At 71.5% G+C, this 57671-nt stretch carries 48 protein-coding genes, 1 tRNA gene and 1 pseudogene (1 of these 50 only partly in view); 24 read left to right on the top strand and 26 right to left on the bottom strand.

Annotation, left to right across the window (positions count from 1 at the left end):
* Nucleotides 1-669, top strand: partial view of a glutamate synthase large subunit gene (gene gltB / locus CG719_RS17445; protein WP_100569640.1) — the 3' end only. Its footprint begins 3843 nt before the window's first position; 669 of the gene's 4512 nt are visible here — the last part of the coding sequence; the start codon falls outside the window, past its left edge; it ends in the stop codon at nt 667-669.
* The gene (locus CG719_RS17440; protein ID WP_100569574.1) at nt 662-2125 is read left to right on the top strand and encodes a glutamate synthase subunit beta; all 1464 of its coding nucleotides are present in this window, start codon (nt 662-664) and stop codon (nt 2123-2125) included. Before gltB ends, CG719_RS17440 begins: the two co-directional genes overlap by 8 nt.
* Nucleotides 2126-2306: 181 nt before the next feature.
* On the opposite strand, the gene CG719_RS17435 is transcribed toward CG719_RS17440, so the two are convergent.
* The 3 genes from CG719_RS17435 to CG719_RS17425 form a co-directional block, all read right to left on the bottom strand.
* Nucleotides 2307-3212, bottom strand: coding sequence for a chitosanase (locus CG719_RS17435; protein ID WP_100569573.1), 906 nt, complete (start codon nt 3210-3212; stop codon nt 2307-2309).
* Between the two features lie 23 nt (nt 3213-3235).
* On the bottom strand, nt 3236-4156 hold the full coding sequence (locus CG719_RS17430) for a rhomboid family intramembrane serine protease (RefSeq protein WP_100569572.1): 921 nt from the start codon (nt 4154-4156) through the stop codon (nt 3236-3238).
* Between the two features lie 143 nt (nt 4157-4299).
* Nucleotides 4300-5199, bottom strand: a complete 900-nt coding sequence (locus CG719_RS17425) for a hypothetical protein (RefSeq protein WP_100569571.1) — start codon at nt 5197-5199, stop codon at nt 4300-4302.
* Nucleotides 5200-5370: 171 nt separating this feature from the next.
* Between CG719_RS17425 and CG719_RS17420 the strand changes: the two genes are divergently transcribed.
* From CG719_RS17420 to CG719_RS17405, 4 genes are all read left to right on the top strand, one after another.
* Entirely contained in the window at nt 5371-5718 is a 348-nt protein-coding gene (locus tag CG719_RS17420) for a chorismate mutase (RefSeq protein ID WP_100569570.1), read from the top strand.
* Between the two features lie 108 nt (nt 5719-5826).
* Nucleotides 5827-8340 (top strand): aminopeptidase N, encoded by a 2514-nt coding sequence (gene pepN / locus CG719_RS17415; RefSeq protein ID WP_100569569.1) that lies wholly within the window; start codon nt 5827-5829, stop codon nt 8338-8340.
* Between the two features lie 781 nt (nt 8341-9121).
* A complete protein-coding gene (locus CG719_RS17410; protein ID WP_100569568.1) occupies nt 9122-10519 on the top strand; it encodes a pyridoxal phosphate-dependent decarboxylase family protein in 1398 nt (465 codons plus the stop codon).
* Nucleotides 10516-11922 carry a lysine N(6)-hydroxylase/L-ornithine N(5)-oxygenase family protein gene (locus tag CG719_RS17405; RefSeq protein ID WP_100569567.1) on the top strand — a complete coding sequence of 469 codons (1407 nt, stop codon included), beginning with the start codon at nt 10516-10518 and terminating at the stop codon, nt 11920-11922. Before CG719_RS17410 ends, CG719_RS17405 begins: the two co-directional genes overlap by 4 nt.
* 46 nt (nt 11923-11968) lie before the next feature.
* Here the strand turns inward: CG719_RS17405 and CG719_RS17400 are convergent, their stop codons facing one another.
* Entirely contained in the window at nt 11969-13792 is a 1824-nt protein-coding gene (locus tag CG719_RS17400; RefSeq protein ID WP_100569566.1) for a bifunctional metallophosphatase/5'-nucleotidase, read from the bottom strand.
* A 138-nt stretch (nt 13793-13930) separates the two neighbouring features.
* Between CG719_RS17400 and CG719_RS17395 the strand changes: the two genes are divergently transcribed.
* Together CG719_RS17395 and pyk are read left to right on the top strand one after the other, a co-directional pair.
* Entirely contained in the window at nt 13931-14650 is a 720-nt protein-coding gene (locus CG719_RS17395) for an SIMPL domain-containing protein (RefSeq protein ID WP_100569565.1), read from the top strand.
* Nucleotides 14651-14813: 163 nt separating this feature from the next.
* Nucleotides 14814-16250 carry a pyruvate kinase gene (gene pyk, locus CG719_RS17390; RefSeq protein WP_100569564.1) on the top strand — a complete coding sequence of 479 codons (1437 nt, stop codon included), beginning with the start codon at nt 14814-14816 and terminating at the stop codon, nt 16248-16250.
* A 7-nt stretch (nt 16251-16257) separates the two neighbouring features.
* On the opposite strand, the gene CG719_RS17385 is transcribed toward pyk, so the two are convergent.
* Both CG719_RS17385 and CG719_RS17380 read right to left on the bottom strand, forming a co-directional pair.
* Nucleotides 16258-17034 carry a helix-turn-helix domain-containing protein gene (locus tag CG719_RS17385; RefSeq protein WP_100569563.1) on the bottom strand — a complete coding sequence of 259 codons (777 nt, stop codon included), beginning with the start codon at nt 17032-17034 and terminating at the stop codon, nt 16258-16260.
* Nucleotides 17035-17140: 106 nt separating this feature from the next.
* A tRNA-Leu gene (locus CG719_RS17380) sits at nt 17141-17215 on the bottom strand.
* A gap of 105 nt (nt 17216-17320) precedes the next feature.
* Here CG719_RS17380 and CG719_RS17375 point away from each other — a divergent pair.
* Nucleotides 17321-17992, top strand: coding sequence for an ANTAR domain-containing response regulator (locus CG719_RS17375; RefSeq protein ID WP_100569562.1), 672 nt, complete (start codon nt 17321-17323; stop codon nt 17990-17992).
* An 86-nt stretch (nt 17993-18078) separates the two neighbouring features.
* On the opposite strand, the gene CG719_RS17370 is transcribed toward CG719_RS17375, so the two are convergent.
* From CG719_RS17370 to CG719_RS17335, 8 genes are all read right to left on the bottom strand, one after another.
* The gene (locus CG719_RS17370; RefSeq protein WP_100569561.1) at nt 18079-18795 is read right to left on the bottom strand and encodes an ABC transporter ATP-binding protein; all 717 of its coding nucleotides are present in this window, start codon (nt 18793-18795) and stop codon (nt 18079-18081) included.
* The gene (locus tag CG719_RS17365) at nt 18792-19742 is read right to left on the bottom strand and encodes an ABC transporter ATP-binding protein (protein WP_100569560.1); all 951 of its coding nucleotides are present in this window, start codon (nt 19740-19742) and stop codon (nt 18792-18794) included. Before CG719_RS17365 ends, CG719_RS17370 begins: the two co-directional genes overlap by 4 nt.
* 3 nt (nt 19743-19745) lie before the next feature.
* Nucleotides 19746-21575: a branched-chain amino acid ABC transporter permease gene (locus CG719_RS17360; protein WP_100569559.1), complete on the bottom strand. Its 1830-nt coding sequence runs from the start codon at nt 21573-21575 to the stop codon at nt 19746-19748.
* A gap of 5 nt (nt 21576-21580) precedes the next feature.
* A complete protein-coding gene (locus tag CG719_RS17355; RefSeq protein ID WP_100569558.1) occupies nt 21581-22513 on the bottom strand; it encodes a branched-chain amino acid ABC transporter permease in 933 nt (310 codons plus the stop codon).
* Nucleotides 22514-22624: 111 nt separating this feature from the next.
* Entirely contained in the window at nt 22625-23854 is a 1230-nt protein-coding gene (locus CG719_RS17350) for a branched-chain amino acid ABC transporter substrate-binding protein (protein ID WP_199836674.1), read from the bottom strand.
* Between the two features lie 287 nt (nt 23855-24141).
* Entirely contained in the window at nt 24142-24810 is a 669-nt protein-coding gene (locus CG719_RS17345; protein WP_100569556.1) for a Tat pathway signal sequence domain protein, read from the bottom strand.
* 190 nt (nt 24811-25000) lie between these two features.
* Nucleotides 25001-25486, bottom strand: coding sequence for a PaaI family thioesterase (locus CG719_RS17340; RefSeq protein ID WP_100569555.1), 486 nt, complete (start codon nt 25484-25486; stop codon nt 25001-25003).
* Between the two features lie 83 nt (nt 25487-25569).
* The gene (locus CG719_RS17335) at nt 25570-27849 is read right to left on the bottom strand and encodes an FdhF/YdeP family oxidoreductase (protein ID WP_100569554.1); all 2280 of its coding nucleotides are present in this window, start codon (nt 27847-27849) and stop codon (nt 25570-25572) included.
* A gap of 330 nt (nt 27850-28179) precedes the next feature.
* Between CG719_RS17335 and polA the strand changes: the two genes are divergently transcribed.
* Together polA and CG719_RS17325 are read left to right on the top strand one after the other, a co-directional pair.
* Entirely contained in the window at nt 28180-30906 is a 2727-nt protein-coding gene (gene polA / locus CG719_RS17330; protein ID WP_100569553.1) for a DNA polymerase I, read from the top strand.
* Between the two features lie 768 nt (nt 30907-31674).
* Nucleotides 31675-32061, top strand: coding sequence for a hypothetical protein (locus CG719_RS17325; protein WP_100569639.1), 387 nt, complete (start codon nt 31675-31677; stop codon nt 32059-32061).
* A gap of 34 nt (nt 32062-32095) precedes the next feature.
* Here CG719_RS17325 and CG719_RS17320 read toward each other — a convergent pair whose 3' ends face one another.
* Entirely contained in the window at nt 32096-33028 is a 933-nt protein-coding gene (locus CG719_RS17320) for a DUF4184 family protein (RefSeq protein ID WP_100569552.1), read from the bottom strand.
* Between the two features lie 284 nt (nt 33029-33312).
* Between CG719_RS17320 and CG719_RS17315 the strand changes: the two genes are divergently transcribed.
* The gene (locus CG719_RS17315) at nt 33313-35079 is read left to right on the top strand and encodes a lytic transglycosylase domain-containing protein (RefSeq protein ID WP_100569551.1); all 1767 of its coding nucleotides are present in this window, start codon (nt 33313-33315) and stop codon (nt 35077-35079) included.
* Nucleotides 35080-35183: 104 nt separating this feature from the next.
* Here the strand turns inward: CG719_RS17315 and hrpB are convergent, their stop codons facing one another.
* On the bottom strand, nt 35184-37745 hold the full coding sequence (gene hrpB, locus CG719_RS17310) for an ATP-dependent helicase HrpB (RefSeq protein WP_100569638.1): 2562 nt from the start codon (nt 37743-37745) through the stop codon (nt 35184-35186).
* Nucleotides 37746-37781: 36 nt separating this feature from the next.
* A complete protein-coding gene (locus tag CG719_RS17305) occupies nt 37782-38630 on the bottom strand; it encodes a class I SAM-dependent methyltransferase (RefSeq protein WP_100569550.1) in 849 nt (282 codons plus the stop codon).
* 356 nt (nt 38631-38986) lie between these two features.
* On the opposite strand from CG719_RS17305, the gene rpsA reads away from it, so the two are divergent.
* The 4 genes from rpsA to CG719_RS17285 all read left to right on the top strand — a co-directional run bounded on the left by rpsA (nt 38987) and on the right by CG719_RS17285 (nt 42757).
* The gene (gene rpsA / locus CG719_RS17300; protein ID WP_100569549.1) at nt 38987-40477 is read left to right on the top strand and encodes a 30S ribosomal protein S1; all 1491 of its coding nucleotides are present in this window, start codon (nt 38987-38989) and stop codon (nt 40475-40477) included.
* 179 nt (nt 40478-40656) lie between these two features.
* Nucleotides 40657-41595, top strand: a complete 939-nt coding sequence (locus tag CG719_RS17295; protein ID WP_100569548.1) for a PAC2 family protein — start codon at nt 40657-40659, stop codon at nt 41593-41595.
* A 63-nt stretch (nt 41596-41658) separates the two neighbouring features.
* Nucleotides 41659-42327, top strand: coding sequence for a dephospho-CoA kinase (gene coaE, locus CG719_RS17290; protein WP_100569547.1), 669 nt, complete (start codon nt 41659-41661; stop codon nt 42325-42327).
* A gap of 67 nt (nt 42328-42394) precedes the next feature.
* Nucleotides 42395-42757: a tetratricopeptide repeat protein gene (locus CG719_RS17285; protein ID WP_100569546.1), complete on the top strand. Its 363-nt coding sequence runs from the start codon at nt 42395-42397 to the stop codon at nt 42755-42757.
* Between the two features lie 70 nt (nt 42758-42827).
* On the opposite strand, the gene CG719_RS17280 is transcribed toward CG719_RS17285, so the two are convergent.
* Nucleotides 42828-43094: a DUF6343 family protein gene (locus tag CG719_RS17280; RefSeq protein WP_100569545.1), complete on the bottom strand. Its 267-nt coding sequence runs from the start codon at nt 43092-43094 to the stop codon at nt 42828-42830.
* Between the two features lie 142 nt (nt 43095-43236).
* Between CG719_RS17280 and CG719_RS17275 the strand changes: the two genes are divergently transcribed.
* Both CG719_RS17275 and CG719_RS17270 read left to right on the top strand, forming a co-directional pair.
* Entirely contained in the window at nt 43237-43962 is a 726-nt protein-coding gene (locus CG719_RS17275) for a class I SAM-dependent methyltransferase (protein WP_100569544.1), read from the top strand.
* Nucleotides 43963-44073: 111 nt separating this feature from the next.
* On the top strand, nt 44074-44520 hold the full coding sequence (locus CG719_RS17270) for a DoxX family protein (protein ID WP_100569543.1): 447 nt from the start codon (nt 44074-44076) through the stop codon (nt 44518-44520).
* 24 nt (nt 44521-44544) lie between these two features.
* Here the strand turns inward: CG719_RS17270 and CG719_RS17265 are convergent, their stop codons facing one another.
* Nucleotides 44545-45045: an RNA-binding S4 domain-containing protein gene (locus CG719_RS17265; protein ID WP_100569542.1), complete on the bottom strand. Its 501-nt coding sequence runs from the start codon at nt 45043-45045 to the stop codon at nt 44545-44547.
* Nucleotides 45046-45100: 55 nt separating this feature from the next.
* Between CG719_RS17265 and CG719_RS17260 the strand changes: the two genes are divergently transcribed.
* Entirely contained in the window at nt 45101-45814 is a 714-nt protein-coding gene (locus CG719_RS17260; RefSeq protein ID WP_100569541.1) for a uracil-DNA glycosylase, read from the top strand.
* A 144-nt stretch (nt 45815-45958) separates the two neighbouring features.
* Here CG719_RS17260 and CG719_RS17255 read toward each other — a convergent pair whose 3' ends face one another.
* Nucleotides 45959-47587: an IS200/IS605 family element transposase accessory protein TnpB gene (locus tag CG719_RS17255; protein ID WP_107488229.1), complete on the bottom strand. Its 1629-nt coding sequence runs from the start codon at nt 47585-47587 to the stop codon at nt 45959-45961.
* A gap of 180 nt (nt 47588-47767) precedes the next feature.
* Between CG719_RS17255 and pip the strand changes: the two are divergent.
* A pseudogene (gene pip, locus CG719_RS17250) lies at nt 47768-48649 on the top strand (prolyl aminopeptidase); the annotation flags it as partial.
* 16 nt (nt 48650-48665) lie between these two features.
* Here the strand turns inward: pip and CG719_RS17245 are convergent.
* The 3 genes from CG719_RS17245 to CG719_RS17235 form a co-directional block, all read right to left on the bottom strand.
* Nucleotides 48666-50012 carry an ABC transporter permease gene (locus tag CG719_RS17245; protein ID WP_234375624.1) on the bottom strand — a complete coding sequence of 449 codons (1347 nt, stop codon included), beginning with the start codon at nt 50010-50012 and terminating at the stop codon, nt 48666-48668.
* Nucleotides 50009-50950, bottom strand: a complete 942-nt coding sequence (locus CG719_RS17240; protein WP_100569539.1) for an ABC transporter ATP-binding protein — start codon at nt 50948-50950, stop codon at nt 50009-50011. Before CG719_RS17240 ends, CG719_RS17245 begins: the two co-directional genes overlap by 4 nt.
* 201 nt (nt 50951-51151) lie before the next feature.
* Nucleotides 51152-52390, bottom strand: coding sequence for an MFS transporter (locus tag CG719_RS17235; protein WP_100569538.1), 1239 nt, complete (start codon nt 52388-52390; stop codon nt 51152-51154).
* Nucleotides 52391-52580: 190 nt separating this feature from the next.
* Here CG719_RS17235 and CG719_RS35410 point away from each other — a divergent pair, with 190 nt between their 5' ends.
* Nucleotides 52581-52766, top strand: coding sequence for a hypothetical protein (locus CG719_RS35410; protein ID WP_159024888.1), 186 nt, complete (start codon nt 52581-52583; stop codon nt 52764-52766).
* Nucleotides 52767-52796: 30 nt separating this feature from the next.
* Here the strand turns inward: CG719_RS35410 and CG719_RS17230 are convergent, their stop codons facing one another.
* Both CG719_RS17230 and CG719_RS17225 read right to left on the bottom strand, forming a co-directional pair.
* Nucleotides 52797-53249 (bottom strand): hypothetical protein, encoded by a 453-nt coding sequence (locus tag CG719_RS17230; RefSeq protein WP_100569537.1) that lies wholly within the window; start codon nt 53247-53249, stop codon nt 52797-52799.
* The gene (locus tag CG719_RS17225; RefSeq protein WP_234375623.1) at nt 53240-53869 is read right to left on the bottom strand and encodes an ATP-binding protein; all 630 of its coding nucleotides are present in this window, start codon (nt 53867-53869) and stop codon (nt 53240-53242) included. The genes CG719_RS17230 and CG719_RS17225 overlap by 10 nt, the downstream gene beginning before the upstream one ends.
* A gap of 257 nt (nt 53870-54126) precedes the next feature.
* On the opposite strand from CG719_RS17225, the gene CG719_RS17220 reads away from it, so the two are divergent.
* From CG719_RS17220 to CG719_RS17210, 3 genes are all read left to right on the top strand, one after another.
* Nucleotides 54127-54987 carry a helix-turn-helix domain-containing protein gene (locus tag CG719_RS17220; RefSeq protein WP_100569535.1) on the top strand — a complete coding sequence of 287 codons (861 nt, stop codon included), beginning with the start codon at nt 54127-54129 and terminating at the stop codon, nt 54985-54987.
* Nucleotides 54988-55260, top strand: a complete 273-nt coding sequence (locus CG719_RS17215; protein ID WP_100569534.1) for a DUF397 domain-containing protein — start codon at nt 54988-54990, stop codon at nt 55258-55260.
* A 92-nt stretch (nt 55261-55352) separates the two neighbouring features.
* Nucleotides 55353-56141 (top strand): SAM-dependent methyltransferase, encoded by a 789-nt coding sequence (locus CG719_RS17210; RefSeq protein WP_100569533.1) that lies wholly within the window; start codon nt 55353-55355, stop codon nt 56139-56141.
* 159 nt (nt 56142-56300) lie between these two features.
* Here the strand turns inward: CG719_RS17210 and CG719_RS17205 are convergent.
* A partial coding sequence (locus CG719_RS17205; protein ID WP_234375622.1) for a glutamate synthase subunit beta occupies nt 56301-57671 on the bottom strand: 1371 nt, incomplete at its 5' end.

The following is a 57671-nucleotide window of genomic DNA, read 5'->3' as shown; positions in this document are numbered from 1 at the left end:
ACCGGCTCCGCCGGCCAGTCCTTCGGCGCCTTCGTCCCGCGCGGCATCACGCTGCGCCTGGAGGGCGACGCCAACGACTACGTCGGCAAGGGCCTCTCGGGCGGCCGGATCGTGGTCCGCCCCGACCGCGCCGCCGAACACCTCGCCGAGTACAGCGTCATCGCGGGCAACACCCTCGCCTACGGCGCGACCGGCGGCGAGATGTTCCTGCGCGGCCGGACCGGTGAGCGGTTCTGCGTGCGCAACTCCGGCGCGCTGGTCGTCTCCGAGGGCGTGGGCGACCACGGCTGCGAGTACATGACCGGCGGCCACGCGGTGGTCCTCGGCGAGACCGGCCGCAACTTCGCGGCCGGCATGTCCGGCGGCATCGCCTACGTCATCGACCTCGACCGCGACAACGTCAACCCCGGCAACGCCGACGCGGTCGAGGCGCTGGACGACTCCGACCGGCAGTGGCTGCGCGACGTGGTGCGCCGCCACCAGGAGGAGACGGGCTCGACCGTCGCCGGGAAGCTGCTCGCCGAGTGGGACACCGCGGTCGAGCGCTTCAGCAGGATCATCCCCCGTACGTACAAGGCAGTGCTCGCCGCCAAGGACGCCGCCGAGCGGGCCGGTCTGACCGAGACCGAGATCACCGAGAAGATGATGGAGGCGGCGATCCATGGCTGACCCGAAGGGCTTTCTGAACCACGGCCGCGAGGTCGCCGCGTACCGTCCGGTCGAGGAGCGCACGAGGGACTGGAACGAGGTCCACGTCCCCGGCTCGCTGCTGCCGATCATCAGCAAGCAGGCCGGCCGGTGCATGGACTGCGGCATCCCGTTCTGCCACAACGGCTGCCCGCTCGGGAACCTGATCCCGGAGTGGAACGACTACGCCTACCGCGAGGACTGGGCCGCCGCCTCCGAACGGCTGCACGCGACGAACAACTTCCCCGAGTTCACCGGCCGGCTGTGCCCGGCGCCCTGCGAGTCGGCGTGCGTGCTCGGCATCAGCCAACAGCCGGTCACCATCAAGAACGTCGAGGTCTCGATCATCGACAAGGCGTGGGAGAACGGCGACGTCGCCCCGCGCATCCCCGAGCGGCTGTCCGGCAAGACCGTCGCGGTCATCGGCTCAGGACCGGCGGGCCTGGCCGCCGCCCAGCAGCTCACCAGGGCGGGCCACACGGTCGCCGTCTACGAGCGCGCCGACCGCGTCGGAGGCCTGCTGCGCTACGGCATCCCCGAGTTCAAGATGGAGAAGCGGCACATCAACCGCCGTATCGAGCAGATGCGCGCGGAGGGCACCCGGTTCCGTACGGGTGTCGAGATCGGCCGCGACCTGACGGCGACCGACCTGAAGAAGCGCTACGACGCGATCGTCGTCGCCGCCGGCTCCACCACCGCCCGCGACCTGCCCGTCCCCGGCCGCGAACTGGGCGGCGTCCACCAGGCGATGGAGTACCTGCCCCTGGCCAACAAGGTCCAGGAGGGCGACTACGTGGTGGCGCCGATCTCGGCTCAGGGCAAGCACGTCGTCGTCATCGGCGGCGGTGACACGGGCGCCGACTGCGTGGGCACCGCCCACCGCCAGGGCGCCGCCTCCGTCACGCAGTTGGAGATCATGCCCCGTCCGAACGACGAGCGGCACCCCGTCGACCAGCCCTGGCCGACCTTCCCGCTGCTGTACAAGGTCACCTCGGCCCACGAGGAGGGCGGCGAGCGGATCTACTCGGCGTCCACGACCCGCTTCGAGGGCGACGAGGACGGCAATGTGCGGTGGCTGCACCTGGCCGAGGTCGAGTTCGTGGACGGCAGGCCGGCACCCAAGCCGGGCAGCGAGCGCAGGATCCCGGCCCAACTGGTCGCCCTCGCCATGGGCTTCACCGGAACCGACCGGGAGAACGGCCTCGTCGACCAGTTCGGCCTGGAACTCGACGAGCGCGGTAACATCGCCCGTGACGCGGACTTCCAGACCAACGTGCCGGGTGTCTTCGTCGCCGGTGACGCCGGCCGCGGCCAGTCCCTCATCGTGTGGGCGATCGCCGAGGGCCGCTCGGCCGCCCGCGGCGTCGACCGCCACCTCATGGGGGCCGGCGACCTGCCGGCACCGATCCGGCCGACGGACCGCTCGCTGACGGCCTGACGGCCAGGACTGTGACCTGACGGTCACTCACGTACGTCCCGCACAAAGGCGTGTGGGCGGGATATCTGGGGGAAACCCCCAGACCCCCCGAGGCGGCGCCTGCCCAGTCCCCGACCGGACACAGGGCAGGCGCTGCTGCTTGTCCCGGAGCTCCAAGGCCCAAGGTCCAAGTCTCGAGGACTCAGGGAACCTTGTAGGTCTCCCCGTACACCTTCCACACCAGCGGCGTCTTCAGATCCATGTTCCCGTCGTACAGGAACTGCCGCTGGGCGGTGTCGATACGGCTGGTGTCACGGTTCGTCCCGCGGGCCTCCATGGCCTCGCGGCGCATGCCGAGGAAGATGTCGAGATAGGTCTTCTCCCGGCCGCCCGCCGCCGGGGTGTCGGCCTCCTTCAGGGCACGCTCGCGCAGGGCGTAGAAGCCGTCCTCGTCGACGCCGGGGCCGTGGAAGACCATCGCGTCGTAGTAGATGAACTGGCCCAGTGTGCCCAGGCCGTCGAGCTTGGCGAGACGTACGGCCGGGTCGAAGTAGGAGCGGTCGCGCTCCCGCTCCTGCGCCTTGCGGAAGGCCGGACGCTCCGACTCCGCCTTCCAGGCCGCGGTGAAGCCCGGGTCCAGGCCATCGTGGGAGTCGGTGCCGTCGACCTCGCGCAGCGCGGGCAGATACGGGGCGAGGCCGTTGTCCGGGTGGGCCCTGGTGTAGCGCTCGACCAGGGTGAGCAGGTCGTGGGTGCCGGTGCAGTAGCCGATGATCCCCGCGGTGTAGCCGTCGCCGACGCCGACGTCCTCGATGTGGCCGTAGGTGCCGCGCCAGTCGAGCGTGGCGTTCTCGGCGCTCGCCACGAGCTGCTGGGCGAGTTCCTTCTTCGCGGGCGCGGCCAAACCCGGCGGCGCCTCGGCGACCACCTTGTCGTCCTGGAGCTTCTCCAGCCGTTCGGCCCGCCTCCTGGTGTCCTCGCGGGACTCGTCCGCGGCCGAGTGCCGCTTCGCCGGGGACGGCTCAGGGTCCCGCGGATCGAAGGCGAGCAGTACCGCCAGCACGAGAACCGGAGCGGCCGCGAAAAGCAATATTCCAGAACGTCTCATGACAGACACCCGTACGGCCCTGGTCAGGCCGCCCCTCCCGACAGTTCCGAGACCTTCGCCCAGGCAAGCGCCACGAGCAGGACCAGCAGGGCCACGCACGCGCCCGCCTGGACCAGGGTGCGACGGCCTCCGCGCGGGGCGTACGCGTACGCCATGGTCACCAGGCCGCCCGTCAGCAGACCGCCCAGGTGCGCCTGCCAGGACGTGAGCGCGGCCGAGACCACCAGCCACATCAGCAGGCCCCCGATGTACCGGTTGACGGCGTTCATGTCGTAGCCCAGCCGGCGGGCCATGACGTAGTACGCGGCGCCGAGACCGAAGATCGCGCCGGACGCGCCGACCGTCAGCGCGTCCGGGTCGATCAGCAGGACCAGGACCGAGCCGCCGAGCGCCGACAGCAGGTACAGGGCGAGGTAGCGGGCGCGGCCCAACTGCGCCTCGACCACCCGGCCGGTACTCCACAGCGCCGCCATGTTCATCACGATGTGCAGGATGCCGAACGTCCCCTCGGTAGCCGGCATGTGCAGGAACGCGCCGGTCAGCAGCCGGTACCACTCGCCGCCGACCAGACCCTCCGCGTGCACGTCGGAGCCGTACGGGTAGTCCCACAGGTAGTGCACGCCGTCGGTCCCCGCCAGACCGCGCCCGAGCATCCCGAACCGGTCCACGAGCGCAGGGCGCACCAACTCGCCCAGGTAGGCGAGGATGTTGAGCCCCATGAGGACGTAGGTCACGACCGGCACCGCGTTGATCCGGCCGCCGAACGCCGTCCGCGCCTGCCGCACCGACCGGGCGCCCTCCTTCACGCACTCCACGCACTGGTGGCCGACGGAGGCCTCCCGCATGCAGTCCGGGCAGATGTACCGGTCGCAGCGGACGCAGCGGACATGGCACTCCACCCTGCTGTGGCGGTAGCAGGTGGTGACTGCGGACTCGGCATCCACGGCCGGCTCCTCGTTGAACGCGGGGACAAGGCTGAGCCGGTGGGGACGGCAGCGAACAAAATAGCGAACTGCTGTGACGGATGGTGAAGGTGGGGCCAGTGATCCCGGAATCGCGAAGGGCTCGGAGCAGCGTCAGGACCGGCTCAGGTGTCGCACTCCAGAACCGTGCGGCACAGGGCGCACCGGGCGCGCATGCGGCCCCCGACCGGGACCCTGATGCGCTGGTGGCAGGTGGGACAGGAGAAGGACACCCGCAGCGGCTCGCGGCCCCCGGAGCTGAACGAGTACGGCGCTTCCGCCTGCGGAAGGGGCTCCCGGCCGTGGTCCTGGGCGTGCCGGCGGTCGCGGGCGTACCGGCGGCGGCCCGCCCAGCCCGCCGCCGTCAGCGGCGGCTGCTGCTCGTCACGGCGGGCCCGGGCCATGCCCTCGACGTACGCCTCGTAGCCCTGCGGGCTGGTGAACCACGTCGAAGGATCCTCGCCGAACACCAGCGCCCGCTTGGCCAGCACATAGCCGAACTCCTCCGGAGTGAGGTAGCCGAGCTTCTGCGACGACACACCGTCCTCCCGGAAGGCGTCGAGAAGCAGCCAGCCCGCGCCCAGATACGCCGCCACCGTGTCCGTGAGGATCTCGTTGTCGCGGGTGCCGGGGAAGGACAGGTCCAGGCGGTGCAGGTAGACGTGGGCCACCTCGTGGGCGAGGGCCGCGCCGATGTCCCGGCGGTGGGTGCGGAAACGGTCGTTCAGCTCCACGAAGTACTCGGGGCCGTCCGCCAGCTCGACGCTCGCAGCGTGCGTCATCTCACGGAAGCTGACGATCATGCGGGCGTCCGGCAGCCGGTAGTGGCCGACCAGCTCGCGGGCCACGCGCTGGGCCCCCAGATGCAGGTCGTCGGTGTCGCAGAAGGCGACGTCGGCCGGCGCCACGCTGGCCGCGAACGTCTGCACCGTGCCGTACGTGAGCCGCTTGTAGAGCGCGGTGATCGCCGCCCGCACCGTCTCCAGATGCGGGTAGCCGTGCACCACCGGTCCGCCGTTCGCCACGTCCGAACCCCCAAAGACGGCCCTGAACCCTCTCCCACTTTATGCGCGGGAGCCCTCGTTCCGCCCCGTGCCCGCACCCTCGTCGCGCCCGCCGCCTCCGTGCGTCACCCGCCGTACCACCCGTCGGACGCTCACCGTCCGAGCACCGCCCACACCGTAGGGTGGGCGCCCATGACCACCAGCAACACCGGTACCGGTGACGCCGTCCCCGCCGTCCAGGAGGAGCTCGCGCGGCTGCGCGACAGCATCGACAACATCGACGCGGCCGTCGTCCACATGCTCGCCGAGCGGTTCAAGGCGACCCAGCAGGTCGGCCACCTCAAGGCCGCCCACCAGCTGCCGCCCGCCGACCCGGGCCGCGAGGCCCGGCAGATCGCCCGGCTGCGCGCCCTCGCCGAGGACGCCAAACTGGACCCGGCGTTCGCCGAGAAATTCCTGAACTTCATCATCGCGGAGGTCATCCGCCACCACGAGCGCATCGCCGAGGACGCGGGCAACGGCGAGATCCCGGCGACCTGACGCCGGCCCCCCGGGCCCCGCGCGCCGCCCAACGCGCCCCCCGAGGGCCGTAAAGTCCCGAGTCCGTCGGCGATACCCCCTCGTGCCCGGCACCGGCCATCAGGCAGCATGGCGTCCATGTCCGTACTCACGCGCGACGAAGCGCAAACCCGTGCCAAGCTCCTCGACGTCCACCGCTACAGCGTCGACCTCGACCTGACCGGCGGGGACGACACCTTCGACTCCCGGACCGTGATCCGGTTCACCGTACGGGCAGGCCGGGACACCACGGACACGTTCGTCGAGATCAAGCCCGCCGAGCTGCGCTCCGCCACCCTCGACGGAGAGCCCCTCGACCCGCAGGACCTCACCGGCAACCGCCTGCCGCTGAGGAACCTCGCCCCCGGCGAGCACGAACTGCGCGTCGACGCCGCCATGCGCTACTCCCGCACCGGCGAGGGCATGCACCGCTTCACCGACCCCACCGACGGCGAGACCTACCTCTACACCCAGCTGTTCATGGAAGACGTCCAGCGCGTCTTCGCGGCCTTCGACCAGCCCGACCTCAAGGCCGTCTTCGACCTCACCGTCACCGCCCCCGACGGCTGGACCGTCCTCGCCAACGGCGTCACCGAGCACACCGGCGACGGCGTCTGGAAGGCCGCGCCCACCCCGCTGATCTCCACCTACCTCGTCGCCGTCGCCGCCGGCCCCTGGCACTCCGTACGCACCGAGCACCGCGGCCTGCCCTTCGGCATCCACTGCCGCCGCTCGCTGGCGCCCCACCTCGACGCCGACGCCGACGAGATCCTCGACGTCACCCGCGGCTGCTTCGACCGCTACCACGAGAAGTTCGACGAGCCCTACCCCTTCGACTCCTACGACCAGGCCTTCGTGCCCGAGTTCAACGCGGGAGCCATGGAGAACCCGGGCCTGGTCACCTTCCGCGACGAGTTCGTCTACCGCTCCGCCGTCACCGACACCGAGCGGCAGACCCGCGCCATGGTCATCGCCCACGAGATGGCCCACATGTGGTTCGGCGACCTCGTCACCCTCAAGTGGTGGGACGACATCTGGCTGAACGAGTCCTTCGCCGAGTACATGGGCTACCAGACCACCGCCGAGGCCACCCGCTTCACCGACACCTGGACCGACTTCGGCGTCGCCCGCAAGGCCTGGGGCTACGACGCCGACCAGCGCCCCTCCACCCACCCCGTCGCCCCCGACGCCGTCGACGACACCGCCTCCGCGCTGCTCAACTTCGACGGCATCTCCTACGCCAAGGGCGCCTCCGCCCTGCGGCAACTTGTCGCCTGGCTCGGCGAGAAGGACTTCCTGGCCGGCATCAACACCCACTTCAAGCGGCACCGGTTCGCCAACGCCACCCTCGCCGACTTCATCGACTCCCTCGCCTCCGCCACCGACCGCGACGTGCACGCCTGGGCCGAGGCCTGGCTGCGCACCACCGGCGTGGACACGCTCACCGCGTCCGTCGACGCCGTGCCCGGCCAGTGGACCCTCGCCCTCGACCGCGACGGCAGCCGCCCGCACCGCGTCACCGTCGGCGTCTACGACCACGACCTCGGCGACGGCCGCAGCCTCGTCGTACGGGAGCGCTACGACACCGACGTCCCGCAGGACGGCACCGCCCTGCCCCGCCCCGGCACCCGGCCCGCCCTGGTCGTGCCCAACGACCAGGACCTGACCTACGCCAAGATCCGCCTGGACGAGACCTCCCTGGAGACCGCCCTGCGCGGACTGTCCGGCATCCCCGACGCGCTCACCCGCGCCGTGGTGTGGAACGCGCTGCGCGACATGGTCCGCGACGGCGAACTCGCCCCCGCCGACTACCTGGCGACCGCCTCCGCCCACCTGCCCGAGGAGACCGACCTCGCCGTCGTCGAGGGCGTCCTCGCCTTCGCCACCGCGCAGATCGCCGACCGGTACGTCCACCCCGAGCAGCGGCCCGCCGCCCTCGCCGCCCTCGGCGCCCTGTGCCGCGACCTCATCCGCCGCACCGAGGACGGCGACAACCCCGGCCTGCGGCTGATCGCCGTGCGCCACTCCATCGACGTCGCCGCCCAGCCGGACACCATCGCCGCCTGGTTCGCCGACGGCACCGTCCCCGGCGGGCCCGAACTCGACCCCGAGCTGCGCTGGCGCGTCCTGGGCCGCCTCGCCGTCCTCGGCGCCGTCGACGAGGCCGCCATCGCCGGGGAACTCGACCGCGACCCGTCCGCCACCGGGCAGGAGGGTGCCGCCCGCTGCCGGGCCGCGCTGCCCGACCCCGAGGCCAAGCGCGCCGCCTGGCAGTCGATGTTCGCCACCGACGAGCGCACCGACCTGTCGAACTACCTGTTCACCGCCACCGCGAAGGGCTTCTGGCAGCCCGAGCAGGCCGATCTCGTACGGGACTACGTCGCCCGCTTCTACCAGGACGCGGTCGCCCTCGCCGAGCGCCGCGGCCCCGCCATCGCCGAGGCCGCCGGCCGCTGGGCGTTCCCGGTGCACGCCATCGACGCCGACCACCTGCGCCTGGGCGAAACCTGCCTGGACGAGGGCGACCCGACCCCGGCCCTGCGCCGCAAGCTCGTCGACCAGCTCGACGACCTGACCCGCGCCCTGCGCGTCCGCGAGGCGTAACCCGGAACCCGTCCCGCGCCCGCCGTCCTCCGGCCCGGCCGGCGTCGCCGCCGACGCCCGGTCGGCCCCGGCTGCTGCCTGCGGCCGCCGGAGTGGCGGCGGGCCGTCGGCCGCGGGCGATGTCGGCACCGGTGCGCAGTGCGAAGGCGCCAGTGCCGGTCGTCCGCCCGCACGGCCGGGCGCCGCCGGTCGTCCGCCCGCACGGCCGGGCGCCGCCGGTCGTCGGTGACGTCGGGACGCGGCGTCCAGTCACCGATGCCGGCCGGGCGGGGTGTGCGGCGCGGCCACCACCGGCCGTCCGATGCCCCGGGGCGGCGCCTGCGGTCGCCGGGGCGACGGGCCGCTGGATGCGGGCGGCGTCGGGGATGCCGTGTCGCGCACGGAGGCGCCTGTGCCGGGCGGGCGGCCGTAGGTCGGTGGGGGTGCCGGGACGCGGCTTCCGGGCGCCGGTGCCGGCCGCGTGGGCCGCCGAGCTCTCCCCGCACCTGCCGCCGCACCCGCTCCTGGGCCTGCTGAAGACCTTCGAGTCCACCGTCGGCGTACCCCGGAGATCACGCACACCGTCGAGGAGATCACCGGGCCCCCGTCCGCCCCTTCGCGCGCCGGGCCGAGGACCACCGGGACGACTTCCCCGGCCGAGGACAGGCCCACGGGACCCCAACACGTTTTCCCCGTACGGCAGTACCCACTTTCGGGTTCCGATCGTCGATCTTTCGGGCGCGTCCGGCTTTACTGCCTACAAGCTGGAATTCCCTGCCCCCGCGCCACGGAGGACAGTCCCATGAGCACCCCGCCGCCCCCGCACCACCCCGCCCGCCTCGCCTCCGGTCCCGACGGCCCGCACGCGTTGCGGCCCCTGCTCGACACCGTGCTCGACGCCCTCGACAGCGGCCGCCACGCCCGCGGCGGCCCCCTGCCCGCCGGCGGACCCGACGCCGTCGCCGCCCGCATACGCGACGCCGTGGGCGACGTCCTGCCCGAGCACGGCGACCCCGACGCCCTGCGCGGCCTCGTCCACGCCCTCGCCGAAGGCGCCGCCGACCCCGCCGACCCCCTCTGCGCGGCCCACCTGCACTGCCCGCCCCTCGCCGTGGCCACCGCCGCCGACCTCGCCGTCAGCGCCCTCAACCCCTCCCTGGACTCCTGGGACCAGGCACCCGCCGCCTCCGAGCTCGAAGCCCTCGTCACCCGGACACTCGCCCACGAGACCGGCCTCGCCGACTCCGTCGTCACCACCGGCGGCACCGAGTCCAACCAGCTCGCCCTGCTGCTCGCCCGCGAGTCCCACGGCGGCGGCGTCCGCCTGGTCTGCGGCGCCAACGCCCACCACTCCCTGCCCCGCGCCGCCTGGCTGCTCGGCCTGCCCGAACCCGTGATCGTGCCCGCCCCCTCCGGCACCCTCGACCCCGCCGCCCTGCACAGCGCCCTCACCGGCCTCGGCGGCTCCCGCGGCTCCCGCGGCTCCGTCGTCGTAGCCGCCACCGCAGGCACCACCGACGCCGGACTCATCGACCCCCTCCCCGAGATCGCCGGACTGTGCGCCGCCCACGGCGCCCGGCTGCACATCGACGCCGCCCACGGCGGGGGACTGCTGTTCAGCGAACGCCACCGCGACAAGCTGACCGGGCTCGAAGCCGCCCACACCGTCACCCTCGACCTGCACAAACTCGGCTGGCAGCCGGTCGCCGCCGGACTCCTCGCCGTCCGCCACCCCCGCGACCTCGCCGTCCTGCACCAGCGCGCCGACTACCTCAACGCCGGCGACGACACCGAGGCCGGCCTGCCCGACCTGCTCGGCCGCTCCCTGCGCACCACCCGCCGCCCCGACGTCCTCAAGATCGCCGTCACCCTCAAGGCCCTCGGCCGCAGCGGCCTCGGCGCCCTCGTCGACCAGGTCTGCGCCCGCGCCCGCGAGTTCGCCGACCTCATCCACGACCACCCCGGCTTCGAGCTCCACGACCGGCCCACCATCAGCACCGTCCTGTTCCGGCCCGCCGGCGCCACCGACGACGCCGTCGCCACCGTCCGCCGCGCACTCCTCACCGAAGGCCGCGCCGTCCTCGGCCGCGCCCGCCTCGACGACCGGCTCTGGCTCAAGGCCACCCTGCTCAACCCGGACACCCGGACCGAAGACCTGGCCACGCTGCTGAAACTGGTGGAAGGAAGCACCCCCAGATGAACCATCCCGCGCTCCACACCCCCCAGGCCGCCCGCGACCTGGTCGGCATCGGCATCGGGCCGTTCAACCTCTCCCTGGCCGCGCTCGCCCACCCGCTCACCGGCCTCGACACCGTCTTCTACGAACAGCGCCCCCGCTTCCACTGGCACCCCGGCCTGCTCATCGACGGCTCCCGCCTCCAAGTGCCCTTCCTCGCCGACCTCGTCACCCTCGCCGACCCGGCCAGCCACTGGTCCTTCCTCAACTACCTGAAGACCCGCGACCGGCTCTTCCCCTTCTACTTCGCCGAGCGCTTCCACATCCAGCGCGCCGAATACGACGCCTACTGCCGCTGGGTCTCGGAGAACCTGCCCGCCGTGCGCTACGGCCACCACGTCGACGCCGTCCGCTGGAACCCCGAACTCCGCCTCTTCGAGGTCGACTTCACCCAGCTCGACGCCGACGGCGAAGCGGAGGCCGTCGGCCGCGCCCACACCCGCAACGTCGTCCTCGGCATCGGCACCGCACCCCACGTCCCCGCCCCGCTGAAACCCCTCGCCGACGCCCCCGGCGTCCCCGTCGTCCACGCCGCCGACTACCTCGACCACCGCGACACCCTCCTCGCGGCCGGCCACATCACCGTCGTCGGCTCCGGACAGTCCGGCGCCGAGGTCTTCCTCGACCTGCTGCGCCACCGCCGGGCCGGCGCCGAGCGGCTGCACTGGATCGGCCGCACCGAGGCCTTCGCCCCGATGGAATACTCCAAGCTCGGCCTGGAGCACTTCACCCCCGACTACATGCGCTACTTCCACGCCCTGGCCGAACCCGTGCGCGACCGGCTCGTCACCGGCCAGTGGCAGCTCCACAAGGGCGTCGACACCGACACCCTCGCCGCCATCCACGACGAGCTCTACCGCCGCACGCTGGACGGCAGCTGGCCCGACGCCGTCCTGACCCCCGGCGTCCGGGTCCGCACCGCAGGCCGGGTCGCCGGCTCCCGGATCGAACTCCACCTCGAACACCTGCAACAGGGCACCCGCACCCGCCACACCACCGACGCCGTCGTCCTCGCCACCGGCTACCGCGAACGCCCCGTCACACCCCTGCTCACCGGACTCGACCCCTACCTGCGCCGCGACGGCAGGGAACGCCTCCGGATCGACGAGCAGTTCCGACTCGACCTCGACCCGGCCATCACCGCCACCGGCTGCCACGTCTACGTGCAGAACGCCGAACGCCACACCCACGGCGTCGGCGCGCCCGACCTGGGCCTCGCCGCCTGGCGCAGCGCCACCATCCTCAACTCGGTCACCGGCACACGGGCCTACCCGCTGCCCGCCCGCACCGCCTTCACCACCTTCGGCCTGGAACGGCGACGGCCCCAGATCCCGCCGTCCCGCCAGATCAAGGCACTGACGCCTTGACCTGGCGGGACGGGACCCGAGGCCGTCCCTGGAAGAAGGAAACCGATCAGAACACCGGCGTGCCGTTACGCGTCAGCTTCCAGTCCAGCGACGCGAAGTCCTTCGGGTCCAGCTCGCCCTTCGCCGTGACCCACTCCGCGATCCGCGTACGGATCTCGGTCGACTCCGCCCACAGCTCCTTCGCCGAGGCCACGTACGGGAAGGCGCCACCACCGTTGGCCCGGTAGTTGTTCACCGCCATCACGAACTCCTGGGCGTCGTCCAGCGGCGCACCGCCGAACGTCAGGTTCTTGATCCGCGAACCGGCCGGCTGGGCGACGTCGATGTCGTACTGAAGGCCCGACACGTAGTCGTAGTTGTAGTCCGGGCGGCCGCCCGCGTTCGTCAGCTTGTCCACGTCGACCGGCGCGCCGGCGGCCGTCTGCACGAAGTACTCCGCCGAGTACTCCAGGTACGCCCGCAGCTGGCCACCCGTCATCAGCTTGGCGACCAGCGTGTTGTCGTACACGTACAGGCTCGACAGGTCCCGGATCGTCACGTTGCCGGCCGGGATCTCGGAGGTGCGCGAGAAGGGGGAGGCCTGCGAGACGACCGGCAGCGCGGCGTACTGCGTGCCTGCCAGCGCGGCCTTCACCACGTCCTCCTGCACCTTGTTGATCAGGTCGATGATCGGGGCGTCCTTGTAGCGGGCGTCGACCGTGGTGAGGGTCTCCGTCGCCCGGCCGACCACCTGGTTGACGTACTTCACGACCTTCGCGTGCTCGTCCTTGAGCAGCTTGGTGATCTTCGGGTCGTCGGCGACGGTGTTGGTGTTGCGCAGCGAGGCGGAGACCGACTCCACCTCCCACTTGCCCTTGGCGAACACCAGCTCGATGTCGAACAGGGAGAGCCGCTCGGCGTAGCACAGGGGCTCCGACAGCACGACCGTCCTGCCGGTCTTCTCGTTGACGACCTTCAGCTCCGCGATCTCCTTGTGCGCGTGGCCCACCAGGATCGCGTCGATGCCGGGCACCTGCCGTGCGATGTTCGCGGCGGCGTCCTCCACGTACGGGAGCTGGTCGCCGTACGACGAGGTCCCGGACGTGCCCGAGTGCGCCGAGACGATGACCACGTCCGCGCCCATCGAACGCAGCTTGGGCACCCACTTCGCGGCCTGCTCCTCAAGACCCGGGAAGTCCAGCTTGCCCTGGACGTAGGCCTTGTCCCAGATCGCGATGCCCGGGTTGGTCAGACCCAGCACGGCCACCGTCACCGGGGCGGCGCCCGGCTGGTGGAACTTCTTGATGAAGTAGGGCGGGAAGGCCGGCTTCTGCGTCTTGTGGTCCACCGCGTTGGCGCCGAGCAGCGGGAAGTCGCACTGCTCCTCGAACTTGCGCAGCGTCTCGATGCCGTAGTTGAACTCGTGGTTGCCGAGCGCCACAGCGTCGTACCCGATGGCGTTCATCGCCTTGGCCATCGGGTGCACCGGACCACGCTTGGCGGTGATCGGGTCCACCTTCGCGTAGTAGTACGTCAGCGGGGTGCCCTGAATCGTGTCACCGGCGTCCAGGAGCAGCGTGTGGTCACGGCCCTTCTCCTTGCGGACCTGGTCCACCAGCGTCGAGACCCGGGCCAGACCCTGGGCGTTGCCCGCCGCGTCGCTGTACTCGCCGTTCTTGAAGTAGTCCCAGTTGAACACGTGCCCGTGCAGGTCGGTCGTGCCCATGACGGTCAGGGAGTAGCGCTTGCCCGGCTTCTCGGCCTTCTGGCCCGCCGCGGCGGCAGGGGCGGGCGCGGCCTCGGCCGCCGGAGCCGCCACGGCGCCGGTCAGCGCCACCCCCGCCCCGGTGGCGGCGGACTTCGTCAGAAACTTCCGGCGGTTCAACGGCATGTCTGGTTCTCCTCGTGAAACAAGTCGATGACGCGCGTAGATTCTGGCGGTCCGCGGCGAACCGCAACACCCCCGGAAGGTTGCGATCTGATGACCGGCAGGGGCGGAAAACCGGCCACCGGTGACAGAGTGGGGCGTATGACCTCAGGCCCCGCTCCGGAACCCGGCCCCGCCGTCCCCTACGGCACCCCCGACGCCCCCCGGATAGCCGTCCGCGGCGAGGCACACCTGGAAGTCGACCCCGAGATCGCCCGGATCGGCATCACCGTCACCGCCCGCGGCAAGGACCGCCGTTCCACCCTGGACGACCTCACCCGGCGCAACGCCCACGTCCTGGACCTCGTCAAGTCCTACGGACAGGCGGTGGAGAACCTCGAGACCGGCGCCCTCTCCCTCACCCCCGAACCGGCCCGGCACGGCCGCGGCGAGCGCGTCCGCACCTACCACGGAGCCGTCCGCCTCACCGCCGCACTCTGCGACTTCACCGCACTCGGAGAACTCACCACCCGACTGGCCGACTCCGAACTCACCCGGGTGGACGGCCCCTGGTGGGCGCTGCGCCCGGGCTCACCGGCCCACCGGGAGGCAAGCCGGCAGGCCGTGCAGGACGCCGTCCAGCGGGCCAGGGAGTACGCCGAGGCACTCGGCACCTCACTCACGGCCCTCGTCGAACTCGCCGACATCGGCGCGGAGAACGCCCAGCCCTGGGCACCGGCACCCGGGCGGATGAGATCGAGGCAGGCCTACGGAGGCGCCGCGCCCGAGGACGAGGCAGCGCCCCTGGACCTCGAACCCGAGCGGCAGCACGTCCACGCGCAGGTCGACGCGCGCTTCACCATGGCACCGCCCAGACTGTGATGACGTGACGTCCGTTGCGTCTTCCGGTCCGCGAACGGGACGAACGCTTGCCCGAGCGCCGCCCCGCACAGTTCAACAGTTGTCAATACCCCTTCATCCAAAGGTTGTTGAGTGGTCACGTCGTACCAATCGTCTACCCACTGGTAAGGCCTAGGCTCACATCATGCGCCGAGCAAAGATCGTCTGTACTCTGGGGCCCGCCACCGACACGTACGACCAGATCAAGGCACTGGTCGACGCCGGAATGGACGTCGCCCGCTTCAACCTCAGCCACGGCGGCCACGCCGAACACGAGGCGCGCTACCGGCACGTACGCAGAGCCGCCGACGAGACCGGACGCAGCGTCGGAATCCTCGCCGACCTTCAGGGCCCGAAGATCCGGCTCGGCCGCTTCCGCGAGGGACCCGTACTCCTCGAACGCGGCGACACCTTCACCATCACCGTCGAAGAGGGCGTCGAGGGCGACGGCGACATCTGCGGCACCACCCACGCGGGCCTCGCCGAGGACGTCACCCCCGGCGAGCGCGTCCTCGTCGACGACGGCAAGGTGTGTCTTGAGGTCACCGCCGTCGACGGCCCCCGTGTCCGCACCCGGGTGATCGAGGGCGGCGTGATCTCCGACCACAAGGGGCTCAATCTGCCCGGCGTCGCCGTCTCGGTCCCCGCCCTGTCGAAGAAGGACGAGGACGACCTGCGCTGGGCGCTGCGCACCGGCTTCGACGTCGTCGCACTGTCGTTCGTCCGCGGTGGCCGGGACATCCTCGACGTCCACCGCGTCATGGACGACGAGGGCCGCCGTCTCCCCGTCATCGCCAAGATCGAGAAACCGCAGGCGGTGGAGGCCGTCGACGACATCGTGGCCGCCTTCGACGGCATCATGGTCGCCCGCGGCGACCTGGGCGTGGAGATGCCGCTGGAGCAGGTCCCGATCGTCCAGAAGCGCGCGGTCGAAGTGGCCCGGCGGAACGCCAAGCCGGTGATCGTCGCCACGCAGATGCTCGACTCGATGATCGGCAACTCCCGCCCGACCCGCGCGGAGGCCTCGGACGTGGCCAACGCGGTGCTCGACGGCACGGACGCGGTGATGCTCTCGGGCGAGACCAGTGTGGGCAAGCACCCGGTGGGGACGGTGCGGACGATGGCCCGCATCGTCGCGGCGGCCGAGGAGGACCTCCTGGCCAAGGGGCTGCCGCCGCTGACCGACCGCAACAAGCCCCGCACGCAGGGCGGCGCCGTGGCCCGAGCGGCGGCGGAGATCGGCGACTTCCTCGGCGCGAAATTCCTGGTCGCCTTCACACAGTCGGGCGACACCGCCCGCCGGCTCTCCCGCTACCGCTCACCCATCCCGCTGCTGGCCTTCACCCCGGAACCGGCCACCCGCTCCCAACTCAGCGCCACCTGGGGCGTCGAGACGTTCCTCGGCCCGCGCGTCGACTCGACCGACGCCATGGTCGAGCAGGTCGACGAACTGCTCCTGCGGTACGGCCGCTGCGAGAAGGGCGACGTGGTGGTGATCACGGCGGGCTCGCCCCCCGGGGTGCCGGGCTCGACGAACCTGGTCCGGGTGCACCACATCGGCGAGGACGACAGCCCCCGATAGCACCGGCTCAGTGCTTGGGCCCGACGTGAGCGTCCATGAGCGCTACGGAGGCTTTGCGGGCGACGGAGATCGTCACGGCGGCGCGGCTCTGATGCAGTGGCTTCCACTCGACGCGGACCTTGTCGAGGGTGTCGGTGAAGAGCCGCACGATGTCCGCCGACGTGTTGGTGAAGAAGTACCTCGGATACTCGTAGCGCTTGCGCTCGCCGCCGACGAGGCGGGTCGTCCAGTTGGTGATACGGCAGCCGTCGGAGTGGATGAGGCCCCGGACGAATTCCCACGGGTGTGTGTCGACCATCTCCTGCTGCCAGGGCTCGAGCGTGATCCGGCGCTCGTGCTTCTTGCCGGGGCCGTGCTGGGGGAAGAGGCAGGGCCAGTGCTTGCTGTAGCAGGTGACGTTCTGGCAGCCCTGGCGCTGGACTCGGAACACCTTGTTGTCGGGACGGACACGTTGCATGGCCTCGGCGCAGGCTTCGATCAGGCCGGGCCAGGCGTCCGCGCACGTGATGCGAAGGAAGTGGACGCCCCTGCGCAGCGAGCTGACGCAGCCGTCGCCGAGGTACAGGCCCAGCAGGTAGGTGTAGGCCGTGATCTCTTCGGGCTCCCAGGGTGCGTCGCGACAACGCGGGCATGACATCGCGCGGTTCCGGTGCAGAGGTTCGGCGCGTGTCTGCCAAGCGCGGATCGTGGCGCGGGAGACGCCGGTCTCCCTGCTGACCGAGTTCAGACTGCGGCCCTGGTGGACCAGCGAAAGGGCTCGCTTGCGTGTGCTGACGTCGTACATGTGAGCACTCTGCGAGAGCGGTCGGGACGACACACGGCGAACGGCGAAGGATCACCCGACAGGGGATCCTCCGCCGCAAGTGACGACCTTTGAATCGAAGGAAAAGTGCCCCGGGTCGGACTCGAACCGACACTGTATGGGTTTTGAATCCATTGCCTGCTGCCAATTGGGCTACCGGGGCCCGACGAATCGAAGGTTGCCCCCGACCCGCTGCCTGACCACCTTACCGCAGCTCGGTACGCTCTTGGGAGCAGTATCCGCCCGCCCCGGACCAAGGAGCGCCCCCGTGACCGCCGAGTCGCCCCAGCCCGTTGACGTGTCCGACGACGACAAGTCGCACGTGCCTCCGCTGACGACCCGGGTCGTCATCGCCGAGGACGAGGCGCTGATCCGGCTCGATCTCAAAGAGATGCTGGAGGAGGAGGGCTACCAGGTCGTCGGCGAGGCCGGCGACGGGGAGCGGGCCGTGGAGCTGGCCCGCGAGCACCGCCCGGACCTGGTGATCCTCGATGTGAAGATGCCCAAGCTCGACGGCATCTCGGCCGCGGAGCGGATCGCCGAGGAGCAGATCGCACCCGTGCTCATGCTCACCGCGTTCTCGCAGCGCGACCTGGTGGAGCGGGCCCGGGACGCCGGGGCGATGGCGTATCTCGTCAAGCCGTTCAGCAAGAGCGACGTCGTTCCGGCGATCGAGATGGCCGTCTCGCGGTTCACCGAGCTGAAGGAGCTGGAGAAGGAGGTCGCCGACCTCACCCAGCGGCTGGAGACCCGCAAGCTGGTCGACCGTGCCAAGTCGATCCTTCAGACGGAGTACGGGCTGACCGAGCCGGCCGCGTTCCGCTGGATCCAGAAGACCTCGATGGACCGCCGCATGTCGATGCAGCAGGTCGCGGAGGCGGTCATCCAGGACAGCGAGGAGAAGAAGGCCGCGAAGGGCGCCGGGTCCGACAAGGACTGAGCCGGACACAACAGCGGAAAGAGAATGGGCTCGCGTCCCGTAAGGGGACGCGAGCCCATTCTCGTCTCGGCGGTGACCCGGTGGGGTCAGTCCTCGCCCAGGTACGCCTTGCGGACCGATTCGTCGTGCAGCAGGTCCTGGCCGGTGCCGGACAGCACGATGTTGCCGACCTCCATGACGTGCCCCTGGTCGGCGAGGGAAAGCGCCGCCTGGGCGTTCTGCTCGACGAGCAGAATCGTCGTGCCCTGGGATTTCAGTTCGGCGATGGTCGCCATGATCTTCTGCATCATGATCGGCGAAAGGCCCATGGAGGGCTCGTCGAGCATGAGCAGTTTCGGCTGGGACATCAGCGCCCGGCCCATGGCGAGCATTTGCTGCTCGCCGCCGGAGAGGGTGCCCGCGGCCTGCTTTCTGCGTTCGCCGAGGATGGCGAAGAGATCGTAGGCGTGCTGAATGTCCTTTTCGATGCCTTCCCTGTCCTTGCGCAGGAAGGCGCCGAGCCGGAGATTGTCCTCGATCGTCATCCGCGGGAAGATGTGCCGCCCCTCGGGGGAGTGGGCGAGTCCCAGGGAGACGATCTGGTGGGCGGGGATCTTCTTCAGCGACTTGCCGTTGAATTTGATCTGCCCGCCGACGGGCTTGAGCAGCCCGGACAGGGTGCGCAGCGTCGTGGTCTTGCCGGCGCCGTTGGTGCCGATGAGGGTGACGACCTGACCGGCCTCGACCGTGAAGGAGATGCCCTTGACGGCCTCGATCTTGCCGTAGGCGACGCGGAGGTCCTCGACTTCGAGCAGTGCGGTCATCGGTCGTTCTCCTTGCCGGGCGCGGCGTCCTGCGGGGTGTCGTCCTCTGCCTGCGCCTCTGCCTGCGTCTCGGCCGCCTCGGCTTGTGCCTCGGCGTTCTCGACCTCGGCGGCCTCCTCGGCGCCGGGCGCGCCTTCGAAGGGTTCGCCGAGGTAGGCGGCGATGACGCGCTCGTCGCGCTGGACGGTGGCGCTGTCGCCCTCGATGAGCTTCTCGCCCTGGACGAGTACGGCGACGCGGTCGCAGAGGTTCATGATGAACCGCATGTCGTGCTCGATGACGAGTACGGCGATGCCCATGTCCCGGATGGCGAAGACGAGTTCCTCGGTGGCCCGGGTCTCCTGGGGGTTCATGCCGGCGGTGGGCTCGTCCAGGAGGAGCAGGCCCGGCTCGCTGGCCAGGGCGCGGGCGATCTCCAGCTTGCGCTGCTCGCCGTAGGGCAGGTTGCGGGAGAGGTGCTCGGCCTTGTGGGCGAGGCCCACGAATTCCAGGAGCTCCATGGCCCGTGCGCGGGAGGCGGCTTCGGCGCGGTGGAATCCGGGGCCGCGCAGCAGGGCGGACCAGAGTCCTTCCTTGGTGCGGGTGTGCCGGCCGACGAGCACGTTCTCCAGGACCGTCATGTTGGCGAACAGGCGGATGTTCTGGAAGGTGCGGGCGATGCCGGCGGCGGTGACCTTGAAGGACTTGGGCGGCAGGACGTTGCCCTTGTAGCGGACCTCGCCCTCGGTGGGGGTGTAGAGGCCGGTGAGGCAGTTGAAGAAGGTGGTCTTGCCGGCGCCGTTGGGGCCGATGAGTCCTACGATCTCGCCGCTGTTGACGGTGAGGTCGACTCCGCGCACGGCGGTCAGGCCGCCGAAGCGCATGGTGACGCCGCGTGCGTCGAGGACGGTCTCGCCCGGGGTGGCCGGGGTGGGCGTGGTGTCCTTGGTGGTGGTGTCGGTAGTCATGGGTCAGACCCCTGCCTTGCTGAGGACCGCGGGTGCCTCCGTCTGCTCGTGGAACTCGAGCTGGCGGCGCCGGTTGGGGATGAGGCCTTCCGGGCGGAAGCGCATCAGCAGTACGAGTGCGAGACCGAAGGCCAGGAGCTGGTAGTCGCCGAGGAACTGGAGCTTGGCCGGGATGAGGTAGAGCAGGGCCGCGCCGACGAGGGGGCCGCTGATGGTGCCCATGCCGCCGAGGACGACCGCGGCGAGCAGGAAGGCGGAGTTGGGCGGCACGACGTGGGCGAACTGGTACTGCTCGGGGGTCACGGTGTAGGTGACGTGCGCCTGGACGGCGCCGGCGAGGCCGGCCAGGGTGGCGCCGAGGGCGAAGGCGATGAGCTTGACGCGGAAGCCGTTGATGCCCATGGCGCGTGCGGCGGTCTCGTCCTCGCGGATGGCGATCCAGGCGCGGCCGATGCGGGAGTCGCTGCTGCGCCGGAAGACCACGACGACGATCAGCGTGATCAGGAGCATCAGCAGGAAGTAGTTGGCGAAGCGGGCGATGGTGAGCCCGAGGAAGGTGTGCTCCTGGCCGAAGTCGAAGCCGAGGATGTTCAGGTTCGGGATCGACGAGATGCCGTTGGAGCCGTTGGTGACGTCGGGTCCGGAGGTGCCGTCGGTGTTGTTGACGGTGATGCGGAAGATCTCACCGAAGCCGAGCGTGACGATCGCGAGGTAGTCGCCCCGCAGTCGCAGGGTGGGGGCGCCGATGAGGACGCCGAAGACCATGGCGACGGCGCCGCCGAGCAACGCGGAGGCCCAGAACGGCAGATGGACGTGCAGAGGTGAGGACGGGGAGCCGGAGACCAGGGCCGCGGTGTAGGCGCCGACGCCGAGGAAGGCGACGTAGCCGAGGTCGAGGAGGCCGGCGAGGCCGACGACGATGTTCAGGCCGAGTGCGACGGTGGCGAAGATCAGGATGTAGACGCCGATGGCCGCGTACTGGTCGTCGGACTGGGTGAAGGGGAAGGCGGCGGCTGCGACGAAGGCGCCGATCATCGTGATGTTGCGGTGCCTGGCGGTGATCGTCGAGACGCGGCCCACCAGTCCGGCCTTGGCGAGGGCGGCGAAGCTGAAGCCGGCGGTGATGAGGAAGCCGATGAAGAGTTCGCTGTCGGGGGTGCCGATGCCGTAGGTGAAGACGGTCAGGCCGATGGCCATGGCCGCGATGATGACGAGGATCTCGGCGTAGGGCGCGAGCTTGCCGACGGGCCGGGCGGTGCCGGTGGCGAAGACGGCCTTGAGCGTCTCCCGGAGGTGGGCCGTTTTCTGCTTGAGCTGTTCCCGGCCGCCGTCGTCGGGGTCCACGGGGTTGGGTTCGGGGCGTTCGAAGGGCAGGGCCAGGGCGCCGACGAGGGTGGCGAGGCTGGTGACGGCGACGATGTAGCCGCCGGGTTCGAGGTTGACGACGCCGCCGAGTTCGATGCTGATGGCGAGCACCGTGTACCAGGCGGTGGCGAATGTGGCGAGGGCGGTGAGTTTGACCGCCGCGTCGGCGCCGGCCGGGGTGAGCCAGCCGAGGCCCTTGATGCCGTAGGAGGAGAGGGCGAAGAGGATGGTGAGGACGGCGCCGACGAGGACGAGGACCTGCAGGCCGCCCGGGTAGCCGTAGACCGTGAGGTCTCCGGAGAACTCGGAGGTCCAGGTCCAGGCGAGGAAGGTGGAGATGAAGGTGAGGACGGCGCCGCCGGTGGCCAGGGCGCGGCCGATCTGCTCGGGTATGCGGATGAGCCCGGTGGGTTCGCTGCCGGCGGTGGGGGCGCTGGGCGTTTCGGGTGCGGTGGTCTGTGTGGTCATCGGTGTCACGCCCTGTCCGCGACGCGCTCGCCGAGCAGGCCCTGGGGCCGGAACAGCAGCACGAGGATGAGGAGTACGAACGCCCAGACGTCGGCCCAGGACTGGCTGCCGAACTGGTCCATGCCGGGGATGTCGGAGATGTAGGCGGTGGCGAGGGTCTCGGCGACGCCGAGGACGAGCCCGCCGATCATGGCGCCGTAGATGTTGCCGATGCCGCCGAGGACTGCCGCGGTGAAGGCCTTGAGTCCGAGGATGAAGCCCATGCGGAACTGGATCTCGCCGTACTTGAGGCCGTAGGCGACGCCGCCGACGGCGGCGAAGGTGGCGCCGAGGGCGAAGGCGACCACGATGATGCGGTCGGTGTTGACGCCCATGAGCTTGGCGGTGTCGGGGTCCTGGGCGGTGGCCTGCATGCCGCGTCCGGTGCGCGTCTTCATGACGAAGTAGGCGAGGATGGCCATGCTGATGGGGGCGGCGCAGAAGACGAAGATGTCACCGGTCTGGATGGTGACGTTGCCGATCTCGAAGGGGCCTCCGGCGATCTGCGGGAAGGTGCGCGCGGACTTGGCGTCCGGGTACCAGGCCCACACCGCCTGCTGCAGGGCGAGGGAGAGGCCGATGGCGGTGATCAGGGGCGCCAGGCGTGGGCCGCCGCGCAGGGGACGGTAGGCGAACCGTTCCGCCCCGATGGCGACGAGGACGGCGACGATGATGGCGCCGAGGAGCATGAGCGGCAGCGCGATCCACATGGACGTGCCGTTCGGAAGTATCCACAGGTAGACCGAGAGTCCGCCGAAGGCGCCGGTCATGAAGATCTCGCCGTGGGCGAAGTTGATGAGCTGGACGATGCCATAGACCATCGTGTAGCCGATGGCGACCAGCCCGTACATGGATCCCAGTAGCAGGCCGTTGACCAGCTGCTGCGGCAGTTCGTTCACCGCATGTCCTCCGAGACTTCGGATGTTTGTCGAATGTGGCCGGATGCGAGTACGCGCGGGGCGCCAGTGGAACAGCGCCCCGCGCGACGGTTGAGCGGTGCTGGTGGTGGATCAGCCCGTGTAGGTTCCGGAGTGGACCGAGGCCCAGGCGCCGTCCTTGACGGCGTAGACGGTGAGCTGCTTGTTGGTGGCGTCGCCGAACTCGTCGAAGGAGACCTTGCCGGTCACTCCGTCGAAGGAGACGTTCTGCATGGCCTCGGTGACCTTGGCGCGGGCGTCGGAGGGCATCTTGCCGCCGTTGTCGTCGACGACCTTCTTGACGGCCTCGATGATGGCCCAGGCGGAGTCGTAGGAGTAGCCGCCGTAGGCGGAGTACTCCTCCTTGTAGCCGGCGGCCTTGTAGTCGGCCGTGAACTGCTTGGCGGAGTCGAGTTCCTCGACCGGGGTGCCGACGGAGGTGGCGAGGTCGCCGCCGCTGTCGGGGCCGGCCAGCTCGATGAACTTGGCGTCGTTGATGCCGTCGCCGCCGATGAGCGGGATCTTGGCGCCGGCGGCCTTGATCTGCTTGCTGAGCGGGCCGGCCTGCGGGTATTCGCCGCCGTAGTAGACGATGTCCGCGCCGGACTTCTTGACCTTGGTGGCGACCGCGGAGAAGTCCTTGGTGTCGGGGTTGATGTGCTCGGTGCCGACGACCTTGCCGCCGAGCTTCTTGAACTCGTCGGTGAAGGTGCCGGCCAGGCCGGCACCGTAGGTCTTCTTGTCGTCGATGACGAAGACCTTGGTCTTCTTCGCGGTGTTGTAGACGTACTGGGCGGCGAACGGGCCCTGGATGGCGTCCGTGGTCGCGGTGCGGAAGTACGACTTGTACTGGCGCTCCTTCTTGGTCCGCCAGTCGGGGCCCTGGCTGAGGGAGGGGCCGGTGTTGGCGGGGGAGACCTGGACCAGTTTGGCGTCGTCGAAGACCTTCTGCATGGACTCCGCGACGGAGGAGTTGAGGGGGCCGACGGTGCCGAGGACGTCCTTGTTGGCGACGAGCTTGACGGCGTTCTGCTGGCCCGAGGAGGGCTGGGCCTGGTCGTCCAGGGCCTGGATCTTGAAGGTGACGCCCTCGACGAACTTCTGCTTGTTGGCCGTCTTGGCGGCGAGGTCGGCGGAGTTCTTGATGCCGAGGCCCATGGCGGACAGGTCGCCGGTCAGCGGGGCGTCGACGCCGATGACCACGGTGGTGCCACCGTTGCCGGAGTCCGAACCCTTGTCGCCGCCGCGCGAGCCGCAGGCGGTGAGGGTGAGTGCTCCCGCTGCCAGTGCTGCGGTTACGGCGATGAGTGAACGTTGACGCACGATCAGTCCTTTCCCTGGCACGGCCCCTCCCCCCTGGAAGAGGTCGAGTCGAGCGCGGAGTCGAAGAGGTAATCCGACGCGCCGTGACTGGCCGTGACTCTAGGCGTGCATAGGGAACGTCGAGGAGGGCTTGGCCAAGGCTGTGACTCTCTTGTTATGACAGGACGTAATGCAGAGCGGTGCGCGGCGGGTGGAACAGTGGAATTCAGGCAGATTCGCCCGGTCCGGATTCTGAGAACCCGCAGGACGGGGCTTGCTGCGATCAGGTGTCTCAAGGGTTTTGGTGATTACCGAGAACCGTTGCCGCAGGCGACTTCCAGGGCCTGGGAGAGGCTCTGCGCATACCGTGGCCCGAGGATGAAACCGTGCACCTGGATTGCGCGCTCATTACGCAGTGTCACGTCCAGGAATGGGAGTCCGGCGTTCCCCGGCACCTTTCCGCATTCCTTCACATGCATGGTGATCACAACTTTATGGGCGGATCCTGCCCGGATGAGGAAAGGGGCCCGGGGCTCGGAGGTGAGGGAAAGTCCTGCGTACGGCTGGTCGATGCCGGTGACGGTCACGGGCGGGCCGGTCTGCACGCTGACCAGCACCGCGAAGCTGAATGTCCTGTTTCCTGCCGCGTGGGGTGCGGCGACCTCGTCCAGGTAGGACACGTCGGTCACCAGGGACGGGTAGGGCGGCGCCGGGGGCGGCGGAGGGGGCTGCGGCGCGTCCTGGCGGATGGCGGACAAGTAGCCGCCGCCCGCGAGGAGGAGAGCGAGTGTCAGGGCCGTGAGGGCGGCCCGGCGGTGCCGCCGGTACAGCCGGGCGAGAGGCGCGAGGGGGCCGTGCGCGAGGGCGCCGGGGCGGGGCGGGGCATCAGGGTCGCCCGGGGCATCCGGGTCGTCCCGGTCGGACGTGCCCCACGCGCGCGTGCCCTCGCCCGGTTCGAGCGGCCCGACACCGCTCACGTCCCGGCTCTCCTGCCGGAACGGTCTTCCCCGGTCCGATGGCGGCACGTCAGATCCACTGACGTGGCGCGTGGTTGGGGGTGTGACCGGCTCGACCGCGCCGCCGGCCGGGGCGCTCCTCCCGTTGTCATGGCAAGAAGCTAGGGGGCCCGGTGTCCGGGGGCAACGGTCGCGGGGGCGGCTCCGTGGCTCAGCCGGCCGCGCCGGCGGGGTTGTCGCCCGGGTTCACGTCGCGCAGCAGGCAGGTCAGACGGGCGCTGCACACCCGCCGTCCCTCCTCGTCGCTGATCACGATCTCGTACGTCGCCGTCGAGCGTCCCCGGTGGACGGGTGTGGCCACACCGGTGACCAGCCCGGAGCGCGCCCCGCGGTGGTGGGTGCAGTTCAGGTCGACACCCACGGCGATCTTGGAGCTGCCGCCGTGCAGCATGGCGCCGACCGAGCCGAGGGTCTCGGCGAGGACGGCGGAGGCGCCGCCGTGCAGCAGTCCGTAGGGCTGGGTGTTGCCCTCCACCGGCATGGTGCCGACGACGCGGTCCGCGGACGCCTCCAGGATCTGCACGCCCATGCGGGTGCCGAGGTGTCCGGCGGAGAAGAGGGCGGGCAGGTCGACGCCGAGCGCGGCGTACTCGTCGAGGACTTCCTGCGGGAACTTCACGTGCTGCTGCTCGCCCATGGGGTCCGGCTCCGTTCGTCCTTGGTCGGCTCGGTGCCGACCGGATCGTGGTCGATCGGCCACCGCATTCACTGAGCGAACGCTCAGTCGGCCGCCGATTGTTCCAGACGCACCACGACGGACTTGCTGGCCGGGGTGTTGCTGGTGTCGGCGGTGGCGTCGAGCGGCACCAGCACGTTGGTCTCCGGGTAGTAGGAGGCGGCGCAGCCGCGGGCCGTCGGATAGTGCACGACGCGGAAGCCCGGTGCCCGCCGCTCCACGCCGTCCTTCCACTCGCCGACCAGGTCCACGTACGACCCGTCGGCCACCCCGAGCGCCCGCGCGTCCTCCGGGTTGACCAGCACCACCCGCCGGCCGTTCTTGATGCCCCGGTAGCGGTCGTCGAGGCCGTACACCGTGGTGTTGTACTGGTCGTGCGAACGCAGCGTCTGCAACAGCAGCCGGCCCTCGGGCAGTTCGGGGTACTCCACCGGCGCGGCGGTGAAGTTGGCCTTGCCGGTGGCCGTCGGGAAGCGGCGCTCGTCGCGCGGGGCGTGGGGCAGCGCGAAGCCGCCGGGGCGGGCCACGCGCGCGTTGAAGTCCTCGAAGCCGGGGACCACCCGGGCGATCCGGTCGCGGATCGCGGCGTAGTCCTTCTCGAACTCCTCCCACGGCACGACGCTCCTCTCGCCCAGCACGCGGCGGGCCAGAGCGCACACGATGGCCGGCTCCGACTTCAACTGCGGGCCCGCGGGCCGCAGTCGGCCCCGGGAGGCGTGCACCATGCCCATGGAGTCCTCGACGGTGACGAACTGCTCGCCGCCGGCCTGCACGTCCCGCTCGGTGCGGCCGAGGGTGGGCAGGATCAGCGCACGCGCGCCCGTGACCACGTGGGAGCGGTTGAGCTTGGTCGACACGTGCACCGTCAGCCGGGCCCGGCGCATCGCGGCCTCGGTGACTTCGGTGTCGGGGGAGGCGGAGACGAAGTTGCCGCCCATGGCGAAGAAGACCTTCGCCTCCCCGTCGCGCAGGGCCCGGATGGCGCGTACGACGTCGTAGCCGTGCTCGCGCGGAGGTGCGAAGCCGAACTCCTTCTCCAGGGCGTCCAGGAAGGCGGGGGCGGGGCGTTCGAAGATGCCCATGGTGCGGTCGCCCTGCACGTTGGAGTGGCCGCGCACCGGGCACACCCCCGCGCCCGGGCGGCCGATGTTGCCGCGCAGCAGCAGGAAGTTGACGACCTCGCGGATGGTCGGCACCGAGTGCTTGTGCTGGGTCAGGCCCATCGCCCAGCACACGATCGTGCGCCGGGAGGCGAGGACCATCTCCAGCGCGCGGTCGATCTCCGCGCGCGTGAGCCCGGTCGCGGTGAGCGTCTCGTCCCAGTCGGCGGTCCGGGCGGCCTGCGCGAACTCCTCGTAGCCATGGGTGTGTTCGCGCACGAACTCCTCGTCCACCGCGCCCTCGGTGTCGAGGATCAGCTTGTTGAGGAGACGGAAGAGGGCCTGGTCGCCGCCGATGCGGATCTGCAGGAAGAGGTCGGTGAGCGCGGCGCCCTTGAGCATGCCCTGCGGGGTCTGCGGGTTCTTGAACCGCTCCAGCCCGGCCTCGGGCAGCGGATTGACGCTGATGATCCGCGCGCCGCCCGCCTTGGCCTTCTCCAGGGCGGAGAGCATCCGGGGGTGGTTCGTCCCCGGGTTCTGCCCGGCGACGATGATCAGGTCGGCCTTGTACAGGTCCTCCAGGAGGACGCTGCCCTTGCCGACGCCGATCGTCTCCGACAGGGCCGAGCCGGACGACTCGTGGCACATGTTGGAGCAGTCGGGCAGGTTGTTGGTGCCGAGTTCGCGCGCGAAGAGCTGGTAGAGGAACGCGGCCTCGTTGCTGGTGCGGCCCGACGTGTAGAAGAGGGCCTCGTCGGGGGAGTCGAGGGCGGTGATCTCCTCGGCGACGATGTCGAAGGCGCGCTCCCAGGTGACCGGTTCGTAGTGATCGGCGCCCTCGGGCAGGTACATGGGGTGGGTGAGCCGTCCCTGCTGGCCCAGCCAGTAGCCGCTGCGGTCCGCCAGGTCGGACACGGAGTGCGCGGCGAAGAACTCCGGGGTGACCCGGCGCAGGGTGGCCTCCTCGGCGACCGCCTTCGCGCCGTTCTCGCAGAACTCCGCCGTGTGCCGGTGCTCCGGCTCCGGCCAGGCGCAGCCGGGGCAGTCGAAGCCGTCCTTCTGGTTCACCCGCAGCAGGGTCAGCGCGGTGCGCCGCACCCCCATCTGCTGCTGGGCGATCCGCAGGGTGTGCCCGATGGCCGGCAGCCCCGCCGCCGCGTGCTGCGGCTCGGCTACCTCCGGCGCGTCCTGAACCGGATCACCCATGGGCGGCTTCGTGGCCATAGCACGCTCTCCTTCGACTCGCGGCATATGAACAACGCTCCCGATCCTCGCACGACCGTGCGAAAGCCCCTAGGCCCGGGACACGGACCACGGCAACCGGCACACGGACTGTCCCGTGCCGCCCGCCCGGCCGCCCGGCTGCGGAGCGCGCCGCGGGAGGGACCGTCTTCCGGCGCGGGACCGGGGTGGGCTCCGGGCGGCAGGCGCTGCGGGGTGGGCGGCCGGGCGGGCCGGGGGCGTGGCGTTCCGGAGGCCGTGGAGGCGGGTGGCCGGCCGCGGCTGTCAGGGCGTGGGCTTCGGCTGTCAGTGGTACGTGGCAGGATCGGGGGCGTGGCAGAGACAGCATCGAAGAAGACCGACACCACCCCCGGCGGCGCGCGGCCGCGGCTGATGCTCATGGACGGGCACTCGCTGGCGTACCGCGCGTTCTTCGCGCTGCCCGCGGAGAACTTCACGACCGCGACGGGCCAGCCGACGAACGCCATCTACGGCTTCGCGTCGATGCTGGCCAACACGCTGCGTGACGAGGAGCCGACGCACTTCGCGGTCGCCTTCGACGTCTCCCGCAAGACCTGGCGGTCGGCGGAGTTCACCGAGTACAAGGCGAACCGCTCCAAGACCCCGGACGAGTTCAAGGGGCAGGTCGAGCTGATCGGCGAACTGCTCGACGCGATGAACGCCTCCCGCTTCGCCGTCGAGGGGTTCGAGGCGGACGACGTGATCGCCACCCTCGCCACCCAGGCCGAGGCCGAGGGCTTCGAGGTGCTGATCGTCACCGGCGACCGAGACTCGTTCCAGCTGGTCTCCGAGCACACGACGGTGCTCTACCCCACCAAGGGCGTCTCCGAGCTGACCCGCTTCACCCCGGAGAAGGTCGTCGAGAAGTACGGGCTGACCCCGGCCCAGTATCCGGACTTCGCGGCGTTGCGCGGCGACCCGTCCGACAACCTGCCGGGCATCCCCGGCGTCGGCGAGAAGACCGCCGCGAAGTGGATCAACCAGTTCGGTTCGTTCGCTGAGCTCGTCGAGCGCGTCGAGGAGGTCAAGGGCAAGGCCGGGCAGAACCTGCGGGACCACCTGGAGTCCGTCAAGCTCAACCGCCGGCTCACCGAGCTGGAGCGGAGCGTGGAGCTGCCGAAGACGGTCACCGACCTCACTCGCACGCCGTACGACCGCAAGGCCGTCGCGATGGTCCTGGACACCCTGGAGATCCGCAACCCCTCCCTGCGCGAGCGGCTCTTCGCCGTGGACCCGGGCGCCGAGGAGGCCGAGACGACCCCGATCACGACGGACGGCGTGCAGCTCGACGGCACCGTGCTCGGCACCGGCGAGCTGGCCGGCTGGCTCACGGAGCACGGCACGCAGGTCCTCGGTGTCGCCACCGTCGACACCTGGGCGCTGGGCGCGGGCTCGGTCGCCGAGATCGCGCTCGCCGCGCCCGGGGGAGCGGCCGCCTGGTTCGACCCGTCCGAGCTGGACGAGGCGGACGAGGGCGCGTTCGCGGCCTGGCTGGCCGACGCGGACCGGCCCAAGGTCTTCCACAACGCCAAGGGCGCCATGCGGGTCTTCGCCGAGCACGGCTGGACCATAGAGGGCGCCGCCATGGACACCGCGCTCGCCGCCTACCTGGTCAAGCCGGGCCGCCGCTCCTTCGACCTGGACGCGCTGTCCCTGGAGTACCTGCACCGGGAGCTGGCCCCCGCCGCCGCGGCCGACGGGCAGCTCGCCTTCGGCGCCGACGAGGGCGCCGAGGCCGAGGCCCTGATGATCCAGGCCCGCGCCGTCCTCGACCTCGGCGAGGCCTTCGAGGCGCGCCTTCCGGAGGTCGGCGCGGCGGAACTGCTGCGCGACGTGGAGCTGCCGACGTCCGTTCTGCTGGCCCGCATGGAGCGGCACGGCATCGCGGCCGACCGAACCCACCTCGAGACCATGGAGCAGATGTTCGCGGGCGCGGTGCAGCAGGCCGTGAAGGAGGCCCACGCTGCGGCGGGGCACGAGTTCAACCTCGGCTCGCCCAAGCAGCTTCAGGAAGTCCTCTTCGGCGAGCTCGCCCTGCCGAAGACGAAGAAGACGAAGACCGGCTACACCACCGACGCCGACGCCCTGGCATGGCTGGCCACCCAGACGGACAACGAGCTGCCGGTCGTCATGCTCCGCCACCGTGAGCAGGCGAAGCTGCGTGTCACCGTCGAGGGTCTGATCAAGACGATCGCGGCCGACGACCGGATCCACACCACGTTCAACCAGACGGTCGCCGCCACCGGCCGCCTGTCGTCGACGGACCCGAACCTGCAGAACATCCCGGTCCGCACCGACGAGGGCCGGGCCATCCGGCGCGGCTTCGTGGTCGGCGAGGGCTTCGAGTCGCTGATGACCGCCGACTACAGCCAGATCGAGCTGCGCGTGATGGCCCACCTGTCCGAGGACGCGGGCCTGATCGAGGCGTTCACCTCCGGCGAGGACCTGCACACCACCGCGGCCTCGCAGGTCTTCGGCGTCGACCGCTCGGCGGTGGAGCCGGAGATGCGGCGCAAGATCAAGGCGATGTCCTACGGCCTGGCGTACGGGCTGTCGGCCTTCGGCCTCTCCCAGCAGCTGAACATCGAGGCGGCCGAGGCACGCGCCCTGATGGACGCCTACTTCGAGCGTTTCGGCGGCGTACGGGACTATCTGCGCCGCGTGGTCGACGAGGCGCGGGCGACCGGCTACACCGAGACCCTCTTCGGCCGCCGCCGCTATCTGCCCGACCTCAACAGCGACAACCGGCAGCGCCGCGAGATGGCCGAGCGCATGGCCCTCAACGCGCCCATCCAGGGCACGGCGGCCGACATCGTCAAGATCGCCATGCTGCACGTGGACCGCGCACTGCGCGAGGGCGGCCTCGCCTCCCGCATGCTCCTCCAGGTGCACGACGAAATCGTCCTGGAGATCGCCCCCGGCGAACGCGAGACCGTGGAGCAGATCGTCCGCCACCAGATGGCCGGCGCGGTACAGCTCAGGGCCCCGCTGGACGTCTCGGTCGGCGTGGGCCCGGACTGGGAGTCGGCAGCGCACTAGCCCGCGGCGCGCGGGTCGGGCCGCCTGGACACCGGGGCGTTTCCCGCGACGGCGGATCCGGGCTGCCGTGCCGTGCCGCGGGGGCCCTGCGGCCGTGGCGGGGGCTGTCGTGCGGTGCGCGGGTGTCCCCGTGACGGCGGATCCAGGCCGCCGCGCCCGCGCGGGCCAGCCTGCCGGCCGTGGCCCGGTCTGACCTGCCGTGCACGGGCGGCCGCGCGAACGTGGCCGGGGCTGTCGTGCGGTGCGCGGGTGTCCCCGTGACGGCGGATCCAGCCCGCCGCGCCCGCGCGGGCGACCCTGTCGGCCGCGGCTCGGGTCTGTCCTGCCGTGCACGGGCGGCCGCGCGACCGTGGCTCGGGGCTGTCCCGCCACGCACGGGCGGCCCCCCCGCAGAGCCGCCCGTGCGTGGCGGCCACCCGGCTCGGACCGCCCGTTGGACCGCCCCCGCCGTCGCGGGTGCGTCACGGCGGGGGACGGGTCCCGACCGTGGCCACCCTGCCGCCGGAGCCGGAGCCGGAGCCGGAGCCGGAGCCGGAGCCGGAGCCGGAGCCGGAGCGGATGCTGGCGCCGGAGCCTTGCGTCGTCCGGTGGGAACCGCGTACAGGTCACCACCCGTCCGCCGCGGTGGCCCCCGAAGGGCGACCCCGCCGGCTGCCAGGTGCGTCGACAGCGGGGTCCTCCCTCGCGTGGCGCACCCGTGGCAGGGCCCGTCACTCACGTGGACCCCGAAGAGGCGCAGCCGCGAGCCGTGCCCGACAGGATGCGGGCATGGGTATACGCATGCTCAACCGCCGGCCGGCGGTGATACGGGTGGACATCGGTGAGGCCCCCAAAGGGGCACCTCTGTCGGTCCGGCCCTTCGCGCCCGACGCCGGCACGGCCCGCGTTCCGGCGGATCTGACGGCGACCCTGCGCCGTGCCGCGAGCGGGCTACGCGACCGGTTCGGCCCCGGCGATCCCGTCCTCGGGGAGACACGTGCCTGGCGTCTGTGGGCGGACACCACTCGCGGCTACCTCGCCCTGCTGCTCTCCCCACTGCACCGCCCCCGCCCGGTGCGCAGCATCACCGTCTTCGTCGCCACCGCGCCCCCCACCGGCGACCGGCTGGGCGAGCCTTCCCCACACCGCTCCCGCCAGGACCGCCGGAACTGCTGAGCCCGACCGGCCCCAGGCGAAGCGACGGCACGGCTCAACCTGCCGAGGCTGAAGAACCACTCCCACCGTCCGGACCGGAAGAAGCCCCAGCACGGACCCCCTCGGGACTGGGACGGCCCGATCCGACCGACTCCCTCACGCCGCCGCCCCCGCCACCGGCACCCGCAGGCCGGGCGCCGCGCCGGAGCCTGACGTCCAGGGCGTACAGGGGCAGGCCCACGGCCAGCCCCGCGCCCGCGCCGAAGCACAGGGTCGGAATCAGCTCCCAGAGAGCGGCTGTCGACCCCCGGCCCGTCCACCAGTGCCAGGTCCGCTGCACGGCACCGGCGACCGCGCAGACCGCGATCACGGCCCAGGCCCGCCGCCGGTCCCGTACCGACAACTCGGGCACCCCCACCGGCTCGTCCGCCGGCGTCCGCCGCAGCGCGTGCACCAGGAACCCGGCGATCACGACGGCCGCCACCGCCGAGCTGCCGTACTGCAGGTACCAGTAGACCGGCGTCGCGGCCAACTCCCGGCCCAGCACCGGGAACAGCCGCATCCCCCACCGGTCGTGGTGGGTGAACGCGTCCCACACCACGTGCGTCAGGGCGCCCAGCGCGGCGGAGGCGTACCACCACGGCACCGACGCCGGGCGCGGTCGTGTCCACGGGGTGCCGCACCGTGTCAGCGCCGCTGTCCGTCCCTGCCGGGCGCGCGGCAGCAGCGCGACGAGCGGCTCACGCAGCAGCAGCCACACCCCGACCAGCAGCCAGGCGACGAGCACGTCGAGCGTGAAGACCCCGGGGAAGGAGTGTGTGACCGTGCCGAACTCCATCGCACCGGGCACCACCCCTGCCGTGTAATAGATCAGATCGGGCGCGAAGGAACCCGCCACGAGCACCGACGGGACCAGCCGGCCCCGCCCCGTTCCGTCGCCGCGTATCGCGGGCAGTACGGCCGCCGCATGGCTCAGAGTGAACGGCAACGGGGCTCCTCCTGGCGTGCGTCGACCGGGCCGGCGGGCCCGTGTGATCATCGCCGTCCAGTATGCGTGGCACGCGAGGGGCGCACCCGTTAACCAGTCGTGGCCAACCGGTGAAAATCGGGCGCGAACGGGTCCCGATGCCAAGGAAGTTGTCGTAGGGTCACCTGGATTCGTCAACCCGTGCGGCACCGCGAGGGCAACCAGTCACACGGGTCGATCGTCTCAACAGGGCGAACGGACAGACAGAGACGGACGCCGGGGCGTCCACAGGAGGGGCTCACTCTATGGCGGCGCATTTCGGCAGCAGGTTGCGCAAGGGAGCGGCAACCACGGCCGTGGCCGCGGCGGCGGTCGCGGCTCTGTCCGCCTCGCAGGCTCCCGGCGTCGTCGACGAACACGGCAGACAGTCCACCGCTGAGGCGACGCCCCAACCCGACGACGGCACCGACGGCAGCGCGACCGGCGACTCGCCGTACTTCACGGACCTGCCGCCCCTCAACAGCCCCAGCCCGGCGCCCGTCGTCGGCACGCCGATCTCCAAGGGCCCGGCCGAGGCCGGCATACCGACCACCGTGCTCGACGCCTACAAGAAGGCCGAGGCCGAACTGCGCGCGTCCAAGCCGGGCTGCAACCTGCCCTGGCAACTGCTGGCCGCCATAGGCAAGGTGGAGTCCGGACACGCCCGCGGCGGCAACGTCCGCGCCGACGGCACCACGGTGTCCCCGATCCTCGGCCCGCGCCTCGACGGCAACGGTTTCGCGCACATCAGCGACACCGACCATGGCCTGTACGACGGGGACAGCAGGTACGACCGCGCGGTCGGGCCCATGCAGTTCATCCCCTCCACCTGGGAGTGGGCGGGCCGCGACGGCAACGGCGACGGCAAGAAGGACCCCAACAACGTCTACGACGCCGCTCTCGCCGCCGGCCACTACCTGTGCCGCTTCGGCTGGGACCTGTCCACCGCCGCCGACCTGCGGAGCGCGATCCTCAGCTACAACAACTCGACGGACTATCTGAACACCGTCCTGACGTGGCTGGAGTTCTACCGCAAGGGCAGCCACACCGTCCCGGACGGGACCGGACCCCTGCCGTCCCACCGCAGCGACCACACCCCCGGCGCGAACCCCGGGCCGACGCCGCAGCCGTCCACCCCGAGGGCGACCCCCTCGCCCGGCAGCTCCGGCAAGCCCGCCGCGCCCGGCAGGGGCGGTGGCTCCTCCACCCCGAGCCCGAGCCCTTCCTGGCCGACCCCGCCGACCCCGCCGTCCAAGCCCACCCCGCCGGCCACCCCGGGCACGCCCAGCGCGCCGCCCACCCCGACCGACACCGTGCATCACCTCCAGGACGCGGGCACGGACAAGCTCACCGCCATGGCGGGCGACGCGTTCACGGAGAAGATCAGCACCCGTGCCGTGACCGGGGACGGCAAGGCCGTCGGCAAGGTGCGGATCCGGTTCACGATCACCGGTGACACCGACGCCGCCTTCACCGGCGGCGAGAAGGTCGCCACCGTCGCCACCGACGCCTCCGGCGTGGCCGTTGCGCCGGCGCTCCTGGCAGGCGAGGAGACGGGCGACTTCACGGTCCGGGCCGCGGTCGTCGGCCGTATGCTCCCCGGCGTCGACTACACGGCCACGGTCACCGAGCGCGCCGCCGACGCCCTCACCCGCACCACCGACACCGAGCTGGTCTGCGTCCCGGGCGGCGAGTTCGCCGGCCAGGTCGAGGTCAGGGCCACCTACAAGGGCGCCGTCGCGGACCGGGTCGCGGCCACCGCCACCCTGGTCAAGTCGGCCGACGACCCCGCCCAGAACGACAAGGGTCCCTACTTCAAGGGCGCCGACGGCAAGCCGGTCCGCACCCTGAAGGACCTCCAGACGGACGCGAGCGGCCTGCTGAAGCTGCCGAAGCTGTACGCGGACGACACCACCGGTACGTTCCTGCTGCGCATCACCACCGCGGGCGGCGCGACGCTGACCGTGGAGCTGAAGGTGGCGCCGGCCGACACCCCGGCCGAGCCGTCCCCCAGCCCTTCGGCATCCTCGTAGCACCGGCGCGAACAGCCCACGAACACCCTGAGGGCGCCCCGCCACAGCGGCGGGGCGCCCTCGGCGTCGTCCGGCGGCCGATCGCGCCCGGAGGACGGAACCGGTCAGCGTTTGAGCCGGGCGTTGGTGTGCCGGGTCGGCTCCGCGGACGCCGGGTCCTCGGGCCAGGGGTGCTTCGGATACCGCCCGCGCAGCTCCGCCCTCACGTCCCGGTAGCCGGTCCGCCAGAAGGACGCGAGGTCGGCGGTGACGGCGGCGGGACGCCCGGCCGGGGAGAGGAGGTGCACCAGCACCGGGACCCCGGCGACCGCGGGCGAGTCGTGCAGGCCGAACATCTCCTGGAGCTTCACTGCGAGCACGGGCCGTTCGGGATCCGCGTAGTCGATCCGGATCCGGGATCCGCTGGGCACGGTGAGCCGTTCCGGGGCCAGCTCGTCCAGCCGCGTGGCGTCACCGGAGGCCCAGGGCAGCAGCCGGGTCAGTGCCTGCCCGGCGTCGATCCGCGCCAGGTCGGCGCGCCGCCGGGCCCGCCCGAGCTCCGGCTCCAGCCACTCGTCCACGCGCGCGTGCAGCGCGTCGTCGGACACGTCGGGCCAGGGCTCCCCGAGGTGCCGGCGCAGAAACGTGAGCCGCTGCCGCAGCATGTGCGCCTCCGCCGACCAGCGCAGCAGCCCGAACCCCTCCTGCCGCAACCCGTCGAGCAGCGCCGCCCGTACGAGGCCGGGCTCGGCGTCCGCCAGGGGCCGCACCGCCAGCTCCACGGCCCCCAGCCGCTCGACCCGCCGCGCGACGACGTCGCCGTCGCCCCAGCGGACCTCGTCCTGTTCCGTGCGGAGCGCCCCGGCCGCGAGCCGGGCGACGTCCTCGTCGACGACCGCGGCGAGCTGCACGCGCGCGTGCCGCCTGCCCACCGGCCGATCGGCCACGGCCACGGCGACCCAGGGCGCGCCCCACAGCGGTGATCCGTCCGCAAGCTCCGCCCGCGTCCCGGACACCATCAGGTACGAGCCACCGTCGAGCCGGCCCACCCGCTCCGGAAAGGCGAGAGCGGCAACGAGCCCGGCGAGACCCACGTCCCCAGGACGACGCCCGCCACCGCTCCCGGCGCCGGACGGCGGCTCCGCCCCGCGGGCCGTTTGCGGGCGGGTGGGACTGTCGGAGACTTCCGACACCGCGGCCCGCAGTCGGCGGACCTCCGTTCGCCAGCGTGCCGCGTACGCGTCGCCGCCGTGCCGGGCAGCCCGCAGGGCCGCGGCGAGATCGTCCCCGTACTCCCTCGGCAGCTCCTCGCTCAGCAGTGCGACGAGCTCCGCGACCCGCTCGGCCCCGCCGACGGCTGAGGCGTCGAGCAAGGCCCGTCCCAGCCGCGGATGCACCCCCAGCCGTGCCAGCGAGCGCCCGCGGTCCGTGGCGCGCCCAGCGGAGTCCACCGCGCCCACGACCGTCAGCACCTCCCGCGCCGCCGCCATCGCCCCGCCCGGCGGGGGGTCGGGCAACGCGAGTCCGGAGGCGTCCGGATCGCCCCAGCAGGCCGCCTGGAGGGCGAACGCCGTCAGATCGGCCACCTTGATCTCCGGTGCGGGAAACGCGGGCAGACGCGCCTCCTCGGCCTCCGCCCAGCACCGGTACACCGCGCCCGGCGCCTCGCGTCCGGCACGGCCCGCCCGCTGCCGCCCGGAGGCCCGCGAGGCCCGTACCGTCGTCAGCGCGCTCAGCCCGCGCGCGTGGTCCACGCGGGGCTCCCGCGCGAGCCCCGAGTCGACGACCACCCGCACCCCGGGCACCGTCAGCGACGACTCGGCGACCGAGGTCGCGAGGACCACCCGGCGACGCCGCCCCGGCACCAGCACCGCGTCCTGCACGTCCGCCGGCGCCCGACCGTGCACCCGGAGCACGTCCACGTCTCCGAGATCACCCAGCAGACCCGCGACCCGCCCGATCTCGCCCACGCCGGGCAGGAAACACAGCACGTCCCCGGCGCGCTCGGCCAGCGCCCGCCGCACCACCGACGCCACATGTGTCAGCAGCGCCGGGTCCACCCGCATCCCGTGCGGCGGGCGCACCGGCCGGGAGGGAGGCGCCCACACCACCTCCACCGGATGCGCCACACCGTGCGCCTCGACCACCGGCGCCCCGCCCAGCAGCTCCGCCCACACGCGCGCGTCCGTCGTGGCAGAGGCGGCCACAAGCCGCAGCTCCGGCCGCAGAGCCTCGCGCACGTCCCGCAGGAACGCCGCCACCGTGTCCGCGTCCAGATGCCGCTCGTGGCACTCGTCGAGCACCACCACGTCGACGCCGGCCAGCTCCTGGTCCCGCTGCAACCGCTGGAGCAGCACACCGGTCGTGACGACCTCCACGCGCGCGTGGCGCCCGACGACGCGCTCCCCGCGCACGGTGTAGCCGACGCTCCCGCCGACCTTCTCGCCCAGCAGCCACGCCATCCGCCGGGCCGCCGCGCGCGCCGCGATCCGCCGCGGCTCGGCCACGACCACCCGCCGCGCGGGCCCCTCACCCAGCAGCCCGGCCAGCGCGAGGGGCACCAGCGTGGTCTTGCCGGTGCCGGGCGGCGCCACCAGGACCGCGGTCCCGTGACCGTCCAGGGCCTCGTGGAGGGCCGGCAGCGCGTCGCGCACCGGCAGCGCGCCCAGTTCGTCGTGACGGATCACGCGCTCAGCCCCGTACACCCGCACCCGGTCACGCACTCAGTCCCGCACGCAGACGAAGATCGCCGTCCCGGGGATCAGATTCCCGCGCAGCGGCGACCAGCCGCCCCACTCGGACGTGTTCCAGGCCGGCCACTCCGGCTCGACCAGGTCCACCAGCCGCAGGCCCGACGCCACCACGTCCCGCACGCGGTCCCCGACGGTCCGGTGGTGCTCGACGTACACCGCGCGGCCGTCCTCGTCCTGCTCGACGTACGGCGTGCGGTCGAAGTAGGAGCCGGACACCGACAGCCCCTCCGGGCCGGGCTCGTCCGGGAACGCCCAGCGGATCGGGTGCGTCACCGAGAACACGAACCGCCCGCCAGGCCGCAGCACCCGCCGCACCTCCCGCAGCACCGCGCGCGGGTCGGCGACGAACGGCAGCGCCCCGTACGCCGAGCACGCCAGGTCGAAGGAGCCGTCCGCGAACGGCAGCGCGCCCGCGTCGGCGCACACCAGGGGGATGGCGCCACCGATGCGCAGCGCGTGCTGGAGCTGGCGGTGCGACAGGTCCAGGGCGACCGGGCGCGCGCCCAGCCCGGCCAGCCAGCGCGAGCACTGCGCCGCGCCCGCGCCGATCTCCAGGACGTCCTTGTCCTTGAGGTCCTCGGGGTTGCCGAGCAGCTCCGCCTCGATCTCGTCCAGGCCCTCCGGGCCCCACACGAAACGGTCGTCGCCGAGGAACGTGCCGTGCTCGATCTGGTACTCGTCCGCGTTGCGGTCCCACCAGCCCCGGTTGGCCCTGGAGCTCTCCGTGGCACCGGCCTCGCGCCGGGTGGCCTCCGGTTCGGCCGGTTCGAACTGTTCGGACGGTGCTGGCTCTTGGATGATCGGCTCCCTCGTACTAATCTGCGGGCTCTCCCGTCCGACCGGTTCCGGCGGTGGTCACCGCAGGGACTCGCTCGGGCCGGCGTGGGCTCGGGAGGCGCATTTTCTGCCGGAAATAGGGCGATCCGCCCCGGCTGTGCGGCTTCGCGCATTGACCATGCCCGGCTGCCCCCGTATGCTACAAGTTGCGCTGCGGGCCTGCGCGCCTCAGACGGAGCAGGCTGCGCTCGCATCTGTTGCATGTCCCCTCGGTTGTCGAGGCACCACCAGGTTTTCGTGTGGCGCTTCCTAAGCTGTCCGGCTTCTGCAGAGCGAAACGGGCTCCCGGCGTAATGCAGTACCTACGACTCAATGTCCGTACCGGAGCCCTTTCCCACATGACGAGCAGCACCGAGACCACCGCCACCACCCCGCAGGTAGCGGTCAACGACATCGGTAACGAGGAAGCCTTCCTCGCCGCGATCGACGAGACGATCAAGTACTTCAACGACGGCGACATCGTCGACGGCGTCATCGTGAAGGTCGACCGGGACGAGGTCCTGCTCGACATCGGTTACAAGACCGAAGGTGTCATCCCGAGCCGCGAGCTCTCGATCAAGCACGACGTCGACCCCAACGAGGTCGTGGCCGTCGGCGACGAGATCGAGGCCCTGGTCCTCCAGAAGGAGGACAAGGAAGGCCGCCTGATCCTCTCGAAGAAGCGCGCCCAGTACGAGCGTGCCTGGGGCACCATCGAGAAGATCAAGGAAGAGGACGGCATCGTCACCGGTACCGTCATCGAGGTCGTCAAGGGTGGTCTCATCCTCGACATCGGCCTCCGTGGCTTCCTGCCGGCCTCCCTCGTCGAGATGCGTCGTGTCCGCGACCTCCAGCCGTACGTCGGCAAGGAGCTCGAGGCCAAGATCATCGAGCTGGACAAGAACCGCAACAACGTGGTCCTGTCCCGCCGTGCCTGGCTGGAGCAGACCCAGTCCGAGGTCCGCCAGACGTTCCTCACGACCCTCCAGAAGGGTCAGGTCCGCTCCGGTGTGGTCTCCTCGATCGTCAACTTCGGTGCCTTCGTGGACCTGGGTGGCGTCGACGGTCTGGTCCACGTCTCCGAGCTGTCCTGGAAGCACATCGACCACCCCTCCGAGGTCGTCGAGGTCGGCCAGGAGGTCACGGTCGAGGTCCTCGACGTCGACATGGACCGCGAGCGCGTCTCCCTGTCGCTGAAGGCGACCCAGGAAGACCCGTGGCAGCAGTTCGCCCGCACCCACCAGATCGGCCAGGTCGTGCCCGGCAAGGTCACGAAGCTGGTTCCGTTCGGTGCGTTCGTCCGCGTGGACGAGGGCATCGAGGGTCTGGTGCACATCTCCGAGCTGGCCGAGCGCCACGTGGAGATCCCGGAGCAGGTCGTCCAGGTCAACGACGAGATCTTCGTCAAGGTCATCGACATCGACCTCGAGCGTCGCCGCATCAGCCTCTCGCTGAAGCAGGCCAACGAGGCCTTCGGTGCCGACCCGGCCACGGTCGAGTTCGACCCGACCCTGTACGGCATGGCCGCGTCCTACGACGACCAGGGCAACTACATCTACCCCGAGGGCTTCGACCCCGAGACCAACGACTGGCTCGAGGGCTACGAGACCCAGCGCGAGGCGTGGGAGCACCAGTACGCCGAGGCGCAGTCCCGCTTCGAGCAGCACCAGCAGCAGGTCATCAAGTCCCGCGAGGCGGACGCCGCTGCCGCCGCCGAGGGTGGCGAGGCCGCCGCTCCGGCCGCGTCCGGCGGTTCGTACTCCTCCGAGGGTGGCGACAACTCCGGCGCCCTGGCGTCGGACGAGGCGCTGGCCGCTCTCCGCGAGAAGCTGGCCGGCGGCCAGAGCTGAGCTCCCGCACAGGGGCCCAGCCGCTGAGGCTCAGCCGATGACTTGAAGGGCCGCACCCGTTCCGGGTGCGGCCCTTCGAGCTGTTCGGAGGGTCTCGCGGAACCTTGCGGCCGATGGGGGAATGCGAACGTCCCACAGCTCGTTGTGAACCTACGAATACGAGGAGGGGCGGTCACACAGTGCTTGATCCGCAGGGTTTGTACGCATGGGAGCCGAAGGGTCTGGCCGTCGTCGACATGGCGCTCGCCCAGGAGTCGGCCGGCCTTGTCCTGCTCTATCACTTCGACGGATACATCGACGCGGGGGAGACCGGCGACCAGATCGTGGAGCGGCTGCTGGACACGCAGCCCCACCAGGTCGTGGCGCGCTTCGACCACGACCGGCTCGTGGACTACCGGGCCCGCCGCCCGCTGCTGACGTTCCAGCGGGACCGCTGGAGCGACTACGAGGTGCCGGGCATCGAGGTGCGTCTCGTCCAGGACGCCACCGGCGCGCCGTTCCTGCTGCTCTCCGGGCCCGAGCCCGACGTGGAGTGGGAGCGTTTCGCGGCTGCCGTACGGCAGATCGTCGAGCGCCTCGGCGTACGCCTGTCGGTGAACTTCCACGGCATCCCCATGGGCGTCCCGCACACCCGCCCGGTGGGCCTGACCCCGCACGGCAACCGCAGTGACCTGGTACCGGGCCACCGCAGCCCCTTCGAGGAGGCGCAGGTGCCGGGCAGCGCGGAGGCGCTGCTCGAGTACCGCCTGATGCAGGCCGAGCACGACGTGCTGGGGGTGGCGGCGCACGTGCCGCACTACATCGCACGCTCCTCGTACCCGGACGCGGCGCTGACGGCCCTGGAGGCCATCACCTCGGCCACCGGGCTCGTCCTGCCGGGCATCGCCCACTCCCTGCGCAACGAGGCCCACCGCACCCAGACCGAGATCGACCGGCAGATCCGCGAGGGCGACGAGGAACTCACCTCCCTCGTCCAGGGCCTCGAGCACCAGTACGATGCCGCAGCCGGCGCGGAGACCCGGGGCAACATGCTCGCCGAGCCCGTCGATATCCCGTCGGCGGACGAGATCGGCCGCGAGTTCGAACGCTTCCTGGCGGAGCGGGAGGGCGAGAACTGACGAGGTGGAGGTGCCGCCCGCCCGCCGGGCGGGCCGCCGGAGCCAGGGCCTAAGCTGCCGCTCATGCTGAAAGTGGGCCTCACCGGGGGCATCGGTGCCGGTAAGAGCGAGGTGTCACGGCTGCTCGTGGAGTGCGGGGCCGTGCTGATCGACGCCGATCGCATCGCGCGCGAGGTCGTCGCTCCGGGCACGCCCGGCCTCGCGGCGGTGGTCGACGCCTTCGGTCCGGAGGTGCTGGCCGAGGACGGGAGCCTGGACCGGCCCAGGCTGGGTTCCATCGTCTTCGCCGACTCCGCGAAGCTGGCCGTCCTGAACTCGATCGTGCACCCCTTGGTGGGCGCCCGTTCCCGCGAACTGGAGCAGGCGGCCGCCGAGGACTCCGTCGTGGTCCACGACGTCCCCCTCCTCACGGAGAACGGCCTTGCCCCGCTCTACGACCTGGTGATCGTGGTGGACGCGAGCCCGGCGACCCAGCTCGACCGGCTCCTGCGGCTGCGCGGGATGACCGAGGAGGACGCACGCGCGCGCATGGCCGCGCAGGCGACCCGGGAGAAGCGCCTCGAGATCGCGGACATCGTCATCGACAACGACGTGCCGTTGGACCGCCTCGAGCGGCGGGTACGGGAGGTGTGGGCGGAGCTGGTCCGCACGGAGCCGGTCCGCAGGGCACACGGGCCTCGTCGGCCGCATGAGCACCAGGGGCCCCAGGAGCAGCAGGGCCCGCAGGCATAGGGGGCTCCGGGAACAGGGCTGCCCGGCCCGGGGCGTTGAACCACTGTGGCATGGGAAGGAAGCAGTCGTGCCCGAACGTACTCCGGAGACCGACATCATCGACTATCGCGCCGCGGAGAAGCTGCTCGCCGCGCGAGATCCGCGGGGCGCGGTGAAACTGCTCGACCGGGTCATAGGCGCCCACCCGGAGAACACCTCGGCCCGGCTGCTGCGTGCCCGTGCCTTCTTCGCGGCGGCCCAGCTCCGGCCCGCGGAGCTGGAGTTCACCATCGTGCTGGAGCGCGAACCGGACAACGCGTACGCGCACTTCGCGCTCGCCCGCACCTACGAGCGGCAAGGCCGACCCGACGAGGCCAGGCGTCACTTCCGGCTGGCCGCCGCGCTGGACCCGAACCCGGAGTACCTGCAACGGGCCAAGTTCGACTCCTGACCCCCGCGGACCGTCCGGGCACTCTCGCCGGCGTCCGGGGCAGCTTCGCCGACGGCTGCCGTCGCCCCTGCTACCGTCGCCGGTCGTCCGGAGGCCAGTACGGCGGCACGTCCCGCCCCGGCTGGTAGTGCGGACCCTGCCGCAGATGCCGGACGACCAGCATGAAGTCGACGGCCATCACCAGCCACAGCACGCCGCAGGCCGCCGCCCACCCGGGCCGTCCGACCAGCACGAACACCACTGTGCCGAAGCCCGCCCAGACCAGTCCCCACACGCACAGCCAGAACCGTGCCCGCAGGGCACTGCGCGCGGTGGTGGGTTCACTGCCTGTACGCATCGCCGATCACCATTCCTCCTTGAAACGTACTCTCGCCCGGCCCGCACACCAAAGCGGTGCCGGCCTCACTCGAACGGGTGAACCATGTCGGGAGGGGAACGGCCGTGCGGGGACGGGCCGTTGTCCGGGCATGGAGCTGAGAATGCGCGAGGGGCATCAGGGGACGGGACCGGGAGCGATCACGCCGGACGGCTGCGCGGTGGAGCTGTACGCGCGGCTGCCCGTGGGGAGCGAGCCGGACATCATCGCCGCGGCCGTGCCCGCGGGAGCACACATCCTGGAGCTGGGGTGCGGTGTGGGCCGCGTGACCCATCCACTGCTGGAGCGCGGCTTCACCGTCACGGCGGTGGACGAGTCACCGGACATGCTGGAGCGGGTGCGCGGGGCGCGGACCATATGCAGCCCGATCGAGCAGCTGGAGACGGGGGAGACCTTCGACGCGGTGATACTCGCGTCGTTCCTGGTGCACACGGGTGACCCCGAGGTACGGCGAGGACTGCTGCGCACCTGCGCGCGGCACGTGGCGGAGGACGGCTGCGTACTGATCCAGCGGGAAGGCGGCGACTACCACGTCAATCTGCCGCGCGAGCGAAGCGACACGTGGGTCCCCCCGGCCGAAGGCGGGGAGAGGGTGGACCCGGTGGCCTTCACGGTGCGGATCCTGTCGGCGGAGCCGGTCGGGGACGGGGTGAACGCGGTGCGCGCGGAGTACGTCTTCCCGGACGCGACCTGGACCCAGACGTTCCGCTCCCGGCCGCTGACCAGCGAGCAGTTCGAGGAGGCGCTGGGGGAGGCGGGTCTGAGGGTGGACAGGTATCTGACCGAGGACGGGATATGGGCGCGGGCGGTACCGGACAAGCGTCTTTGACGGAGCCCGGACAGCGATGAGTTCGGGAGCGCGGACCGGTCTGCCTCTGTGCAAGCACGACGGCCCTCAAGCACCACGGCCGTTCCTCATCGCCACACACAGGAGACCCGTATGTCCGTGTCCGAACACACCGCGCCCACCGCACCCACCACGTCGCCGGCGTCCGCCTCCGGCCGCCGTGCCGCTCGTATCGCACTGCGCTCCGTACAGGTGCTGCTCGCGCTGTTCTTCGTGTTCGCCAGCGCGTTGCCCAAGCTCATCGCGCACCCGACGGCGGTCGAGAGCTTCGACCGGATGGGCTGGGGCAGCGCGGGCATGTACGGCATCGGGGTGCTGGAGCTGGCCGGAGGCGTGGCGCTGCTGATTCCAGTGCTTCAGTCGGCGTCGGCGATGGCGCTGAGCGCGCTGATGGTAGGAGCCTTCATCGTGCAGCTCACCGCCTTCGACGGGCAGAACGCGGCGACCCCGGTCGTCCTGATCGTGCCGCTGGCAGTCATCGCCTGGGCGCGGCGGGACCACAACGCTCGGTTGCTGCGGCTGGTGCGGCGGCAACCGTGACGGACGTGACCGCCCGGACCCGTGTCACCGCTCCTTGGGACGGCCCGCCGGTCCGTCACCGAAGCCGCCCGGCCCGCCCAGGTCCCGCAGGCGCTCCAGCTCGCGGCGGTCGCGCTTGGTGGGGCGGCCGGTGCCGCGGTCGCGGATGCCGATCGGGGCGACGGCCTCGCGGGGCGGGGGCGGTGGGGAGTTGTCGACGTAGCACTGGACGGCGATGGGGGCGCCCACGCGCTTGCGGATCAGCCGCTTGACGACGACGATCCGCTCGCGGCCCTCGTGCCGCAGCCGCACCTCGTCGCCGACGCGCACCGAGTAGGCGGGCTTCACCCGCTCCCCGTTCACCCGGACATGCCCGCCCCGGCACGCGGTGGCGCCGATGGAGCGGGTCTTGACCAGCCGGACGGCCCAGATCCAGCTGTCGATCCGTACGTTCTCCCCGCTCGCCGGCCCGGCCGCCTCGGCGGCGGCGACAGCGGCGGTCGTTTTCGGATCCACGCCTTGGTCCTGGTCGTCCTGCGAAGCCATGCATCCGACCTTAGCGGCCCGACGGCTTCGACCCGGAGGTAATTACCGTGGAGCCATGGACGAGAGCAGCAGCCTCGCCGCCCTCGACGGGCGGATCACCGACTGCCGGGCCTGCCCGCGGCTGGTCGCCTGGCGGGAGGAGGTGGCGCGCACCAAGCGGGCCGCGTTCGCCGACTGGACGTACTGGGGCCGCCCGGTGCCGGGATTCGGACCGGCGGACGCCCGTCTGCTGATCGTCGGACTCGCCCCGGCGGCACACGGCGGCAACCGCACCGGCCGCATGTTCACCGGCGACCGCTCCGGCGACGTGCTGTACGAGGCCCTGTACGAGCTGGGGCTGGCCTCCCAGCCCACCTCCACCTCCGCCGACGACGGCCTGGAACTGTACGGGGTACGTGTCTCCTCCCCCGTGCACTGCGCACCACCCGCCAACAAGCCGACCCCCGGCGAACGGGACACCTGCCGCCCCTGGCTGGTCCAGGAACTCACCCTGCTGCGCCCCACCCTCCGCGCGGTGGTCGTCCTGGGCGCCTTCGGCTGGCAGGCCGCCCTCCCGGCCTTCGCCGAAGCCGGCTGGCCCGTCCCCCGCCCCCGCCCGCCGTTCGCCCACGGCGCCCGGGTGTCCCTCGACGGCCTCGACCTCTTCGCCTGCTTCCACGTCAGCCAACGCAACACCTTCACCGGCAGACTCACCCCCGCCATGCTCCGGGACGTGCTGCGGACGGCGGCCCGAACGGCGGGGCTGCCAGTGAGGCCGCCGACGGAGTAGCCCGCGGTCACCTGGAGAAAGGAGACGACGCGGACGCCGTACACCCGTTACGGTGCCCCGATGAGCCTGTACCCGGAGATCGAACCGTACGACCAGGGCATGCTCGACGTCGGCGACGGCACGGGAGGTCTGCGGCAACCGTTCCTAGAAACTGAGCGGGAGTGAGTCCTGGGTCCAGGGCTCGTGCTCAGCCGTGTGCCCCGAACGGTTGTGGGCACTCTGGTCGCCCGCTTTCGCTCCGCGTCCGGGCGGCACGGATCGTGTCCGTGGTCCGGGAATGCGGGGGCGGGGTCCCTCACGCCCCGGGGTGCCCGGTCGGGCCTGGACGGTCCGATGCCCCACACGATCGCTCCGGTCGTGTGGGGGCGGTGCCGTCCGTCGCCGGATCGCACATCCCAGGGCGCGCCTTCCGATCGCCACGGCGGCAGCGTCGTGACGGGTGGGCTTCCTGTTCTTGCTGGTGAGGGGTTTCTGCCAGTGCTGGGCGCCCCAGCGGCTGGTGTAGGCCGGGTCGACCGCGACGACGGTGACACCGAGCTCGGCGGCCATGGACACCAGCCGTGCGCGCAGGCGGGCGGTGGGCAGGCCGGAGATCAGCTTGCGGAACCGCTTGCGGCGGCCGTGTTTCTCCCGGGTCTTCTCGGCGGTGAAGTCGAGGTCCTCGATCGCGAGCGCCAGGCCGTGGCGGGCGGTCCAGTGCAGCAGGCGGATCAGGGCATGGCGCAGTTGTGCGTCGCGGTGCTGTGCGGTGCCGTCCAGCTGGTAGTCGAATCTGCGGGCCGCGCCGAGGGGGTTTCCGTGTGTGTCCAGGCGCCAGGCGGCCAGGTGGTCGGCATTCATGTCGACACCGGCCAGCCCACCCGCACGAGCAGCCGAAAGCGGCACGGTCCGCACGGGCGGGGTCTGCCAGGACGCAGTCACATACCAGCGGCCCCGGTCCGGGTCATAGTGGACGCGGTAAGCCACCGCACGATGGGCCGCGACACGGTCGGCCCACTGCTCGCCCCGGTGGCGGAAGACGATCCGGCAAGCGAGCACGTACCGGCCGTGCGGCGCGTTCGCCAGCCCGGCCAGGGCAGCCGGAAGCCGGATGCTCACCTCACCGCCGGGTGTGACGCGGATCGTCTCGTTGCCGTACCGCTTCCCGGACTCGCCATCGGCCTGCAGGAACCACCGCTCGGCCTGCCACCGCAACCGCCACCGCGCCTCCGAAAGCCCGGCGGCCTGAAGGTGGTGCCGGGCGCGCGCCAGTTTCTTCCCGCCGCGCACCACCCGCACCCGCCCGGCCTCCCAGTCGGCCCGCACCCGCACCAGCCGGTCCCCAAGGACATGCAGCCGCCGGGACTTGGCGAACCACTCCCGCTCGGAGCGGTAACCACCCGGCACCCCCTTGGCACCCCTGGCCCCGACCGGCTGCGCAAGCCGGTGCGCGATCGTCTCGACGCCCGCCCGCAGACTCTGCATGTGGGCGAACTGTCCGCGCCGGGCCAAAGCCCACTGATCGTGCGTGAACCTGGTGATGCCGCCCGCCCACCGCGAAGACGACTCCCCGGTCAACGCCCGCTTCCGCCGCGCCCACTGCTCACCGTCGTGCTCCAGCCCCGCCGCGCAGCGGGCCTTCAGGTCACGGGAGGCCAGCGAGCCGAGCAGAGCGCCGACCTGGCGCAGCACCGCCTCGTCCTGCCCGGTCAGACCCTTGAGACGGGACCGGATCGCCACCCCGGACGGGCCGGGCACCACGAACGACGCCGCCACCTCCCGCAGCCCACCCACACCCTCACCCCCGCCCGAAACCGCAACCGTCACCGCACCCAACGAGCAGCCCCGGCCAAAGGTCACGCATTCGAAACCAGAACTCCCGGTCGCCTCCCCCCGGCCGCGCGCCTTCACGCACACCACGCTCACTCATACACACCAGAGCACGTCCAACCGCTGCCAAACGGCAGCAGTTCAAACCCCCGCGGCAAGCCGGCGGTGATGCTGCACGGCGGGCCGGGCTCCGGATGCGCGCCGGGCCTCCGGCGCTACTGCGACCCCTCCGCGTACCGGATCGTGCTGCTCGACCAGCGCGGCTGCGGCCGTTCCACGCCGCACGCGAGCGTGTACGGCACCGACATGAGCGTCAACACGACCGCGCACCTGATGGCCGACCTGGAACTGCTGCGGCGCCACCTGGGCATCGAGCGGTGGCTGGTGTGGGGCGGCTCGTGGGGTTCGGTGCTGGCGCTGCGTTACGCGCAGACGCATCCCGGCGTGGTCTCCGAGCTGGTGCTGACGGGGATCGCGACCGGTTCCAATCCGGAGGTGGACCTGCTGACCCACGGCCTGGGGAGGATCTTCCCCGAGGCCTTCGAGCGGTTTCTCGCCGAGCTGCTCGAGGCGGACCGCACCGGAAACCTCGCGGCCGCCTGCAACCGGCTGATCGAGTCGCCCGACCCGGCCGTGCGCGAGCGGGCCGCGCGGGCCTGGACCGACTGGGAGACGGCGATCATCTCCGCCCCTCCCCGCTCCGTCGAGCGCTACGAGGACCCCGCATTCCGCATGGGCTTCGCCCGTACGGTCACGCACTACTTCGGCAACGACCATTTCCTCGGCGAGGGCAACGACGAGGGAGTGGTGCTGGGCGACGCCCGCAGACTCAGGGGCATTCCCGGCACCCTCGTCCAGGGCAGCCTCGACTTCGGCAACCTCCTCGGCACCCCCTGGCGCCTCCACCGGGCCTGGCCGGACAGCGAGCTGATCGTCGTGGCCGAGGCCGGGCACGACTCGGGAGCACCGGGTGCGGTGGACGCCCTGGTGGCGGCGGCGGACAAGTACGCCCGGTCGCGGTACTAGGCGCCCCGGCCCGGTCTCAGGGCTTCCACACGTACCGCGCGTACAGGGCGGTCGGGTGCAGACCGACGTCGATGCTTCCGGCGGCGGAGTCGGGGCGCGCCAGGTCGATGACGCTGACCGTGCCGGTGGTGGTGGCCGCGGTCACCGGGTCGGCCGGCACCGGGGTGCCGTACGAGTTGATCGTGGTGTCACCGGGCTTCGCCGGGGTGACGACGCAGCGCCAGTCGTTGCCGGGCCCCTGCGCGGCGACCTGGCCGGAACCCTTGTCGCACGCCGCACTCACCCGGAGTTGCGCCTCGGTGACCTCCGGGCGGTGGAGCTGCTCGGTCTGCATGCGGTACAGGTGTGCGAACGCCGTGGCGACCGACCGCTGCACCCTGTCCTGCTCGATCCCGGAGCCCGTCGACGGTGTCGCCACGGCGATGACCGCGACCGTGAGGGCGGCCAGTCCGGCCGGCGGCAGGAGTCCGATGGTGATCGCGCGCCGCCCGGAGCCGTCGTGGGCCGGGTTGGTGAAGTCGCGCCGCAGGAAGAGCAGATACGCCAGGGACGTGGCGGCCACCGTCCATACCAGGGCGACCACGACGCCGATCAGCAGCGGGCCGAGCTGCGCCGGGCCGGTGAACAGGCCGTTCCAGGCGATGAAGGCGTAGCCGGGCAGGGCGAGACGTACGGCGACCGGCAGCGGCAGCATCTGGGCGAGCTGCATCGCCAGGGCGGCGAGCGCGGGCAGCAGCAGCGCCATCGGGGACCGCCCCAGCGCGACGGACCCGAGCAGTCCGATCGCGGCGAGCGCCAGGGTGGGGGCGAGCACGCAGAGCCAGGCGAGCAGGACCCTGCCGGCGGCGTCCCCCGGCGGCAGCAGGTGACCGTCGAGGCCGACCAGTGGCTGGTTGCCCACCGCGAGGACGCCGCCGACCGTGCTGGAACACGCCAGCCCGGCCACGAGCAGCAGGATGACGGTGAGGCCGGCCAGCGCCTTCGCCGCGAAGATCCGACGGAGCGAGCGGACCGCGACGACCAGATGGCGCCAGGTGCCGAGCCGGTCCTCGGAGGCGAACACGTCGCCCGCGACCACCGAGGTCAGCAGCGGGAGCGCCCAGGTGCCGGCGAAACCGAGCATCACCAGCGGACCGGCCCACCCGGTGGCGTGCATCCAGCGGCCGAAGAGGGTGTCGGAGGGGAGCGTGCTCTGCAGGCTCACCGCGGCGACGAAGAGCCCCGGCACGGTCCAGCAGGCGAGGACCAGCAGGCGGATCCGCCACTGCGAGACCAGCTTGACCAGTTCGAAGCGGTAACAGCGGGACACCGGGACGCGGCGGGCGGCGGCGGCGTGCTCGTGGGCGGCGGTGGTCGCGGTCATCGGCCGTCCTCCCGCTGTTCGGTGAGGGCGAGGAACGCGGCCTCCAACGGCGATGCCACGGGGGCGAGTTCACGCAACGCGATGCCCGCGCCCACGAGCCGCACCACCAGTTCGTCGACAGCGGGCACCGGCGCGCGTACGACGAGCGTCCCGGCTCCGTGCCGTGCCACGGCGTCGTCGACGACGCGGATCCCGGGCGTGCCGTCGGCCAGTCTGCGGGCGGCACGCGGATCGGAGGTGAGGAGCCGGTAGTCGAGTTCAGGGTTCTCGGCGGCCAGCTTGCTCAACGGACCGGAGAAGACGACCCGTCCGGTGGCCAGGATGGTGACCTCGGAGCAGAGTGCCTCCAGGTCCTCCATGCGGTGGCTCGACAGTACGACGCAGGTGCCGTCCGCCGCGAGCCGGGTGAGGACACCGTGCACGTGCCTCTTGCCGGCCGGGTCGAGGCCGTTGGCGGGCTCGTCGAGCACGAGCAGCCGGGGTGGGGTGAGCAGGGCCGCCGCGAGCCCCAGCCGTTGACGCATCCCGAGGGAGAAGCCCCGGGCCGGGTCGTCGGCGACATCGGTGAGGCCGACCTGGCCGAGCACGTCGTCGATCCCCGCCGTCCGCGCGTCGAGGCCGCGCAGCGCGGCCAGCGCGGCGAGGTTCTGCCGGGCGGTGAGCGAGGGGTAGAGCCCGGGCCCGTCCACGAACCCGGCGACACCGTCGGGAGCGGCGAGCGCCCGCCCGACGGGCGTCCCCAGGATCTCGAGGGAGCCGCTGTCGGCGACGGCCAGCCCCAGCAGGAGCCCGAGCAGTGTCGTCTTCCCGGCGCCGTTCGGTCCGGCCAAGCCGTGGATCTTTCCCTGCTCCACGGTCAGGTCGACGCCGTCGAGCGCGACGACATCGCCGAAACACTTGGTCGTCCCGCGCGCCCGGATCGCGAGGAGTGTGTCCATGAGTCCCTTCCTTCGCAGCCCTCAAGGACCGTAGGGACGGCGGCACGACGCGCGCAGGACCGGCGAGTTGAACGCTCATGGAACGAGAGGAAGGTCGTGCTCACGACAACTACACGCCAAGTCGTGGCGCACGGGGCCGGCTTGGGGACCGTACTGAGGTGGGGCGAGTGGCTCAGGTCCGCATCGCGAACAGCGGCGGTCTCACTGTTCGACTCGCACGAGGCGGTTGACGCGGTACACGTCCGGGACGCAGAGGTTGAGGAGGGTGGCCGCGGCGATCAGGCCGCCGCACGCCAGCAGCACGCCCTGGGTGTCCCACGAGCGGGCCGCGAGGGCGGTGATGAGGTAGCCGAGGGGGATGGCGAGGCGTTCCCCGATGCCGTTGAACGCGCTCATGCGGCCCTGTTCGGTCTGGGGCACGTGCTGTTGGAACGCGGTGGTCCAGGCGACGATCGCGATGTCGAGCCCGATCCCTGCCAGCGAAGCGCTCGACAGGACGAGGAGCAGCGGCGAGCCGCAGGCCATGGCGGTCAGGGGGAGCGCGAGGGCCCCGCCCGCCGCGACCGCGACGGTGAGCAGTCGGTACGGCTTCCAGCGCAGGCACACGAGGGTTCCCGCCAGCAGGCCGGAGGCGAAGGCCGCCTGGATCAGGCCCCAGTCGCGTGCCCCCGCGTACCGCTGAGCGGCGACGAGCGGGCCGAGGAGCTGGAAGCCCGCCAGCCATGCCGCGACGAGGACGGTCCCGGCAGCCGTGTAGGTCCACAGCCAGGTCCGCGACCAGAAGCCGCTCCAGCCCGCACGCAGGTCCACCAGGACGCCGGTGGCCCTGGTGAGCGGGGCGTCCAGACGCAGACCGAGAAGGAGGACGGCCGCGGCGGCGAACGTGAACGAGTCCCAGGCCAGGGCCCACGCCGCGCCACTGGCCGCGACGATCAGCCCGCCGGCGACCGGCCCCAGCACCTTGACCGCGTTGCTCGGCAGTCTGAGCAGCGCGTTGGCCTGCTGCAGGTGCTCCGCGGGCACGATCTGGGCGATGGCACCCTGCGTGGCGGGCACGGTGAAGGACGCCGCGGTTCCCGAGACGAAACCGCAGGCCGCGATCGACGCGGTCGTCGCATGCCCGGTGGCCACGGTGACGGCCAGCGCGCCCTGCGCGGCCGCCGCCAGCAGATTGCCCAGGAAGAGGATCCTGCTTCGGGACAGGCGGTCCGCGAAGACGCCGCCCGCGAGGAGGAACACGATCGTGGGGACGGTGTTCGTGGCGAGGACCAGGCCGAGAGACCCTGCTCCGCCGCCCTGCTCGATGACCGAGTAGGCCAGTGCGAGCGGGGCCATCGCGGACCCGGTCGCCGAGATGAGGTTCGCCAGTACGAACCGTCGGAAGGCCGCGAGCCTCAGCGGCGTGCGGACGATCGTCGTCGACTCGGGGGCCGTCTTCATGATCTCCCTGAGCACGGGCTGTGCGCGGATCGACGCGGATGGTGCTGATGCTGCCCGGAAATGTGAGGTGCGACGCACCTTCGGCGGTGAACTGGTGTCACGTACGTCTCAGTAGGGGCATCAGGAGAGGCGTTCGCCCCCTCCTTGGCGGTTAAATCTGGACGTACAACATTGAACGTGGAGGTGCAGCGTGAACGGGCGAACGGTGCTCGAGCGCTTTCCCGCCGGCGGTCCCCGCGGGTCGTGGCCGGCGGAGGAGTTCGCGCATGCGCGACGTCTGGAGGGCTTGCCCGCCGAGGTTGTCATGGACCTCGCGACCGACACGTTCCTGGTGATCGTCCGGGGCGGAGAGGCGGGCGGTGACGCCACGGCGTGAGCCGCCGGCTTTTGCGCCTCTCCGGCTTCCTTACGCGCTGACCGTGCTGGACCAGGCCGGGGTCGTCCCCGTGATCCGGCACAGGGCCAGATAGAGGGGGATCGGCGGGGTGTAGGGGATCGTGCCCGCCGGGCGGTGGACGAGCGTGGGCGCCGTCGGTGAGGCGGGGAGCGTCGCGCCCGGGGAGTAGTGGGCCGGAGCGGGCCAGCGCAGGGCGTAGTCGGAGTCCGCGGGGACGATCCACCACCAGTGCGCGCGATCCGCGTAGACGCAGCCCACGCGGGGAAGCCGGGGCATCAGCTGCGGACCGAGGTGGGCGGGGATCGCGACCGCGTCGCAGCCCAGGGGGGCGGTCATGCCCTCGGGCGGGGACAGTCGCCGGGGTGTGCCGTGGGTGCGCAGGCGGCGGCCCAGGTGTACGAGCGTGTCCAGGTTGAGCGACTGGCCGGTGCCGCCCAAGGCGCCGGCGCCGGTCACAGCCATGCGGTCCCCGTTTCGTGATGTGCCTGCCGGTGGGTCTGCCGCTGCGCCTGGCCGTGCACCTGCGGGCCGTTCTTGTCGCCGGTGTCGCGGGCCGGGACCGGCTTCGGTCGGGCGCCCCAGCCCAGGTCGCTCCGGGCGGGCGCGGTGCGGCGCGGCAGTTCCGCCCACACCACCAGGCCGGTGCCCTGCTCCTGGGCCCCCCAGGCCAGGCACATGGCGTCGACGAGGAGCAGTCCCCTCCCGTGTTCCTCCTCGGGCTGCCGCGGCGACGGCTGGGGCTCGCCCGGCGCGCACCCCTCGTCCCGTACGGCTATGCGCACCCGATCGTCCCCGTCGTGCAGCTCGCACACGATCTGCCTGCTGGCGGTGTGCACGATGGCGTTGGTGACCAGCTCCGAGACGACGAGGGCGGCCGCGTCGCAGGTGTCCTCGCACACGGACCAGCCGGTCAGCCGGGTCCGGGTCAGGCGTCTGGCCTGCGCGGGGGAGCCGGGGTGCGCGGCCAGCTCGAAACGGAACCGACGCTCGGCAACGTCCCCGCCGGGGCCCGCGCTCGTACTCGCGCCGCGGCTCGGCGAGCTCGCGGCGGCGTCTGTTCCTAAGGGCGGAGACGGAATCACGCTTGCCACTATCGCCCCGCCGTGAACACTTGGCAAGTGGCACTCTGAAAGTTGCAGAGTGTTGGAGTCACGCTGAGGGGCCATGGCACACTGCTCGCAACAGCACGTCGAACGGCGCCAGTTGAGACCGCCGGGCCCCGGGATTTTCGAACGGGCTTTCGCGCGGTTGCCGTGGGTCGTGCGGGATTCATGACGGGAACCTCCGGAATCCTCACGTCCGTCCGTACAGTTCGCTCCTGGGTCAGTGGAGGTGGAGTGTGAGTGAGCCTCGGTCCGCGCCGACCGTCGGGCAGGTCGTGCTCGGCCGGCGCCTGTGGGACCTGCGGGAGAGCGCGGGGCTCAAGCGTGAGGAAGCCGCTCGCATCCTGCACGTGGCGCCTGCCACCGTGCGCCGTATGGAGATGGCGGAGGTCGCCCTCAAGATCCCGTACCTCCAGCTGCTGCTGAAGGCCTACGGCGTCTCCGACGAGGAGGCCGAGGCCTTCACGCGGCTGGCCGAGGAGGCCAACCAGCCGGGCTGGTGGCAGCGGTTCCACGACATCCTGCCGGGCTGGTTCTCGATGTACGTCAGCCTGGAGGGCGCCGCCGCGCTCATCCGGTCCTACGAGCCGCACTTCGTCCCCGGACTGCTCCAGACCGAGGACTACGCGCGCGGGGTGCTCAAATCCGGCGCCGTCGGCCAGACCAGCCCCGAGGACATAGAGCGCCACGTCGCGCTGCGCATGCAACGCCAGAACCTGCTCACCCGCCCGGACGCTCCCAGGTTCTGGGTGGTGATGGACGAGACCGCGCTGCGCCGCCAGGTCGGCGGCCCCGAGGTGATGCGTGCGCAGATCGACAGACTGCTGGAGGCCGCGAGGCTGCCCAACGTGACGTTGCAGGTCGCCCCGTTCTCCGCGGGGCCGCACGCCGGCACGTACGGCCCCTTCGTGCTGTTCCGATTCGCCATGCCCGAACTGCCGGACATGGTCTACAGCGAGTACCTGACCGGCGCGGTCTACCTGGACGCGCGTCAGGAGGTGGCGAGCCACCTCGAGGTCATGGACCGCATGGCGGCGCAGGCCGCTACTGCACATCGCACGAAGGAGATCCTCCGGGATTTCCGCAAGGAGCTGTGAATGGAACGCATCACGTACCAGCCCAAGCCGCGGCTGCGCGGCGGCATCTACAACGGCATGCCCGCCCGCGAACTCGGCAGCGAGGGCTGGCACAAGCCGTGGAGCGGTGGCAACGGAGGCAACTGTCTGGAGGCCATGAAGCTGGACGACGGCCGGATCGCGGTCCGTCAGTCGACCGACCCGGACGGACCGGCGCTGATCTATACGACCGACGAGATGACGGCGTTCATCGAGGGCGCGAAGGCGGGAGAGGCGGACTTCCTGCTGGCCTGAACGACCCCTGTCTGTTGACTGTCTCAACTCCCTAATCTTGGTAACGACTTGATCATGACCACTGCTCACTTCAGACGCTTACGAGGTGCCGTATGACCGAGATCGACACCAGCAAGCCGCATCCGGCGCGGATGTACGACTGGTACCTCGGTGGCAAGGACAACTACCCGGTCGACGAGGAACTGGGCCGGCAGATGCTGGCACTCGACCCGCGGGTGCCGGTGATGGCCAAGGTCAACCGCGCGTTCATGCACCGGGCGACGCGCTGGCTGGCCGGCCAGGGCGTACGGCAGTTCCTGGACATCGGCACCGGCATACCGACCGAGCCGAACCTGCACCAGGTCGCCCAGTCGGTCGCGCCGGACGCACGTGTCGTCTACTGCGACAACGACCCGATCGTGCTGGCCCACGCGGCGGCCCTGCTGCGCAGCGCGCCGGAGGGCATCACCGAGTACGTGCAGGCCGACGTCCGCGACCCGGCCACGATCCTGGAGGGTGCCGGGAAGGTCCTGGACTTCAGCCGGCCCGTGGCCCTGTCCCTGGTGGCGCTGCTCCACTTCATCACCGACGAGGACGGCGCCCACGACCTGGTCGCCCGTCTCCTCGCCGAACTGCCCTCGGGCAGTTACCTGATGATGACCCACGCCACCTCGGACTTCACTCCGGAGGACTCCGAGAGGGCCACGGCCAAGCTGAAGGCGGCGGGCGTCACCCTCGCCCTGCGCTCCCGCGAGGAGTTCAGCCGCTTCTTCGACGGTCTGGAACTCGTCGAGCCCGGCGTGGAGGTCGTCCACAAGTGGCACCCGGAACTGGGCGAACCGGTCCCGGGCCAGGACGACGGAGTCATCCCGGGCTACGGGGCGGTGGCGCGAAAGCCGTGACCACGGGATCCGTGACCACGGGATCCGTGGCCGCGGAATCCGTATCCGCGAAAGCCACGACTGCGGTGGTCATGACTGCGGTGGTCATGCCTGCTGCGGTGGTCGTGGCGCAGTGAGACGTCCGTGGCGCCCCGCCGGCCAGGCGGGGTGCCACGGACGTCACACCCGCATCGGACGGTCGTACGGGCCGATCGGGGACGGGAGGCTCCGGGCGCCCGTCAGATGGTGGTCCACGGAGGCCGCGACCGCGCGCCCTTCGGCGATGGCCCAGACGATCAGCGACTGGCCGCGGGCGGCGTCCCCGGCGGCGAACACGCCGGGAACGTTCGTCGCGAAGGCGGGGTCCCGGGCGATGGTGCCCCGGGGAGTGAGCCGCAGCCCCAACTGGTCGATGAGGCCGTCCTCCTGGGACGGGCCGGAGAAGCCCAGCGCGAGCAGCACCAGATCGGCCGGGATCGCGCGCTCGGTGCCGGGCCGGGGGCGCCGTTCCGCGTCCACCTCGGTCAGGTGCAACTCGCGCACATGCCCGTCGCCGTCGCCGGTGAAGCGGAGCGTCGACGCGGCGAACAGCCGCGCGTCCGCGTCCGCGGCCGGCGCGGTGCCCAGGTCGCCCGCCTCCTGGTGCGCGGGCGACAGCCGGTAGATCTTCGGATAGGTCGGCCACGGTTCGAGGTCCTCGTCGCGCTCCGCGTCCGGCTGGGCGTAGATGTCGAGCTGGGTCACGGACGCGGCGCCCTGCCGCACAGCCGTGCCCAGGCAGTCGGCTCCCGTGTCCCCACCGCCCACGATCACGACATGCCGGCCGGCCGCGCACACCGTTGAGGTCTCCATGTCGCCCTCGCACACCCGGTTGGCCAGCGGCAGGTACTCCATCGCCTGATGGATGCCGGTCAACTCCCTGCCCGGTACCGGTAGTTCACGCCATGCCGTGGCACCCGTGGCGATCACCACGACGTCGTAGCGCGCCCGCACCTCCCGGGCCCCCACGTCCCGCCCGACCTCCGTCGACGCACGGAACTTCGTCCCCTCGGCCAGCATCTGCTCCAACCGCCGCTCCAGATGGTGCTTCTCCATCTTGAACGCCGGGATGCCGTACCGCATCAGCCCGCCGAGCCGGTCGTCCCGCTCGTACAGGGCGACCGTGTGCCCCGCACGGGTCAGCTGCTGGGCCGCGGCGAGCCCGGTCGGCCCCGACCCGATCACCGCGACGGTCCGCCCGGACAACCGGTCCGGTGGGCGCGGCGGGGTGAACCCCTCCTCCCAGGCGCGGTCGGCGATCGCGCACTCGACGTTCTTGATGGTGACCGCCGGCTGGTTGATCGCGAGCACGCATCCCGCCTCGCACGGCGCCGGGCACAACCGCCCGGTGAACTCGGGGAAGTTGTTCGTCGCGTGCAACCGGTCGGCGGCCGCCCGCCAGTCCTCCCGGGACACCAGGTCGTTCCACTCGGGGATCAGATTGCCCAGCGGACAGGCCTCGTGGCAGAAGGGCACCCCGCAGTCCATGCACCGGTCGGCCTGCTTGCTGAT

It is taken from the genome of Streptomyces sp. CB01373 (assembly GCF_002803075.1).
GTDB lineage: Bacteria > Actinomycetota > Actinomycetes > Streptomycetales > Streptomycetaceae > Streptomyces.
Note: the sequence above shows the minus strand (reverse complement) of the source record. Positions and strands in the feature narration are given on the sequence as shown.

Bases quoted from the DNA above. Each gene is read 5' to 3' on its own strand.
- CG719_RS17275 (WP_100569544.1), top strand. From the start codon at position 43,237: ATGCGCGAGGGGCATCAGGGGACGGGACCGGGAGCGATCACGCCGGAC.
- CG719_RS17335 (WP_100569554.1), bottom strand. From the start codon at position 27,849: ATGGCCACGAAGCCGCCCATGGGTGATCCGGTTCAGGACGCGCCGGAG.
- rpsA (WP_100569549.1), top strand. From the start codon at position 38,987: ATGACGAGCAGCACCGAGACCACCGCCACCACCCCGCAGGTAGCGGTC.
- CG719_RS17245 (WP_234375624.1), bottom strand. From the start codon at position 50,012: ATGACCGCGACCACCGCCGCCCACGAGCACGCCGCCGCCGCCCGCCGC.
- CG719_RS17360 (WP_100569559.1), bottom strand. From the start codon at position 21,575: ATGACCACACAGACCACCGCACCCGAAACGCCCAGCGCCCCCACCGCC.
- CG719_RS17315 (WP_100569551.1), top strand. From the start codon at position 33,313: ATGGCGGCGCATTTCGGCAGCAGGTTGCGCAAGGGAGCGGCAACCACG.
- CG719_RS17265 (WP_100569542.1), bottom strand. From the start codon at position 45,045: ATGGCTTCGCAGGACGACCAGGACCAAGGCGTGGATCCGAAAACGACC.
- CG719_RS17210 (WP_100569533.1), top strand. From the start codon at position 55,353: ATGACCGAGATCGACACCAGCAAGCCGCATCCGGCGCGGATGTACGAC.
- CG719_RS17435 (WP_100569573.1), bottom strand. From the start codon at position 3,212: ATGAGACGTTCTGGAATATTGCTTTTCGCGGCCGCTCCGGTTCTCGTG.
- CG719_RS17240 (WP_100569539.1), bottom strand. From the start codon at position 50,950: ATGGACACACTCCTCGCGATCCGGGCGCGCGGGACGACCAAGTGTTTC.
- CG719_RS17325 (WP_100569639.1), top strand. From the start codon at position 31,675: ATGGGTATACGCATGCTCAACCGCCGGCCGGCGGTGATACGGGTGGAC.
- CG719_RS17385 (WP_100569563.1), bottom strand. From the start codon at position 17,034: ATGTACGACGTCAGCACACGCAAGCGAGCCCTTTCGCTGGTCCACCAG.
- CG719_RS17280 (WP_100569545.1), bottom strand. From the start codon at position 43,094: ATGCGTACAGGCAGTGAACCCACCACCGCGCGCAGTGCCCTGCGGGCA.
- CG719_RS17260 (WP_100569541.1), top strand. From the start codon at position 45,101: ATGGACGAGAGCAGCAGCCTCGCCGCCCTCGACGGGCGGATCACCGAC.
- CG719_RS17370 (WP_100569561.1), bottom strand. From the start codon at position 18,795: ATGACCGCACTGCTCGAAGTCGAGGACCTCCGCGTCGCCTACGGCAAG.
- CG719_RS17215 (WP_100569534.1), top strand. From the start codon at position 54,988: ATGGAACGCATCACGTACCAGCCCAAGCCGCGGCTGCGCGGCGGCATC.
- CG719_RS17410 (WP_100569568.1), top strand. From the start codon at position 9,122: ATGAGCACCCCGCCGCCCCCGCACCACCCCGCCCGCCTCGCCTCCGGT.
- CG719_RS17440 (WP_100569574.1), top strand. From the start codon at position 662: ATGGCTGACCCGAAGGGCTTTCTGAACCACGGCCGCGAGGTCGCCGCG.
- CG719_RS17420 (WP_100569570.1), top strand. From the start codon at position 5,371: ATGACCACCAGCAACACCGGTACCGGTGACGCCGTCCCCGCCGTCCAG.
- CG719_RS17400 (WP_100569566.1), bottom strand. From the start codon at position 13,792: ATGCCGTTGAACCGCCGGAAGTTTCTGACGAAGTCCGCCGCCACCGGG.
- CG719_RS17270 (WP_100569543.1), top strand. From the start codon at position 44,074: ATGTCCGTGTCCGAACACACCGCGCCCACCGCACCCACCACGTCGCCG.
- CG719_RS17230 (WP_100569537.1), bottom strand. From the start codon at position 53,249: ATGGCTGTGACCGGCGCCGGCGCCTTGGGCGGCACCGGCCAGTCGCTC.
- CG719_RS17405 (WP_100569567.1), top strand. From the start codon at position 10,516: ATGAACCATCCCGCGCTCCACACCCCCCAGGCCGCCCGCGACCTGGTC.
- CG719_RS17365 (WP_100569560.1), bottom strand. From the start codon at position 19,742: ATGACTACCGACACCACCACCAAGGACACCACGCCCACCCCGGCCACC.
- pyk (WP_100569564.1), top strand. From the start codon at position 14,814: ATGCGCCGAGCAAAGATCGTCTGTACTCTGGGGCCCGCCACCGACACG.
- CG719_RS17340 (WP_100569555.1), bottom strand. From the start codon at position 25,486: ATGGGCGAGCAGCAGCACGTGAAGTTCCCGCAGGAAGTCCTCGACGAG.
- CG719_RS17235 (WP_100569538.1), bottom strand. From the start codon at position 52,390: ATGAAGACGGCCCCCGAGTCGACGACGATCGTCCGCACGCCGCTGAGG.
- CG719_RS17395 (WP_100569565.1), top strand. From the start codon at position 13,931: ATGACCTCAGGCCCCGCTCCGGAACCCGGCCCCGCCGTCCCCTACGGC.
- coaE (WP_100569547.1), top strand. From the start codon at position 41,659: ATGCTGAAAGTGGGCCTCACCGGGGGCATCGGTGCCGGTAAGAGCGAG.
- pepN (WP_100569569.1), top strand. From the start codon at position 5,827: ATGGCGTCCATGTCCGTACTCACGCGCGACGAAGCGCAAACCCGTGCC.